43 protein-coding genes are annotated in these 49,953 nt (G+C 71.7%); 17 read left to right on the top strand and 26 right to left on the bottom strand.

What is annotated here, in order from left to right; genetic code table 11:
* The first annotated feature begins 57 nt into the window (after positions 1-57).
* Complete coding sequence (locus tag ACW9TB_RS36855; protein ID WP_472752751.1) at positions 58-957, top strand: hypothetical protein; 900 nt, start codon at positions 58-60, stop codon at positions 955-957.
* A gap of 84 nt (positions 958-1,041) precedes the next feature.
* Here the strand turns inward: ACW9TB_RS36855 and ACW9TB_RS36860 are convergent, their stop codons facing one another.
* Entirely contained in the window at positions 1,042-2,388 is a 1,347-nt protein-coding gene (locus ACW9TB_RS36860) for a M20/M25/M40 family metallo-hydrolase (protein WP_472752752.1), read from the bottom strand.
* A gap of 281 nt (positions 2,389-2,669) precedes the next feature.
* Between ACW9TB_RS36860 and ACW9TB_RS36865 the strand changes: the two genes are divergently transcribed.
* On the top strand, positions 2,670-4,064 hold the full coding sequence (locus ACW9TB_RS36865; RefSeq protein WP_472752753.1) for an aspartate aminotransferase family protein: 1,395 nt from the start codon (positions 2,670-2,672) through the stop codon (positions 4,062-4,064).
* Positions 4,065-4,278: 214 nt separating this feature from the next.
* The gene (gene ald, locus ACW9TB_RS36870; protein WP_472752754.1) at positions 4,279-5,394 is read left to right on the top strand and encodes an alanine dehydrogenase; all 1,116 of its coding nucleotides are present in this window, start codon (positions 4,279-4,281) and stop codon (positions 5,392-5,394) included.
* 41 nt (positions 5,395-5,435) lie between these two features.
* Here the strand turns inward: ald and ACW9TB_RS36875 are convergent, their stop codons facing one another.
* The 5 genes from ACW9TB_RS36875 to ACW9TB_RS36895 form a co-directional block, all read right to left on the bottom strand.
* A complete protein-coding gene (locus ACW9TB_RS36875) occupies positions 5,436-6,848 on the bottom strand; it encodes a tetratricopeptide repeat protein (protein WP_472752755.1) in 1,413 nt (470 codons plus the stop codon).
* 201 nt (positions 6,849-7,049) lie between these two features.
* Positions 7,050-8,147 carry a sulfite exporter TauE/SafE family protein gene (locus ACW9TB_RS36880; protein WP_472752756.1) on the bottom strand — a complete coding sequence of 366 codons (1,098 nt, stop codon included), beginning with the start codon at positions 8,145-8,147 and terminating at the stop codon, positions 7,050-7,052.
* A gap of 140 nt (positions 8,148-8,287) precedes the next feature.
* The gene (locus tag ACW9TB_RS36885) at positions 8,288-8,569 is read right to left on the bottom strand and encodes an SHOCT domain-containing protein (protein WP_472752757.1); all 282 of its coding nucleotides are present in this window, start codon (positions 8,567-8,569) and stop codon (positions 8,288-8,290) included.
* A gap of 321 nt (positions 8,570-8,890) precedes the next feature.
* Positions 8,891-9,538, bottom strand: a complete 648-nt coding sequence (locus ACW9TB_RS36890) for a response regulator (RefSeq protein WP_472752758.1) — start codon at positions 9,536-9,538, stop codon at positions 8,891-8,893.
* Positions 9,535-10,671 (bottom strand): sensor histidine kinase, encoded by a 1,137-nt coding sequence (locus tag ACW9TB_RS36895; RefSeq protein WP_472752759.1) that lies wholly within the window; start codon positions 10,669-10,671, stop codon positions 9,535-9,537. The genes ACW9TB_RS36890 and ACW9TB_RS36895 overlap by 4 nt, the downstream gene beginning before the upstream one ends.
* A 131-nt stretch (positions 10,672-10,802) precedes the next feature.
* On the opposite strand from ACW9TB_RS36895, the gene ACW9TB_RS36900 reads away from it, so the two are divergent.
* The gene (locus ACW9TB_RS36900; protein WP_472752760.1) at positions 10,803-12,569 is read left to right on the top strand and encodes a gamma-glutamyltransferase family protein; all 1,767 of its coding nucleotides are present in this window, start codon (positions 10,803-10,805) and stop codon (positions 12,567-12,569) included.
* 159 nt (positions 12,570-12,728) lie between these two features.
* Here ACW9TB_RS36900 and ACW9TB_RS36905 read toward each other — a convergent pair whose 3' ends face one another.
* Positions 12,729-12,905, bottom strand: a complete 177-nt coding sequence (locus ACW9TB_RS36905) for a hypothetical protein (protein WP_329425724.1) — start codon at positions 12,903-12,905, stop codon at positions 12,729-12,731.
* Between the two features lie 208 nt (positions 12,906-13,113).
* On the opposite strand from ACW9TB_RS36905, the gene ACW9TB_RS36910 reads away from it, so the two are divergent.
* Both ACW9TB_RS36910 and ACW9TB_RS36915 read left to right on the top strand, forming a co-directional pair.
* The gene (locus ACW9TB_RS36910; RefSeq protein ID WP_472752761.1) at positions 13,114-13,911 is read left to right on the top strand and encodes an SURF1 family protein; all 798 of its coding nucleotides are present in this window, start codon (positions 13,114-13,116) and stop codon (positions 13,909-13,911) included.
* Between the two features lie 86 nt (positions 13,912-13,997).
* Positions 13,998-14,309 (top strand): DUF3817 domain-containing protein, encoded by a 312-nt coding sequence (locus tag ACW9TB_RS36915; RefSeq protein WP_472752762.1) that lies wholly within the window; start codon positions 13,998-14,000, stop codon positions 14,307-14,309.
* 64 nt (positions 14,310-14,373) lie between these two features.
* Here the strand turns inward: ACW9TB_RS36915 and ACW9TB_RS36920 are convergent, their stop codons facing one another.
* The 4 genes from ACW9TB_RS36920 to ACW9TB_RS36935 form a co-directional block, all read right to left on the bottom strand.
* Positions 14,374-14,565: a hypothetical protein gene (locus ACW9TB_RS36920; protein WP_440067296.1), complete on the bottom strand. Its 192-nt coding sequence runs from the start codon at positions 14,563-14,565 to the stop codon at positions 14,374-14,376.
* 113 nt (positions 14,566-14,678) lie between these two features.
* Positions 14,679-15,737 carry an LLM class F420-dependent oxidoreductase gene (locus ACW9TB_RS36925; protein ID WP_472752763.1) on the bottom strand — a complete coding sequence of 353 codons (1,059 nt, stop codon included), beginning with the start codon at positions 15,735-15,737 and terminating at the stop codon, positions 14,679-14,681.
* Positions 15,734-16,903, bottom strand: a complete 1,170-nt coding sequence (locus ACW9TB_RS36930; protein ID WP_472752764.1) for an acetyl-CoA C-acyltransferase — start codon at positions 16,901-16,903, stop codon at positions 15,734-15,736. The genes ACW9TB_RS36925 and ACW9TB_RS36930 overlap by 4 nt, the downstream gene beginning before the upstream one ends.
* 52 nt (positions 16,904-16,955) lie before the next feature.
* The gene (locus ACW9TB_RS36935) at positions 16,956-18,407 is read right to left on the bottom strand and encodes a carotenoid oxygenase family protein (protein ID WP_472752765.1); all 1,452 of its coding nucleotides are present in this window, start codon (positions 18,405-18,407) and stop codon (positions 16,956-16,958) included.
* A 184-nt stretch (positions 18,408-18,591) separates the two neighbouring features.
* On the opposite strand from ACW9TB_RS36935, the gene ACW9TB_RS36940 reads away from it, so the two are divergent.
* Positions 18,592-19,512 carry a winged helix-turn-helix transcriptional regulator gene (locus ACW9TB_RS36940; protein WP_472752766.1) on the top strand — a complete coding sequence of 307 codons (921 nt, stop codon included), beginning with the start codon at positions 18,592-18,594 and terminating at the stop codon, positions 19,510-19,512.
* Positions 19,513-19,613: 101 nt separating this feature from the next.
* On the opposite strand, the gene ACW9TB_RS36945 is transcribed toward ACW9TB_RS36940, so the two are convergent.
* The 4 genes from ACW9TB_RS36945 to ACW9TB_RS36960 form a co-directional block, all read right to left on the bottom strand.
* The gene (locus ACW9TB_RS36945; protein WP_472752767.1) at positions 19,614-20,933 is read right to left on the bottom strand and encodes a protein kinase family protein; all 1,320 of its coding nucleotides are present in this window, start codon (positions 20,931-20,933) and stop codon (positions 19,614-19,616) included.
* Positions 20,934-21,254: 321 nt separating this feature from the next.
* Positions 21,255-22,790, bottom strand: a complete 1,536-nt coding sequence (locus tag ACW9TB_RS36950; protein WP_472752768.1) for a serine/threonine-protein kinase — start codon at positions 22,788-22,790, stop codon at positions 21,255-21,257.
* Complete coding sequence (locus tag ACW9TB_RS36955) at positions 22,783-25,017, bottom strand: serine/threonine-protein kinase (protein ID WP_472752769.1); 2,235 nt, start codon at positions 25,015-25,017, stop codon at positions 22,783-22,785. Before ACW9TB_RS36955 ends, ACW9TB_RS36950 begins: the two co-directional genes overlap by 8 nt.
* Positions 25,014-26,582, bottom strand: a complete 1,569-nt coding sequence (locus ACW9TB_RS36960) for a serine/threonine-protein kinase (RefSeq protein WP_472752770.1) — start codon at positions 26,580-26,582, stop codon at positions 25,014-25,016. The genes ACW9TB_RS36955 and ACW9TB_RS36960 overlap by 4 nt, the downstream gene beginning before the upstream one ends.
* Before the next feature lie 144 nt (positions 26,583-26,726).
* Between ACW9TB_RS36960 and ACW9TB_RS36965 the strand changes: the two genes are divergently transcribed.
* Positions 26,727-28,352, top strand: coding sequence for a class I adenylate-forming enzyme family protein (locus ACW9TB_RS36965; protein WP_472752771.1), 1,626 nt, complete (start codon positions 26,727-26,729; stop codon positions 28,350-28,352).
* 23 nt (positions 28,353-28,375) lie between these two features.
* Here the strand turns inward: ACW9TB_RS36965 and ACW9TB_RS36970 are convergent, their stop codons facing one another.
* The 3 genes from ACW9TB_RS36970 to ACW9TB_RS36980 all read right to left on the bottom strand — a co-directional run bounded on the left by ACW9TB_RS36970 (position 28,376) and on the right by ACW9TB_RS36980 (position 31,228).
* Positions 28,376-29,224 carry an arylamine N-acetyltransferase family protein gene (locus ACW9TB_RS36970; RefSeq protein WP_472752772.1) on the bottom strand — a complete coding sequence of 283 codons (849 nt, stop codon included), beginning with the start codon at positions 29,222-29,224 and terminating at the stop codon, positions 28,376-28,378.
* Between the two features lie 175 nt (positions 29,225-29,399).
* Positions 29,400-30,149, bottom strand: a complete 750-nt coding sequence (locus tag ACW9TB_RS36975; RefSeq protein WP_472752773.1) for an ABC transporter permease — start codon at positions 30,147-30,149, stop codon at positions 29,400-29,402.
* A complete protein-coding gene (locus tag ACW9TB_RS36980; protein ID WP_472752790.1) occupies positions 30,146-31,228 on the bottom strand; it encodes an ATP-binding cassette domain-containing protein in 1,083 nt (360 codons plus the stop codon). The genes ACW9TB_RS36975 and ACW9TB_RS36980 overlap by 4 nt, the downstream gene beginning before the upstream one ends.
* 74 nt (positions 31,229-31,302) lie before the next feature.
* Here ACW9TB_RS36980 and ACW9TB_RS36985 point away from each other — a divergent pair, with 74 nt between their 5' ends.
* The 3 genes from ACW9TB_RS36985 (at position 31,303) to ACW9TB_RS36995 (ending at position 37,310) form a co-directional block, all read left to right on the top strand.
* Positions 31,303-32,295, top strand: coding sequence for a helix-turn-helix transcriptional regulator (locus ACW9TB_RS36985; RefSeq protein WP_472752774.1), 993 nt, complete (start codon positions 31,303-31,305; stop codon positions 32,293-32,295).
* An 80-nt stretch (positions 32,296-32,375) separates the two neighbouring features.
* Positions 32,376-33,065, top strand: a complete 690-nt coding sequence (locus tag ACW9TB_RS36990) for a response regulator transcription factor (protein ID WP_472752775.1) — start codon at positions 32,376-32,378, stop codon at positions 33,063-33,065.
* Positions 33,066-33,425: 360 nt separating this feature from the next.
* Positions 33,426-37,310, top strand: a complete 3,885-nt coding sequence (locus ACW9TB_RS36995; protein ID WP_472752776.1) for a DUF4153 domain-containing protein — start codon at positions 33,426-33,428, stop codon at positions 37,308-37,310.
* Positions 37,311-37,384: 74 nt separating this feature from the next.
* On the opposite strand, the gene ACW9TB_RS37000 is transcribed toward ACW9TB_RS36995, so the two are convergent.
* From ACW9TB_RS37000 to ACW9TB_RS37025, 6 genes are all read right to left on the bottom strand, one after another.
* Positions 37,385-38,344: a phosphotransferase family protein gene (locus ACW9TB_RS37000; protein ID WP_472752777.1), complete on the bottom strand. Its 960-nt coding sequence runs from the start codon at positions 38,342-38,344 to the stop codon at positions 37,385-37,387.
* A gap of 171 nt (positions 38,345-38,515) precedes the next feature.
* A complete protein-coding gene (locus ACW9TB_RS37005; RefSeq protein ID WP_472752778.1) occupies positions 38,516-38,938 on the bottom strand; it encodes a hypothetical protein in 423 nt (140 codons plus the stop codon).
* 11 nt (positions 38,939-38,949) lie between these two features.
* Positions 38,950-39,390 (bottom strand): nucleotidyltransferase family protein, encoded by a 441-nt coding sequence (locus ACW9TB_RS37010; protein WP_472752779.1) that lies wholly within the window; start codon positions 39,388-39,390, stop codon positions 38,950-38,952.
* A 29-nt stretch (positions 39,391-39,419) separates the two neighbouring features.
* Positions 39,420-40,244: an aspartyl/asparaginyl beta-hydroxylase domain-containing protein gene (locus ACW9TB_RS37015; RefSeq protein ID WP_472752780.1), complete on the bottom strand. Its 825-nt coding sequence runs from the start codon at positions 40,242-40,244 to the stop codon at positions 39,420-39,422.
* A 71-nt stretch (positions 40,245-40,315) separates the two neighbouring features.
* Positions 40,316-40,606 (bottom strand): hypothetical protein, encoded by a 291-nt coding sequence (locus tag ACW9TB_RS37020; RefSeq protein WP_472752781.1) that lies wholly within the window; start codon positions 40,604-40,606, stop codon positions 40,316-40,318.
* Complete coding sequence (locus ACW9TB_RS37025; protein WP_472752782.1) at positions 40,606-40,833, bottom strand: hypothetical protein; 228 nt, start codon at positions 40,831-40,833, stop codon at positions 40,606-40,608. Before ACW9TB_RS37025 ends, ACW9TB_RS37020 begins: the two co-directional genes overlap by 1 nt.
* A gap of 202 nt (positions 40,834-41,035) precedes the next feature.
* On the opposite strand from ACW9TB_RS37025, the gene ACW9TB_RS37030 reads away from it, so the two are divergent.
* On the top strand, positions 41,036-41,815 hold the full coding sequence (locus ACW9TB_RS37030) for a GntR family transcriptional regulator (RefSeq protein WP_472752783.1): 780 nt from the start codon (positions 41,036-41,038) through the stop codon (positions 41,813-41,815).
* A 141-nt stretch (positions 41,816-41,956) separates the two neighbouring features.
* On the opposite strand, the gene ACW9TB_RS37035 is transcribed toward ACW9TB_RS37030, so the two are convergent.
* Positions 41,957-43,588, bottom strand: a complete 1,632-nt coding sequence (locus ACW9TB_RS37035) for a glycosyl hydrolase family 8 (RefSeq protein ID WP_472752784.1) — start codon at positions 43,586-43,588, stop codon at positions 41,957-41,959.
* Positions 43,589-43,894: 306 nt separating this feature from the next.
* On the opposite strand from ACW9TB_RS37035, the gene ACW9TB_RS37040 reads away from it, so the two are divergent.
* From ACW9TB_RS37040 to ACW9TB_RS37055, 4 genes are all read left to right on the top strand, one after another.
* Complete coding sequence (locus tag ACW9TB_RS37040; RefSeq protein ID WP_472752785.1) at positions 43,895-45,418, top strand: N-acyl-D-amino-acid deacylase family protein; 1,524 nt, start codon at positions 43,895-43,897, stop codon at positions 45,416-45,418.
* A gap of 221 nt (positions 45,419-45,639) precedes the next feature.
* Complete coding sequence (locus ACW9TB_RS37045) at positions 45,640-46,749, top strand: alanine racemase (RefSeq protein WP_472752786.1); 1,110 nt, start codon at positions 45,640-45,642, stop codon at positions 46,747-46,749.
* 44 nt (positions 46,750-46,793) lie between these two features.
* Positions 46,794-47,180: a Rid family detoxifying hydrolase gene (locus ACW9TB_RS37050; protein ID WP_362679598.1), complete on the top strand. Its 387-nt coding sequence runs from the start codon at positions 46,794-46,796 to the stop codon at positions 47,178-47,180.
* A 31-nt stretch (positions 47,181-47,211) separates the two neighbouring features.
* Entirely contained in the window at positions 47,212-48,423 is a 1,212-nt protein-coding gene (locus ACW9TB_RS37055; protein WP_472752787.1) for a hypothetical protein, read from the top strand.
* 72 nt (positions 48,424-48,495) lie between these two features.
* Here the strand turns inward: ACW9TB_RS37055 and ACW9TB_RS37060 are convergent, their stop codons facing one another.
* The gene (locus ACW9TB_RS37060) at positions 48,496-49,116 is read right to left on the bottom strand and encodes a LysE family translocator (protein ID WP_472752788.1); all 621 of its coding nucleotides are present in this window, start codon (positions 49,114-49,116) and stop codon (positions 48,496-48,498) included.
* 223 nt (positions 49,117-49,339) lie between these two features.
* Here ACW9TB_RS37060 and ACW9TB_RS37065 point away from each other — a divergent pair.
* A partial coding sequence (locus ACW9TB_RS37065; RefSeq protein WP_472752789.1) for an AAA family ATPase occupies positions 49,340-49,953 on the top strand: 614 nt, incomplete at its 3' end.

Raw genomic sequence — 49,953 nt, forward strand, 5'->3', positions numbered from 1 at the left:
CCGGGGCGACGCTGGAGCCCTTGGAACGGGCACCGGACGAAGGGAAGGGCGGCTGGCATGAAGGAGGCGCGGAAACGGCGGGGAATCGTCGCGGTCGGCGACGAGGCGGTCGTCCAGGCCGAAACGCGGAAGGCGGTCCAGGCGCGGCAGGACCTGGCCGAGGCCGGGCTGCGGGCCCGGCGGGAACGGGCGGCGACGCGCAAGGCCGCGCGGAGGACGATCGGGGAGACCCTCCAGCGGCTGGTCGCCCAGGACGAGGCCGGGCGGGAGGCGATGCGAAGCCTCCTCGCCGCCCGGGAGCCGGACGGCTCCGCCTTCTCGCCGGAGGGGAGACACGCGTCCCGGCCGTCGTCCGACGCCCCGTCCGCCTCGGAGATCGTGCCGGGCGGGGAGACGCTGATCTTCACCGGGCAGTCGTACGAATACTGGAAGACCGGAAGCACGTGGGGCTCCCTCGTGTACGGCCACGACCCGGCCGACGAGTACGCGCTCAGGGTGCAGTCCATCGACGGGGAGCCCGACTACGCCTACGGGGCGTACGGGTTCAGCCTCACCCTCCAGACACCGGTCACCACCACCGTCGAGGTGCGGCCCTTCCTGAGGTACGAGTACCAGACCCGGCTGGAGGGGCCGACGAGCTTCTGGGGCGACGGGGAGGCGTGGTTCCGCTGGGGGCTGGAGATGGGGGTCTGGCAGGACGGGAACCCGGTCACCGACTTCTCCACCACGCAGATCTCCAACGGGAGCATCAGCGGCGGGGCGCCCATCGAGAGCTGGGACGGAGGCTACGCGCCCGCCGACCTCAAGGTGGGCTTCCTCATGGAGGCCAACCGCCCCTACGTGGTCACGATCGGCGCCTGGGCGAACTGCGACTCCTGGTGCAGCCCGGGAGCCTGCGGCAAGGTGAGCGTCGACATATGGCTGAAGCTCCCCCTCGTCTTCGTCGACCCGGTGTGAGCCACCTCGGCCGACCGTCTCCCTCTGTGACCGGCGTACGGGCCCCCGGGACCTTGCGGTCCCGGGGGTGCGCCGGGGTGTCTGTCAGAGGGCCGTGGAGCCGTACTCCTGGAGGAAGAGGGCCTCGGTGATGGCGGTGCGGCGGAGTTCTTCGAGGTTGACGCGCTCGTTGGGGGCGTGGATCGCCGCGTCGTCGTCCTCGGCGCCGAAGAGCAGGATCGTGGCGGCCGGGAACTGCCTGACGAAGGTGGAGACGAGCGGGATCGAGCCACCGGCGCCGACGTCGCGCGGGGGGCGGCCGAAGGCGCGTTCCATCGCCCGGTTCAGCGCGGAGCGGGCCGCGCCGCCGGTGTCGGCGAGGTAGCCGGAGCCCATGGTGTAGTCGCCGACCTCCACCTGGACGCCCCAGGGGGCCACCTGCCGCAGGAAGTCGACGACGGCCTCGACGGTCGTCTTCGGGTCTCCGGCCGGGGGCACCCGCACGGTCACCCTGGCCCTGGCGACGGCCTGGACCGCGTTGATCGCACCGGAGACCGTCGGCACGTCCAGGCCGGTGACCGTGATCGCGTACGAGGCCCACAGGCGGTCGGCCAGCGAGCCCGAGCCGACCGTGGAGACGCCGTCGAGCACGCCCGCGGTGGCGCGGAACTCCTCCTCCGACGGGCCGGAGCCGAGGAAGCTGCCGCGCGGCAGGCCGGGGACGCGGATGTCGCCGTGGTCGTCGTGCAGGGCGGCGAGCATCCGGATCAGCGCCGCGAGGGCGTCGGGGGCGGCGCCGCCGAACGAGCCGCTGTGCAGCGAGTCCTTGAGGGTGCGTACCTCGACGGTGAAGGCGCCCGTGCCGCGCAGCGAGGTCGTCACCGACGGGTCGCCCACCCGGGGGTTGCCGGTGTCGGCGACCACGATCGCGTCGGCGCGGAACAGCTCGGGGTTCTGCTCGACGAAGGCCTCCAGGCGCTCGCCCGCGTACTCCTCCTGGCCCTCGATGATGACCTTGACGCCGACCGGGAAGCGCCCCTGGAAGGCGCGGAGGGCCGCGACGTGGGAGATGACGCCCGACTTGTCGTCGGCCGCGCCACGGCCGTGGATCGCGCCGTCGATCTCCGTCGGCTCGAAGGGCGGGGTGCGCCAGAGCGCGAGGTCGCCGGTGGGCTGCACGTCGTAGTGCGCGTACAGGAGCACGGTCGGCGCGCCGGGCGGGGCGGGGGCCTCGGCGTAGACGGCGGGGAAGCTGCCCTCGATGGGGATCTGCCGGACGTGCGGCAGGCCGGTGCTCCGCAGCAGCTCCTCGGTCAGCGCGGCGGCCGCGTGCATGGGCTCGTCGGGGTGGCCGGGGAAGGCCACCGAGGGGATGGAGACGAGCCGTTTGAGGTCCGCCACCGCCTGGGGCAGGCCGGTGGTGACGGCGTTCTCGATCTCGTCAGGAGTCACGACTTTCCCCCGCATCTCAATATCTGGTGCGTCCTATTGGATCACAACCGCCGGTACGGCCGCTCTCGCGCACGATTCCAGCACACCAGGGTTCCGCCAAGTGGAACCGGGGTTTGGGCAATGATCGGATGCCCTTCTCGCCTGATCGCGGATTTCGTCGTTGTTACATAGTGGTTTTGCGGATTCCGAGGTTCTCGCACTTTAATGCCACGTTTTCACTTGGCAAGAGACGTTCTGGCGTGCAGACTGTTGGAAGCTCAGCTCAACGAGGGAAGATCGTGATGACGCACCCTGAAAACACCGACGTGACCTCGCTCATGAAGGCCGCGCAGGACAACCTGTGGATGCACTTCACCCGGCACAGCTCGTACGAGGGCGCCGAGGTGCCGATGATCGTGCGGGGTGAGGGCTCCTACATCTACGACGTGCACGGCAAGCGCTACCTCGACGGTCTCGCCGGGCTCTTCGTGGTCCAGGCGGGGCACGGCCGCAGCGAGCTGGCCGAGGCCGCCGCCAAGCAGGCCCAGGAGCTGGCGTTCTTCCCGCTGTGGTCGTACGCGCACCCCAAGGCCGTCGAGCTGGCCCAGCGTCTCGCCGCGGAGACCCCCGGCGACCTCAACCGCGTCTTCTTCACCACCGGCGGCGGCGAGGCTGTCGAGAGCGCGTGGAAACTCGCCAAGCAGTACTTCAAGATCACTGGCAGGCCGCTCAAGCACAAGGTCATCAGCCGCCAGATCGCCTACCACGGCACCCCGCAGGGCGCCCTGTCGATCACCGGCATCCCGGCCTTCAAGCAGATGTTCGAGCCGCTGGTCCCGGGCTCCGTCAGGGTGCCCAACACCAACCACTACCGCGCCGACGAGATCACCGGCGTGCCCGGCATGACGCCCGAGCAGTACGGCTACTGGGCCGCCGAGCGCGTCGCCCGCGCCATCGAGATGGAGGGCCCCGACACCGTGGCCGCCGTCTTCGTCGAACCGGTGCAGAACGCGGGCGGCTGCTTCCCGCCGCCCCCCGGATACTTCCAGCGCCTGCGCGAGATCTGCGACGAGTACGACGTCCTGCTCGTCTCGGACGAGGTCATCTGCGCCTTCGGCCGCCTCGGCACCATGTTCGGCGGGCAGAAGTTCGACTACGTCCCCGACATCATCACCTGCGCCAAGGGCATGACCAGCGGTTACTCGCCGATCGGCGCCATGATCGCCTCCGATCGCCTCTTCGAGCCGTTCAAGAACGGCACCGAGATGTTCGCCCACGGCTACACCTTCGGCGGACACCCGGTCTCCTCGGCCGTCGCGCTGGCCAACCTCGACCTGTTCGAGCGGGAGGACCTGCTCGGCCACGTCACCCGCAACGAGCCGGTCTTCCGCTCCACCCTGGAGCGTCTCCGCGACCTGCCGATCGTCGGCGACGTGCGCGGCTCCGGCTACTTCTGGGGCATCGAGCTCGTCAAGGACAAGGTCACCAAGGAGACCTTCACCACCGACGAGTCCGAGCGCCTCATCAGGAGCTTCCTCTCCGGCGCCCTCTACGAGGCGGGCCTGTACTGCCGCGCCGACGACCGGGGCGACCCGGTCATCCAGCTCGCCCCGCCGCTCATCTGCGGCCCCAAGGAGTTCGACGAGATCGAGTCCATCCTCCGCTCGGTGCTGACGGAGGCATGGAGCCGCCTCTGAGCGCGCACGGCCGCGCCCCCTCCGGACCGCCACGCGCGGCCCGGAGGACGCGCCGTACCACCTCCTCCGTTCTCTCGGCGGCCCTCCCGCCGGTCGACCACCGCGTGGGCCGCCTGCCCGGAGACGAGCCCGGCGCCATGTCCGCCGGAGTGACCGCACCGCACCCGCGGACACCCCGCCGTGCCACTCCGTCGAAACAACGAAAGGAAATCCCATGAAGATCGGCGTGCCTGCCGAGGTCAAGAACCACGAGTACCGCGTCGCCGCGACCCCGGCGGGCGTGCACGAGCTTGTCCGTCACGGCCACGACGTCTACATCCAGCGCGACGCGGGCCTCGGCTCGCACCTCACCGACGAGGAGTACCTCTTCGCCGGGGCCAAGATCCTCGACAGCGCCGACGAGGTGTGGGACCAGGCCGAGATGATCCTCAAGGTGAAGGAGCCCATCGCGGAGGAGTACCACCGCATGCGCCCCGGCCAGGTGCTCTTCACCTACCTGCACCTCGCGGCGGGCCGCGAGTGCACCGACGCCCTCCTCGACCGCCAGGTCACCGGCATCGCGTACGAGACCGTCCAGGTCGGCAACACCCTGCCGCTGCTCGCCCCGATGTCCGAGGTCGCGGGCCGCCTCGCCCCGCAGGTCGGCGCCTACAACCTCATGCGCTTCAACGGCGGGCGCGGCGTGCTGCCCGGCGGCGTGCCCGGCGTGGCCCCCGCCAAGGTCGTCGTCATCGGCGCGGGCGTCTCCGGGCTCAACGCCGCGCAGATCGCGGTCGGCATGGGCGCGGACGTCACCGTCCTCGACCTCAACATCGACCGCCTGCGCTTCATCGACGCCATCTACCAGGGCCGCCTCAAGACCCTCGTCTCGACCTCGTACGCGATCGAGAAGGAGGTCCTGGAGGCCGACCTGGTCATCGGCGCCGTGCTCATCCCCGGCGCCAAGGCCCCGACCCTCGTCTCCAACGAGCTGGTCTCCCGCATGAAGCCGGGCTCCGTGCTCGTCGACATCGCCATCGACCAGGGCGGCTGCTTCGAGGACTCCCGCCCGACCACGCACGCCGAGCCGACCTACCGGGTCCACAACTCGATCTTCTACTGCGTGGCCAACATGCCGGGGTCCGTCGCCAACACCTCCACCTACGCGCTGACCAACGCCACGCTGCCCTACGCGGTCAAGCTGGCCGGTCTCGGCTGGAAGACCGCGCTCCAGCGGGACGCCTCCCTCGCGCTGGGCCTCAACACCCACGCGGGACGGCTCACCAACGAGCAGGTCGCCATCGCCCTCGACCTGCCGTACGTGCCGGTCTCCGAGGTCATCGCCGCCTGAGCCACCGGGGTTCCGTACGTCCCGCGCTTCGGCGGCGCCGGTCACGGCGACAGGCCGGAGCGCAGGGCGCGGGCGGTGACCAGGACGTGCTCGATCTCCACCGGGGTCGGCCAGGGAGCGCCACCGGGACGCAACAGCGTGGCCCGTACGGACGCCAGGTGCTCGATCGCGCCCGACGGCAGCCCGCTCCGCTCGGTCAGCCACGCCGTGACGTCGGTGTGGTCGCGCAGTGGCCGGGTGACGAGATCCCAGGTGCCGAGAATTTCGGTCAGGTCGGCGATCCTCAGGGGGGCTCCGCCCCGCCGGGCGACGGCGGCCGAGGCCAGCTCGGCGCGGGCGACGAGCTCGGGCTCGGTGGTCCGGCCCCACAGGGGAGAGGGCGGGTCGGACAGCCACCGCTCCGCCTCGCGGGAGAAACCCGCGGCGGACAGCAGCGCGGCCAGCTCGACCGCGGCCCGGTGGTGCCCGGCCTGTGCCGCCTGACGGAACCAGTGCTGCCCGCCCTGCAGATCGCTGTGCTCGGCGATAAGCAGCAGGCCGAAATTGAAGGCGGCCTCCGGGTCGCCGCTCGCCGCGGCCCGGCTGAACCAGTGGCCTGCCCCCTGCGCGTCGCTCATCTCCACGCACACGAACCCGGCCGTCCGCTGGTCGTCGATCCTGCCGGTGCAGGCCGCCCGCTCGAACCAGGCGCGCGCGGTGCGCAGGTCGCCGAGGGAGAGCGCGATCCCGCCGAGCTGGGACGCCGCGCCGGGGTGCTCGTTCCTGGCGGCCAGCCGGAAGAACGCCTCCGCCCCCTCGGGATCGCGGTTGGCCTGGAGGAACAGCCCGAGGTGGTAGGCCGCGTCGGCGTGGCCGCTCCGGGCGGCCAGCTCCCACCAGCGCAGCGTCTCGTCCTCCTCCCCGGAGGCGTAGGCGAGGAAGCCGAGGTCGTGGGCCGAGGCCAGGTCGCCGTCCATCGCGGCCCTGCGGTGCCACTCCCCGGCGGCCTTCACCTCGCCGCCGTCCTCGCAGAGCAGCGCGAGCCGCCTGGTCGCCACGCGGGAGCCCGCCCCGGCCGCCGTCTCGAACCACCGCCGGGCGGCCGGGACGTCGCCGTGCTGGTCGAGCAGGAGGGTCGCCAGGTTCACCGCGGCCTCGACGTCCCCGGCGTTCGCCGCCAGCTCGTACCACCTCACGGCCTCCGCGGGGGTGCCGTGCTTCTCGTGCCAGATGCCCAGGTTGTAGGCGCTGTCGAGGTTTCCGGCAGCTGCGGCGCGCTCCCACCAGTGCCGCGCCGCCGAGCGGTCGCCCCGCTGCGCGAAGTGACGGCCGAGCAGGTGGGCGGCCTGTACGTCACCGCCGTGCGCGGCGAGCAGCAGATCCGTCTCGCCGTCCGCGTCGGTCTCGTGCTCGGTGCTCCGGGGGGTGGGTATCAGCCCCGCGGTCGTCTCCGGGTCGTCAGGCCACCACCCCATGTCACCCTCCTCGCCGACGGCACGCGGCCGACGGATCACAGGGTGCCACGTAACCGCTCGGTGGCGGAGGGTAATCGCGGACTTACGTCCGCCGGTCCGCCCGGGTGCGTCCGATGCGCGGACGAAGGTGGTCAGACGGAGCTGTTCAGACGTAGAGGGGCAGGCGGAGAAGGTCAGACGAAGCCGGTCGAGCGAAGGGGGCTAGACGAAACGGATGAAACCCACGTACATGCCCATCGAGCAGACATAGCGCAGGGAGCCCGCGTCCCGCGCGCCCAGCCGTACGGTGGCGGGCAGTGCCACGTCCCGGCCGTCGATCGTGAGCGTACGGGTGCAGCCGGGGACGCCCTCCAGGTGGAAGACGAGGTCGGTGGGAACCCCCGCGCGGGCGGTCACCACGCCCGGCCGGTAGCCCCGGCCGGTGGCCCAGACCTCGACACGCTGGACACCGCCGTATCCTGCCGGGGCGGCCGTTGGCCCTCCCGCGTCGCCCATCACCCGCGCCGGGCCACCGGATCCGGGGAGCCACCCGCCGAGGCTCAGCCCCGAGGAGATCGTCCACAGGCCCGCCGCCAGCGCGACGACCCCCGCGAGCGCCGCCAGCCTGGTGGCCGCGGCCCGCCGCAGGACCAGCCCGAGAAGCGCGAACGCGGGCGCCGTCCCCGCCACGAACCCCGCCATCACCGCGCTCCCGCCCAGCGCGGACCCGCTGGAGACCGCCACCATCTCGGTGCTGAGCGTCACCCCGCACGGCAGCAGGATCGTCGCGGCCCCGAGTGCCAGCGCCCTGGGCGTGGGGGCGGCGATCCCGGACACGCCGCCCCACCGGGACGTACGCCCGCCCGGCGCGGTGCCCGGGTGGCATTCGCTCTCCGGCGCGGTGCCTGGGTGGCATCCGCTCTCCGGCTCGCGGCCGAACAGGCGGACTCCGAAGAACACGACCGCGATCCCGGCCGCGACGAGCAGCGCGGCCCTGACCTGCGGGCCCAGCCGTACGGCGGAACCGGCCAGTCCGAGCAGGGCCCCGGCCGCCACGTGGGAGCCGAGACGCCCGGCGAGGAACAGCGCGACGACCGCGGGCCCCGACGGTCCCGGCCCGCTCCCGTCGCCCCCGCCGGTGCGGGCCGGACGGCCGCGGGAGGTGAGGCCGGTGAGCAGGCCGCCCTGCACGGCCGCGCACGAGGCCGTGCCCGCGACCAGTCCCGCGGCGAGCCCCCCGGCGAACAGCGCGGCCGGTCCCGCGCTCAGCGGACATCCCCGGTAACCATCCCGATCCCCACGGACCCAACGTAATCTCACCAGAGGATTACCGATGGTGACATTTCCTTACCGAGCGCTCACGCTGTCCTTACCGGACGTCCAGGTCCCGGTGCCCGGGTTGTTCGCCTGTCTGCCGGTTCGACCGGTTCGGCCGCCGTCGCGGACCGCCGGGCGCGCGCTCAGGCGACGCCGCTCCGCAGCACCGACATGCGTTCGAAATACTCGTCGCCGCTCATCTCGCCGCGTGCGTACCGCTCGGCGAGGATCTGCTCCGCCGCCGCGGTCGGGCCGGGCGGCGGGACCGTGGGCGACGCGCGGCGGGCACTCCACGGCCCTCTGCCGTTACGCCTGGCCCGGAACGCGAGCGTCCCCAGCACGACCCAGAACGCGATCCAGAAAGCCGGGAACACCGGCCACCACGGCCCGGGCCCCCAGTGGGGGGCCATCGAGAGGACATCCATGTCCTCACCTCCTTAGACGCCTCCCACCCTCCTCCCGCGACGCCCACCGCGAATCGCCCCGCCGTCTGATCCCGCCCTACCGCCCGTGGCGTACGCCCCGCTTGTCACGGTGCGCCCTGTGCATCCGTGAACTCATCACCAGCCTTCCGCCGATCACCTCGGCTCGCAGTCCCGGAAGGGGCGGGGGCGCGTCGAAGAGTTCACGTAAAGTGTGTGGCAGACGCCAGGACGCGGTCCCGGGAGGGGGCTTCAGATCCGCGTGGCGCGCTTCCATGGCCCCGTATCCAGCCGAAGTGAGGGGCTCACGGAAAAGGTGGGGCGTCAGATCCAGCCGGGGCGGACGAGGCCGGATTCGTAGGCGATGACGACCAGCTGGGCGCGGTCGCGGGCGTGGAGTTTCATCATGGCCCGGCTGACGTGGGTCTTGGCGGTGGCGGGGCTCATGAAGAGCTCGCCCGCGATCTCGTCGTTGGTCATGCCGGTGCCGACCAGGGCGAGGACCTCGCGCTCGCGGTCGGTGAGCGGGCCGAGGTCGCGGGTGTGGTGCGGCTCCTTGGCGCGGCTCGCGTACTCGGCGATGAGGCGGCGGGTCACGCCGGGGGAGAGCAGGGCGTCGCCTCCGGCCACCACCCGGACGGCCTGGATGAGCTCGGCCGGTTCGGTGTCCTTGACCAGGAAGCCGCTGGCGCCGCCGCGGAGGGCCTCGAAGACGTACTCGTCCAGCTCGAAGGTCGTCAGGATGATGATCCTCGGCCCGGCGGGCATCTGGCGGGTGGCGGTCAGGCCGTCCATACCGGGCATGCGGATGTCCATCAGGACCACGTCCGGCTCGTGCTCGGCGGCCAGCCGCAGGGCCTGCGCCCCGTCGGAGGCCTCGGCCACCACGGTCATCCCCGGCTGCGCGTCCAGCAGGGCACGGAACCCGGCCCTGACGAGGGCCTGGTCGTCGGCGAGAACGATTTTGATCATTGGGACTCCTCCGGGATCGGCAGCCGGGCCTCGACGCGGAAGCCCCGGCCGTGGTGCGTGGCGGTCAGCGTCCCCCCGAGGGCCGAGGCCCGCTCCCGCATGCCGGGGACGCCGTTCCCGCTGCCCAGGCTCTCCCCGGGGGCGTCGCCGCCTTCGCCGCCCGAGTCGGTGACCTGGACGGTCAGCGCGCCGGGGTCGTAGCGGAGCACGATCGTGACCGACGCGCCGGGGGCGTGCCGGGTGACGTTGGTGAGGGCCTCCTGCACGATGCGATATCCGGCCCGGTCGACGCCGGGAGGCAGCGGCCCGGCCTCGCCGACGATCTCCTTGGTGACCGGCAGCCCGCTGCGCTCGACGAGCTCGTCGAGCCGGTCCAGCCCGGCGGTGGGGGAGCGGGGCGCGCCGTCGCGCAGGACGTTGAGCACCGACCGCATCTCGGTCAGCACGTCCTTGGACGCCTGTTTGATCGTGGTGAGCGCGGTCCGCGCCTGCTCGGGGTGATCGTCGATGAGGTGCAGCGCGGTGGACGCCTGCACGTGGATGAGGGAGATGTTGTGCGCGAGCACGTCGTGCAGCTCCTGCGCCATGGTGAGCCGCTCCTCGCTGGCCTGCCGCCGCAGCTCCTCCTCCTCCACCCGCGCGCGCTCGGCCTGCCGTTCCCTCCTGGCCCGCGAGAACTCCGCCACCACCAGGACCAGGCTCATCAGCGCGCCCACCGTGAGGTCGTGGAACCACCCGGTCGTACGGACGGGGGCGAACCAGGACGTGTAAACCACGAAGAACACGAAGACCAGGCCCCAGGTCGACCAGGCCGCCCGCCGGTGGCCGCTCACCACGGCGGTGTGGAACGCGATGACCGGGCTGAGGAAGACCGGGCCGTAGGGGTGACCGAGGCCGATGAAGATCATGGTCGAGCCCACCGCGACGGCCAGGGTGAGCACCGGACGGCGGCGGCGTACGATCAGGGCCAGGGGCCCGGCCAGCAGCAGCGCGACGCCCAGCGGGTCGAGCGGGACCCTGAGCATGTCCGGGTCGTGGGCCTGCCACCACTGCACGCCGCGGGTGCCCATGACCTGGGCGACCCCCGCGAACAGCGGGAGCAGCGACTCAGCCCAGCGGGGTTTGGCGTGCACGCTCAGCACTGTACGTGCGTCCCCCAGGAGGGCGCGTCCATCTCGTGACGCATGAGGTACTACATCCCCCGCGGTAGGGAAGGGGCTGACAAGGCTCTCGGGCTGAGTCAAGCTGTCTGCGGGAGGTCATCATGATCAATCGTCGAATCGCCACCCCCCTGGCGGGGATCCTGGTGGGAAGTTCCGTATTGCTCGTCCAACCCGCCGCCGCCTCTCCACAGGCGCCGCAGGTGTGGCCACGAGTGGAGAAGAAACCCGTCGCGGAGGGCTACGGCGGCGCGGTCTCGACCGTCGACCTCGACGCCAGCAAGGTCGCGCTGGGCGTGCTGCGCGAGGGCGGCAACGCCATGGACGCGGCGGTCGCCGCGGCGGCCACCCTCGGGGTGACGGAGCCCTACTCGGCCGGGCTGGCCGGGGGCGGGTTCATCGTCTACTACGACGCGCGCCGCGAGAAGGTCTACACGATCGACGGCAGGGAGACCGCGCCGAAGGCGATGGGACCCGCCTCGCTGGAGGGCATCCCGTTCGAGGAGGCCGTGACCAGCGGGCTGTCCGCGGGGGTGCCCGGCAGCGTGGCCCAGTGGGAGCTGGCGCTGCGCAGGTTCGGCACGCTCTCGCTGCGCCAGGCGCTGAGACCCGCGACCGAGGTCGCCTCCAACGGCTTCAAGGTCGACCAGACCTTCTACGACCAGACCGCAGCCAACGCCGCCCGTTTCAAGGACTTCACCTCCACCGCCAAGCTCTACCTGCCGGGCGGGGCCCCGCCGCCGGTCGGCTCCACCTTCCGCAACCCCGAGCTGGCCGACACCTACCGCAGGCTCGGCAGGCAGGGCGGCGAGTGGCTGTACGGCGGCGGCCTGGGCGCCGAGATCGTGGCCACGGTCAAGAAGCCGCCGGTCACCCCGGGCTCCACCCGCAACGTGCGGCCTGGGCTGATGGAACTGCCCGACCTGAAGGCCTACCGGGCCCTCGAACGGCCGCCCACGAAGGTGACGTACAAGGGCATGGACGTGTACGGCATGGCGCCGCCGTCCTCGGGAGGCTCGACGGTCGGGGAGGCGCTCAACATCCTTGAGGCCCTGCCGAAGGTCGGCGAGCACGAGTACCTGGAGGCGTCCAGGCTCTCCTTCGCCGACCGGGGCAAGTACGTCGGCGACATCCCGGGCGTCCCGCTCAAGGAGCTGCTGTCCGACGGGTTCGCCAAGGAGCGGGCCTGCCTGATCGGCGAGCGGGCGCTGACGAGCCCGGCCGCGCCGGGCAACCCCGACGGGACGTACGGGCCGTGCGCGCCCGCGCCCTCGGCGGAGGCCACCCCGTCGGCCCCCGAGGGGCCGGAGACCACGCACCTGGTGGTCACGGACCGGTGGGGCAACGTGGTCGCCTACAACATCACCATCGAGTCGACCGGCGGCAACGGCATCGTCGTCCCCGGCCGGGGCTTCCTGCTCAACAACGAGCTGACCGACTTCACCTTCGGCCCGGCCCCCGGTGACCCGAACCTGCCCGCGCCGGGCAAGCGGCCCCGTTCCTCGATGGCGCCGACGATCGTCCTGGACGACGGCAGGCCGCTGCTCGCGCTGGGTTCCCCCGGCGGTTCGACGATCATCACCACGGTGCTGCAGATCCTGGTCAACCGCTGGGACCTCGGCATGTCGCTCCCCGAGGCGCTCGCCGCGCCCAGGGCCACCCAGCGCAACACCGCCCAGACCCAGGCGGAGCAGGCCTTCATCGACCGCTACGGCGCCGAGCTCACCGCCCGGGGCCACAGCCTCGTGCTGAACCCCGAGATCGGCGCGGCCACGGCCGTCGAGTTCCTGCGGCACGGGAAACTCCAGGCGGTGGCGGAGCCGACCCGTCGCGGCGGAGGCAGCGCGCTGGTGGTGAACGAGCGCAGATAGGGGCCGCGTCCGTTCGCGCCGTCACCGTGCGTGACGGCGCGGACGGACCCTTGGTGAGCGCGCGCATGGTGTTTCCCGCAGGCGGGGCGTCACCGGGAACGTCGGGGAACGCGAAAAGCGCCGAGGGCGATGCCGTCGGCGCTGCGGACTCTTCAGTCGTTAGAGCAGCAGGTACGCGGCCACGGCGACGACGACCAGCACCGCGACCACCACCGCCGCGGTGATCGGCAGGGCGAGCGACCGCTTCTCGGGAGCGGCCTCCGGGTCCTTGCGCTGGGCGAACGCGCGGAACGCCTGGGTGTTGCCCGCGGGGTCAATCTGCTGAGGATCAGACATGGGGATGACTTTAGCGATACGGGATACCTCCCAACACTGATTTGTCCACTTTCACGGGAAGCGATGTCCCGGTACCGGGCCGAGGGCGGGTACCCGGCCGTGCGCCGGGGCGCCGGAAGGCCGCGCGGACGGGTGAACGGGCCGGTGCCGGGCGCCGGGGACGGGTGCTGGGGACCGGACCGCCGACCCGGGCGGATAGCGTGGTGTCATGCTCCGCATCCTGTTCTCCGCCCGCGTGGTGGTGCTCCACCTGCTCGCGGTCGGGGCCCTCGTCGTGTGCGGGCTGCTGGGCAGGTGGCAGCTGGGTGTCTTCGAGGACTCCGGCAGGCCCCAGTCGCTGCTCGACCCCGCCCCCGTGGCGGTCACCACCCTCACCGCGCCCGGAGAGCACATGACGGCCGACGCCGTCAGCCGCCGGGTGACCGCCGAGGGCACCTTCGACGCCTCGAAACAGCTCCTGGTGGCCGAGCGCGACGGGGGCCTGTGGCTGCTCGCCCCGCTCGACCTCGGCGACGGCACCTCCATCCCGGTCGTACGCGGCTGGGTGGCCACGGCGGGAGACCCCGCCGTCACGGCCCCGGCAGAGGGCAAAGTGACCCTCGGCGGGCGCCTGCAGGCCTCGGAGGCCACCGACAGCGTCCAGCGCCGGACCCGGCAGCTGCCGCCGGGGCAGGTGCTGACCGTGTCGTCGGCCGAACTGATCAACCTCTGGCGGGGGACGAGGCTGCGTGACGGGTTCGTGGTCGCCGCCACCCAGTCACCGGCCCCCGAGGTCGCGGCCAGGCCGGTGAGCGTCCCCCCGCCGACCGAGCCCGGCGGGCTCACCTGGCGGAACCTCGCCTACGCCGCCCAGTGGTGGATCTTCGGGCTCTTCGCGGTCTTCATGTGGTGGCACTTCGTCCGTGACGCCCTGCGCGGCCGTACGCGGGAGGGTGATCCCGATCCCGGGGGCGTCGCCGCTCCCGAGCCGGAGACCCCCGCCCTGCCGGCCCGTACCGCCCCGTGAACCGGGCCCGCCCGTCTCGCCGCAGACCAGGACCCGCCAGCCCGTACCGCCCCGTGAACCGAACCCCGACACCGAGGTAACCGACAGTGGAATCCGCTCTCAAGCCCTTTCGCATCCTGGCCTACATCGTCGGCGTGATGCTGCTCGTCCTGGTCACCTGCATCGTGCTCAGGTACGGCTTCGGCATCGAGCAGCCCTCGAAGATCGTCTCTCCGATCCACGGCTTCCTCTACATGCTCTATCTCGTGGCCGCGATGAACCTGGGCATGAAGGCGCGCTGGACGTGGCAGTACATCCTCGGGGTGATGCTCGCGGGTACCGTGCCGCTGCTCTCGTTCGTGTTCGAGCGCAAGGTCACCCACCGCGTCCAGTCGGAGCTCGCGGCCGCCACCGCCTGACCGGCCCGGCGCACGGCCCGGAGACGCGGGACCGCGAGGCCGGGCCGTGCGGGGCGCCGCCGCGTCAGCGGCCGAGACCCCGGCGGCGCGAGCGCTTGAGGCGCTCGCGCTGTGACGGGTCGAGCATCAGGTAGCCGACGACCGGGGCGGCGACGACGCCCAGGAGGATCAGCAGCGTCACGAAACCTGGCAGGAACAGCCACGACAGGAACACCACTGCTCCGGCGCCGATCGCGTACTTCTGGACGGGCGACATCCTCAACATCCTCCGAACGCGGGGCGGACGCCCCGTCTGTAGTTCATTGTGCGTCGCCGGTCCAACGTGTGGACCTACCGCCATGGTTCCAACCGAGATATATCGTGATTTGACTATCCGGCCAGCGCCTTGAGCGTCGCCACGCCGCCGGGGTCGGCGTCCGTGCCGACCGGGACCAGGGCCACCTCGTCCACGCCCGCGTCGGCGTACGCGCGCAGGCGCTCGCGGGCCGCGTCCACGTCACCGAGCAGGGCGACCGACTCCAGCAGGCCGTCGGGGACGGCGGCCAGCAGCTCGCGGGGGTGCGGGCGGGTCCTGGCGAACGCGACCACGTCCCCGAATCCGGCCTCGACGAACATCTCGCCGTATCCGGGCGCGGCGAGATAGCCCACGACGGCGCGTCGTATCCGGTCGACCGCCTCGCGCCCCGGGTCGATCGCGGCCGTCACCCAGGCCGCCACCCTCGGTGCCGCCTTTACCTCGGAGGAGGGGGCCGCTGCCGGGGCCGGGTCCTGGCTTTGGCTCCGCGACTGGGCTTGGCCCTGGTTCGGGTCCTGGCTTCGGCTCTGGTCCTGCTCCTGAGCCTGGGCCGCCGTGCGGAGATCGGCGGTCAGGCGGGCGGCGGAGCCGGGGGTGATCAGGTTGAGCACCATCCGGTCGGCCGTCGCGGCGGTCCGTACGGCGGAGGCGCCGAAGGCGGCCACGGTCAGCTCGGCGCGGGGCGCCGGAAGCCGGAGCCGATAGCCACGACTTTTAACGATTTCACCCGAAAAATCGGATTTTTCGCCATCGAGAAGCGGCCTGAGCGCCCGTACCGCCTCCCGCAGCACGGCCGCCGACCGCGCCCGTGACCTGCCGTGCCACTCCTCGACGACGAGCGGGCTCGACGTGCCGACCGCCACGTTCACCGGCCTCCCGACGAGGGCGGCCACCGACGCCACCCCCATCGCGATCGTCATGGGGTCCCGTACGGCCACCGCCAGCGGCCCGACGGTGAGCCCGATCCGGCCGGTGGACAGCCCGATCGCGGTGGCCAGCGCGAAGGCGTCGTAGGTGGCCATCTCGCCCACCCACAGCTCGTCGTAGCCCAGCGCGTCGGCCGCCCTCGCGGTCAGCAGGGCCTCCTCGGCGGGCCGGTCCTGCCAGAGTCCGAGGGAGACGCCCAGCCTCACGCGACCCGCTCCAGCAGCACGGCGGAACCGCTGCCCGCGGCCCCGCTCACCGCGGCGACGCCGTACCGGGCGCCGCGGCGTTCGAGCTCGTCCGCGCAGGCGGTGACGAGGATGGCCCCGGTGGCGCCGAAGGCGTGGCCCATGGCGATGGTGCCGCCGTTGACGTTGAAGCGGTCCTCGCTGACCTTCAGGTCCCGCTGGAACTTCAGGCACAGGGCGGCGAACGCCTCGGCGAACTCGTAGACCTCGACGTCGTCGGGGGTGAGACCGGCCCCGGCGATGACCCGTTCGACCGCGAGCTGGCCCGCGGTGAGCATGGTGACCGGGTCGACGGAGGCGGTCGCGGTGGCCACGATCCTGGCCCTGGGCCGCAGGCCCAGCTCCGCGCCGGTCGCCTCGGAACCCACCAGGAGCAGGCCCGCCGCGTCGCACAGGCTGGGGGAGGTACCCCTGGTGTGCAGGTGGCGCAGCTCGCCGACCTCGGGACGGTGCCTGCGGACGATGGCGTCCTGGTCGTCCTGACCGGCGAAGGCGGGTCCCATCGCGGCGAGCGCCTCCAGGGTCACGCCCGGCCGGACGTGCTCGTCGCGCCGCAGGTCGTTGACCGGCACCAGCGAGCGGTCGTAGCGCCCGGCGGCCCACGCCTCGGCGGCCAGGGTCTGGGTGCGCAGGCCGTACGCGTCGAGCTCCTCGCGTTCGAAGCCCTCGACGGTCGCGACGAGGTCCGCCGCGGTGCCCATGTGGATCGACCCGGCCCTGTCCACCGTCGCGGGGTCGGCCCACAGCGGCCCGCCGTCGGAGAACATCGGCACCCGGGAGACCGACTCGACCCCTCCGGCGACCACGGTGCCGCTCTGCCCGGACTCCACGAGCGCGAAGGCCGTACGGACCGCGTCGATGCCCGAGGTGCAGTAGCGGTTGACGGTCATGCCGGGCGTGTCGAAGCCCGCGGTGAGCGCCGAGGTCCTGGCCAGGTTGCCGCCCTGGTCGGCGTTCTGCGAGGCGCAGCCGACGATCATGTCGTCCGCCCGCTCGACGCCCGTCCGCTCGCGCAGGGCGTCCAGGAGCCTCTCCAGCATGGCCAGCGGCGTCACGTCCGCGAGCCCTCCGCCGGGCCTGGCCTTGCCGCGTGGGGTCCTGACCGTCTCGTAGATGTATGTCGTCATCTGCTCCGCTCCTGCCGGATGTCGTGCTCTTCCGTGGACTCCTTCGCGGGCCTCACGCGGCCGGGTCCCGCAGCTGGTCCGCGCGTACCCAGGTGGCGTGGAAGCCGAGCGGCACCCGCTGGGGCAGGATGACGCGGGCGACCGGCCCCGCGCCCAGGTTCGCCGCGTGCAGGATCTGGACCTCGGAGGTGCCCTCGCGCTCGTCGGTGACGAAGCTGACGAGGTAGCCGTCCTCCTCGCCGGTCGCGCCGTCGCGCGGCGCGAAGGGGGCCTCGCTGCCGTAGCGGTGCTCGCCGTAGTAGTACGTCTCCTTGGCGCCCGTCACGTTGTCGTAGCGGACCAGCCCGTCGAAGAGGTTGGTCGCGGCGTCCTTGACCGACACGTTGTAGGCGTAGCGCGAGCGCAGGCCCGTCAGCCGGGCGTCCACCGAGGGGAACTCGGTGTTGTGGTCCTCGTCCACGAAGCCCTCGGACGTGCGGCCGGTGCGCAGGTCGAAGCGGTAGCGGTACATCCGCGCGTCGAGCTTGAGGTAGGAGATCATGCGGGCCAGCGGGCTGCCGCTCCCCGCGGGCGCGGGACGGCTCACCCGGCAGACGTCCAGGACGATCTCCCCGTTCTCCTCCCAGGAGTTGACGACGTGGTAGATGTAGCAGGGTTTCGCGTCGAACCAGCGGATCTCGTGCGCCTGCCCGCGCCGCGGGATGACCCCGAAGCGCGAGGGCAGCTCCCGGTTGAACGTCAGCTTGTAGCGGCCCTGACGGGCGGCGTCCATGTCCTGGTAGAGCGGCAGGTCCATCAGGATCGCGTGGTTCTCGGTGATCGCCATGTCGTGCGGCAGCCGCGCCCCCGGCAGCTCCAGCTCCACGCAGTGCTCGACCTGACCGCCCGCGCCGACCACCCCGTAGCGCAGGTACGGCCTGCGGGGCCCGTAGTCGAACCAGAACAGCTCCCCGGTCCGCTCGTCGACCTTGGGGTGGGCCATGAAGTCGCCGGTCAGCGTGTCGAGGAAGGTCTCGGCGCCGAGCGTCTCCAGGCTGAGGGGGTCCATGCCGTACGGGGAGCCGCACAGGTACCACGTGGTGAGGACCTGGCCGCGGTGGAAGATCACGTCGGTGTTGGCGGAGTCCTTGAGGCCGAGCCCGCGGGTGTTGCCGAACGGGTTGCCCTTCGGGTTCTCCATCACGCCGGTCCACAGGGAGTGCCCGGCGGCCGACTCCGCCTCGAACGCCCTGGTCCTGACGTAGCGGTTGCGGTAACGGGCCCTGCCGTTCTCGAAGTGCATCGCGTGCACCATGCCGTCGCCGTCGAACCAGTGGTAGCGCCCCTTCATGGGGAAGCGCGCGTTGGGGCCGTTGCGCAGGTAGACGCCGTTGAGGTCCTTGGGGATCTCGCCGACGACCTTGAGGTTCTCGGCCGTTATCTCGTCCTGGACCGGCGCGTAGACGCCCAGCAGGTACGGATTCGGCTCGCCCGACTCGTCCATGACCATCACAGGTTCCGCCATACTCCGGACGCTATGATAAAAGAAGTCAGGTCGTCAATGGCCGTTCCCCGCCAGCGGTGCGACCGGAGGGGGGACCGTGCTGCCCGGACGGCGCCGGGTTGGTAGTTTGGCGGTTTCGCCGGGAACGGGATGACCACGCCCGCCGGAGGCGGGGACGACCACGCGACCATCTGGAGGACAGGCTGTGGACGGCACTGGGCGGGAGCCGTCGGAAGCCGGGCTCAGTGCGATCGGGCAGGCGCTGGCGATCCTGGGAGACCGGTGGGTGCTGCTGATCCTGCAGCGGGCCTTCCTGCTGCGGATCCGGACCTTCGCCGGATGGCACGACGCGCTGGGCATCTCCGAGTCGGTCCTCGCCGCCAGGCTGAGGGAACTGGTCGGCCACGGCGTCTTCGAGCTGTCGGCGTACCGCAACGGCCGCACCCGCTACGAGTACCGGCTGACAGGGCGCGGGCTCCAGCTGTGGGCCCTGCTGGTGGCCATCCAGGCGTGGGAGCGCGACTGGGTCGCCCCGGGACGGCTCCCGCCGCTGCTGCACGAGCAGTGCGGCCAGGACGCCAAGCCGTACCTCGGGTGCGGTTCCTGCCTGGAGCCGATGAGTGCCCGCGACACCCGGACCGAGCCCGGCCCGCTGGCCACGTTCTCCCGGATCGGCCCGCCTCGGCGGCACCGCCGCACGGTCCGCTCCGACGCCCCGCCCGACCTGATCGGCTACTGCCCGGCGTCGATGGAGATCCTCGGCGACCGGTGGAGCACCAGCGTCCTGGCCGGGGCGTTCCTCGGCATCCGCCGCTTCGTCGACTTCCAGTCCGGTCTCGGCATCGCGCCCTCGGTGCTCACCGACCGGCTGCGCCGCTTCGTCGAGCTGGGTGTCTTCGACGCCCGGCCCGACGGCTCGTACCGGCTCACCGACAAGGGGCTCGCCTTCTTCGAGGTCTTCGCCTTCCTGGTCGACTGGGCCCAGCGCGAGCTGCCCGCCCCCGAGGGCTCGGCCCTGTCGATCACCCACGCGCTCTGCGGCGCCACCTTCCAGCCGGTCCTGCTGTGCCGGGCGTGCGGTCGACCGCTCCAGCGGCGCGAGGTCCGTTTTGTCCTACCCGAGTGAGGGCTTCGTCCTGTCCGGGTGAAGGCTTCTTTCTGTCCGAGTGAGGGCTTTGCCTACCCGGGTGACGGCTTTGTTCTGCCCGGGTGACGGCGGCCCGGGGCTCACTTCCGGCCGCGGAGCGAGTCGACCGCCCAGTGGGCCGCCCGGAGCGCTCCGGCGCGGCCCCTGCCGTCGGTGTCCGGAACGGTGAACCGGTGGTACTGCAGCGCTGTCACGATGTTCCCCGTACGGAGGACGACCACCGAGTTGACGCTCGAATGGCCGTTGCTGAGCTGGTAGACGTAGGCCTCGTCGCCGAGACCCGGCACGTCCGCCGGAGCGCTCACGACCCGCGAGTCCTTCACGTCCCTTGAGCGCAGGCGCAGGTAGGTCGCGTGCGCGAGCGCCGCCTCCGGCTCGCGGACGATGGTGATCTCCAGCGTGTTCCTGAGGCTGCCGGGCGCGTTCCTGTCCGCCTCCAACCACGTGCAGGCCGTCTTCTTCTTCAACGGGGAGGACGCGAGGTAGAGGCGACCGGCCTGCTCCCCGGAAATCAGGGAACACGGGTCGGGAGCCTTCGCGAAGAAGGTGGGCAGCGGCGCCGGAGCCGCGCGCTGCGGCTGGGGCGCGGGACGGGACCAGAGCCAGAACGCCGTACCGCCACCGGCCAGCAGGGTCAGCGCGGCGGCCACGAGGAGCAGGCGGGTACGGCGCGGCCTGGCGGGGCGGGGGGCGAGCCCCCGCAGGATCGTGCGGGCCGTGGCGGCGTCCGGGCGATGGGCGGGGTCGGCCGCCAGCAGGCCCTCCAGCAGCGGGGCCAGCGGGCCTGAGCCCGTCGTACCGGAGCTCCCCGAGAGGGGGTGGGGCCCGCTGATGTCTCCGGGGGCCGGGGCGGTGCCGTCCGCCGGGTGCGGGCCGGTGCCCGGCGCCTGTCCCTCGACGGCGGTGAACAGGATGGCGCCCAGGTCGCGCAGCTCGTCGGTGGCGTCGAAGACGGCGAAGCCGGTGATCACGACCCTGTCGTCCGGGGTGAGAAGCACGCTCTCCGGACCGGCCAGAAGCCGAACGCCCCGCTCCTGGGCGGCGGTCTGCGCGTCCAGTACGCGCAGCCCGACCTCGGCCGTCCGCTCGGAGGTGAGCGGTCCTTCGGCACGGACGGTCTGCAGCACCGAGCGGCCCTCGACCGACTCCAGGATCAGCCACACCCGGTCGGGGAAGGAGACGACGTCGTGCAGGGCGATGACGTTCGGGTGCCTGAAGTCCGCCGCGGCACGGATCCGGCCGAGCAGCCCGTCGCGGTGCGGGCCGGGTGGCGGGAGCGGTATCCCGGTGATCGTGACGTCGCGCTGGAGCAACTCGTCGCGGGAACGCCAGGAGGTCCCGGCCCGGTCACGGCGCTCCAGCAGCCGGTAGCGACCGGCCAGCAGGTTCGGGTCGGTCATCCCGGTCCTTTGGATGCGGCAGTGCCGGAGCGTGCGGTTTGTCCGGGTGCGGTGGTGCCGAGGTGTGTGGATGGCTTGTGTACGGCGCTGGAGTGTGCGGTTTGTCCGGGGGCGATGGCGTTGAGGTGTGCTGGTCGCCCGGATGTGGCGGTGTTGGAGTGCGTGGGGTGTCCGGGGGCGGCGGTGCCGAGGTGTGTGGGGTGTCCGGGGGCGGCGCTGGTGTGTGCCGGTTGTCCGGGGGCGGTGGCGCCGGAGCGGACCGGTCGCCGGGGAGCGGCCGCGGGGGACACAGGAGACACCGGAGACACGGGGCGGGGGCGGTCAGTCACTGCTGTTCAGCTTCTCGGCGACCTGGCGGGCGGCGCGAAGGACCCGTTCGCGCAGCTCGGCGTCCGGGCGTTCGCCCTTCTGCGACACGTTGACCTCGACCAGCAGGTTGCTGATCCGGAACCGGACCGTGGAGTGGATCCGATCCAGCGCGATCACCTCGTAGGCGAAGCCCTCCGCGCCCACCCGGGCGTTCCTGACGGCACCGGTCGTGCCCAGGAGGCCCTCCCCCCGGTCGGCGGTGGTCCTGGTGCGTTCGGAGGCGAAGAACTCGTGGGCCACCTCCGGGGCGGCCTTCGCCCTCACGGGTGCCTTGCGGGTCAGCGAGACCCGCAACCAGCGCACGTCCGTCGGGCCGCCCCAGTCGCAGGAGGACCCCTCCTCCGGTGACGCGGTCGCCCCGGGCTCGGGGGTCGAACCGGGCACCACGGCCCGGCTCCGGGCGTCGGACAGCAGCGAGCAGGCGTCGGGTACGGCGGCGAACCGCCCGGCACCGGTACCGGCCGTGGGCGACGGGGTCGCGGGCGTCTCGGGGTCGCTCGCCGCCGTCATCAGCACCACCGCCCCGGTCACCGCCAGCGCCACCGCGGCCAGCGCGGCCCCGGCGACCAGGCCGGTACGGCGGCGCGAGGCCGCCTGCCTCCCGGGCACGGTCTCCTGCGAGGAGAGGGACGAGACGGGGGAGAGCGGTCCCGCGGGCAGTCCCTGGGAGATCTGCCGCAGGGCCGCGCGCAGCCCCGACTCTCCCGGGCGCTGCCGGGGATCCTTGGCCAGCGCCGTCATGAGCACCGGAGCCAGGTCCCCCGCCCGGCGGGGCGGGGGCGCCTCCTGGGTGAGGATCGCGCCGATGGTCGCGGCCGAGGTTTCGCGGCGGAAGGGACTCCGGCCCTCGACGGCCGTGTACAGGGTCGCGGCCAGCGACCACAGGTCGGTGGCCGGGCCGTCGTCGGTGCCGCGCAGTCGCTCGGGGGCCATGTACCCGGGGGAGCCGATCAGCGCGTCCGGCGAGGTGAGCTGGACGTCCCCCTCCAGGGTGGCGATGCCGAAGTCGGTCAGCAGCACCCCGCCGTCCCCGGCGAGCATGATGTTGGCCGGTTTCACGTCGCGGTGCACGATGCCCCGGCTGTGCGCGAGGGCCAGCGCGTCCAGCACGGCCAGGCCGATCACGGCCACCCGCCGTGGCGGGAGCGGCCCCTCCGCCTGGACCGCCTGTTCCAGCGAACGGCCCTTGACCAGGTCCATCACGATCCACGGGCGGCCGTCCTGCGCGACGACGTCGTGTACGGCCACGATGGACGGGTGTCCCAGCCGGGCGGCGGCGCGCGCCTCGCGCAGGGTGCGCTCCCGCGCCTCGACGCGCTGCGCCTCGGGCAGGTTCGGGTCGAGCCTGACCTCCTTGATCGCCACCTCGCGGTGGAGCAGTTCGTCGCGGGCACGCCACACGACGCCCATCCCGCCCGCGCCGAGCTTCTCGACGGCCCGGTAGCGGCCCGCCAGCACGGGCAGCGGGCCCGTCACCCGATCAGTCATCGGTCTTCAGGGACTCGGTGAGCCAGCGGGCCACCTTCAGCGCGCCTTCGGAGATCTTGCCGTCGGAGTCCTCCTTGACGCCGCCCCGCTCGTAGTCGACCTCGGCGATCAGGTTGCTGATCCGGAAGACCACGGTCGCCTTGTAGGAGCCGCCGTACAGGTTGATGGAGTTGTACGCGCCGGAGGTGAACGCCTCCTCGCCGACGCCCCGCAGGTCCTTGGGCGGGAGCGGCTTGGGAGTGGTGAACTGGCCCTTGTCGACGAGGTCCTTCTTCTTGCCCGCCAGATACTCCCTGGCCCTCACGACCTCGGACCCGTCCTGCTTCTGGGCGATCAACCGGACCCGCAGGTCGTACTTCTCGACGTTGGGCTTGCGCCAGTCGTGCTGGTTGAGCCAGTTGCAGACGGAGCGCTCGACCTCCGAGCTCTTGAAGCCCGGTACGACCTGGTTCACCTGATTGTCGTCGAGCAGGCTGCAGGCCCGGGGAGCCGTGGCGAAGCGGCCCTTGGCGCCGGAGGGTTCGGTGGTGGGGAGGTCGTCCGCGTTGGTGACGATCGAGGTGAGAAGGACGCCGATGGTGACCGCCATGCCGAAGAGCAGCACACCGGTCAGCGCCACGACGGGCCGGGGTACGAGCACCCCCGCTGTCCGCGCCGGAGGTTCGACGGAGGCGCCCTCCGGTGCCGGTACGGGGAGGGGGGCCGGTTCGCGCGAGGTGAGGGCGTCCTGCGGGCTCGGGCGGGGTGGCGTGGGGCCGGGGGGGAGGGGCTGTCCCTGCTGGGGTGATCCCTGGAACGGGCCCTGCTGGGGGGAGCCTTGGTGAGGGGCGCCCTGCGGCGGCGGGGGCGAGGGCGAGGCCTGCCAGGCGATCGGCGTACCCGGGGAGGAGGAGAGCGCGACCTGAGGGGGGACGGGAACGTCCTGAGGGGGGAGCCTCGACGTGATGTCGGACATCTGCTCGGTCAGGGTCTTCCTGAAGGGCGTGGTCGACTCCGCCGCGGCGCCCGGAGCGCTCCTGTCGTCCTCCAGCGTTCCAGGAGCTCCGGGAACACCGGTGGCGCCGGAGGGGCCAAGGGTTCCGGGAGCACCGGGGGCTCCGGGGGGGCCAAAGGCTCCGGGGGCGCCGGGACTCCCCGGCGGCACGGTCGCGTCGTGCCCCGACGGCCTGGCCGCTTCCAGCCCGGCGACAGGCCCGGTGACCGGTCCTGTGACCGGGCCGGTGGTCGGTCCTGTGACCGGGCCGGTGGCAGGTCCTGTGACCGGTCCGGTGGTGGGTCCGGTGCTCGGTCCGGTGACAGGGCCGGTCGTGGTGGCCACCCCCGGTGCTCCGGGGCCCGGGAGGGACGCCTGCCCGAAGGCCGCCGGAGCCCCGGCGGCGAAGGGAGGAAAGGAGCCGGAAGGGGGCCGGGGACCGGAGATTCCCGGATCGGAGGGGCCCGCGACCTGGGGGAACGAGGCTCCCGGGTCGAAAGTGCCCGCGGCCTGAGGGAACGAGGCTCCCGGGCCGGAGGGTCCCGCGGTTTGGGGGAACGAGGCTCCCGGGTCGAAAGTGCCCCCGGTCTGAGGGAACGAGGCTCCCGGATCGGAGGGGCCCGTGGTTTGAGGGAACGAGGCTCCCGCGACCTGGGGGAACGACCCTCCCGGGGTCGTGGGGAGCGTACCGGCGGGGGGTGACGCGAGCGGGGGTTCCGGACGGTACTGGGAGACGTCGATCAGGGCGACGCGCAGGGTGACCGGGTCGGGCCGCTGGGCGGGGTCGCCCGCGAGCAGGTGGAACAGCAGGGGCGCGATCGGGCCCGCGTTGTCCAGGGAACCGCCGGGCGACGGCGGACGGCCCTCGACGGCGGTGTAGAGGGTCGCGCCGAGCGACCACAGGTCGGCGGCCGGGCTGGTCACCCCCTCGGGGGAGGTGAAGAGCGAGGACGGCAGGGACGGCCCGGCGAGGACGATCTGGTCGTACGGGCCGAGGAGCACCGAGCTCGGCCGTACGTCGCCGTGGAGCATGCCCTGCCTGTGCATCGCCACGAGCTGGTCCAGCACGGCCACCCCGACCACCGCGGCCTGCTGCGGGGACATCGGCCCGAACCGGGCGACCACCTGTTCCAGCGAGCTCTGCTCAAGCATCGGCGGGCCCTCGGCTCCGGCGATCCCGGGTCCCGGCGCGAGGGGAGCGGCCTGCCCGCCCGCGTGCCTGCCCTGCGATCGAGGGACGTCTGGATGGTTCATCCGCTCGCTTTCTGCTTGTTCAACGCGTTCGCTATCCACGTCGCGGTGGTGTGGGCGCCCGCCTGGATCGCCGGGCCGTCCTTGCTGCCGTCCACCACGGTGTAACCGACGTCGAGGACGAGGTTGTCCACGCGTATGACCACGTAGCTCTGCTCCAGCCTGCCTGTCTTGCGATTCTCGTAGACGTCGTAGCCGAACGCCTCGTCCCCGACGGGTTTCACCGTCGTCGGCGCGGTGGAGCGGGAGGAGCGGATACCGGCCTGGATCTCCGGCCAGCTCCAGGCGTTCTCCCCGCTCGGTATGACGCTCTGGCGGCGGTTCACGAACAGCTCGTGGGCCTGTCTCGGGCTCTTGCCCCACTGGTCGTCGCCGGAGAGACGCACCTCAAGTCCCAGGCCGCTGGTCGCCCACTGGCAGCCGCCGTCGTTGGTGGGCTTGCCCTCGCCCGTCAGCGCGGGCAGCAACTGCCTCGCCGTGGAGCCGGGAACGAGCTTGCACACGTCCACCGGTGTGGCGAAGGCACCGGGACTCTCGCTGAGCCTGACCCGCTTCTCGGCGGCCGTGGGGTCCGGGGACAGCAGGAACGTCACCCCGAAGGTGACCGCGATGACCACCCCGATCCCGGCCGTCTCGACGGCTGCCCACAGCGCCGTGCGGCTCGGGCGCGGCTCGGGCGGCCGTACGGGAACGGGGGCGGGGGACGGCGGGGGGACGGCCGGCGCGGCCGGTGTCTCGGTGGCCGTACGACCGGCGGCCAGCTCTCCCAGCGAGCGGGCGACGGCCTCGAAGGACGGCCGGTTCTCGGGAACCGGGTCGAGCATGCGCGTCAGCAGCGCGCCCAGCTCGCCCGCGCGCTCCGGCGGCCTCGGCGGCTCGGTGAGCACCCGGCTGATCGCCGCGATGGGGCTCTCCGCGGGATGCGGCGGCATCCCCTCGACGGCGAAGTAGAGCGTGGCGCCGAGCGACCACAGGTCGGAGGCGGGACCGCCGCGCTCGCCGCGCAGCCGTTCGGGCGCGATGTAGTTGGGCGAGCCGACCAGGTGGCCGGTACGGCCCGAGGTGGCCTCGCCCTCGGCGACCGCGAAGCCGAAGTCGGTGAGGACCGCCTTGCCGGTCCTGGTGAGGAAGACGTTGCCCGGTTTGACGTCGTGGTGGACCACCCCGGCGGTGTGGGCGGCGCCGAGCGCGCTGAGGATGCCCACGCCTATCCTGGCCACCTGGTGCGCGGGCAGCGGGCTCCGGTCGCGGACGCTCTGCTCCAGGGAGGAGCCCGACAGCAGCTCCATGACGAGCCAGGGGCGTTCCCGGTCGATGACCACGTCGTGGACGGTCACGATCGAGGGGTGTTTGAGCCGGGCGGCGAGGTTGGCCTCGCGGAGCGCCGAGGCGACGATCTCCTGCCGCCTGGCGGGTTCGAGGTCAGGCGGGAGCCGTACCTCCTTCACCGCCACATCGCGGCCAAGCGTCTCGTCGGTGGCGAGCCAGACCGTGCCCGCCCCACCCTCGGCGAGAGGGTTGAGCAGGCGGTAACGGCCCGCCAGCACTTGAGTGTCGATCCAGCTCACCCCGTTCGCTTATCCCATCGCGGACAGCAACATAGTCACTTAGCGGCACATGAACCAATGAACAGTGATTCCGCCCCATCCATTGACCCCTAGCTTCTGTTTTCGTAGTGTCACGAGCACCCTCACGATGCCCCTGGAGCCGCGATGAAGCGCCTGCACACGCAAGAGCGGATCGACCGTCACACCGCCGGAGGCTGGTGGACCGGAGACACGATCGACCAGCTGTTACGTACTCAGGTGAGCGCCCGGCCCGGTGCTCTCGCGATCGCCGACCCGTCCAACAAGGCCGACCTGCTGCCCGGTGGGATCAAGCGGCTCACCTGGTCGGAGCTGGACGCCGAGGTCGACCGGGTGGCGGGGGTGCTGCGCGGCCGGGGTGTCGGTCCCGGGGACGTGGTCGCCGTGCAGCTGCCCAACAGCGTGGAGCTCGCGGTCACCTTCCTCGCCGTGGTCAGGCTGGGCGCGGTGGTCACCCCGTTCCCCGTGCAGTACCGCGAGTACGAGCTGAACCAGCTCTGCGCCCTCGCCGGGGTCGTCATCTTCGTCACCTCGACGACCGCCGCCGCCCGCGTGCCGGAGGACATCCCGGCCCTCACCTGGGGCGCCGACCTCGACACCGCGACCGCCTCTCCTTCCGACGCGGGGGGCGTCCCGTACGAGGCCCACCCCGCCGACCCCGTCACGATCTGCTGGACCTCGGGTACCGAGGCCACTCCCAAGGGCGTGCCGAGGTGCCACTACGACTGGCTCGCGGTCGCCTCCACCTGCGCCGAGGCTCCCGGCCTCACCGAGGACGACGTCATCCTCAACCCCTTCCCCATGGTCAACATGGCGGGGATCGGCGGGGTCTTCCTGCCCTGGCTGAAGACCGGCTCCGTGCTCGTCCAGCACCACCCGTTCGACCTGCCGACCTACCTCGGGCAGATCGCGGCCGAGGGCGTCACCTACACGCTGGCCCCGCCCGCGCTGCTGACGATGCTGCTCCAGCAGGAGGCGATCCTCGCCAGGACCGACCTCACCACGCTGACCCGGATCGGCTCGGGCTCGGCGCCGCTGCCACCGCCGATGGTGAAGGGCTGGCAGGACCGGTACGGCATCGCGATCATCAACTTCTTCGGTTCCAACGAGGGCGTCGCGCTCCTCTCCGACCCGGTGCGCATGCCCGACCCCGAGGACAGGGCCCGGTTCTTCCCCCGGCCGGACGCTCCGGGGACCACCTGGCCCGGTACCCTCGGCGCGACCAGGACCAAGCTGGTCGACCCCCTCGGCAACGAGATCGTCGAGGCCGGGATCCCCGGCGAGCTACACCTGTCGGGGCCGACCGTCTTCTCCGGCTACCTGCCGGGCACGGCCGCGGCCGACCCGTTCGACGGGGACGGCTACCTGAGGACCGGCGACGTGTTCGAGATCGCCGGTGACCAGGGGCAGTACCTGCGCTACGTCGACCGGGCCAAGGACCTGATCATCCGGGGCGGGATGAACATCGCCCCCGCCGAGCTGGAGGCGCTGGTCTCCGGGCACCCGGCGGTGGCCGAGGTGGCGGTGGTCGGCTACGCCGACGAGGTCCTCGGCGAACGGGTCTGCGTCGTCGTCGTCCCCAAGCCGGGCCAGAGCGTGGACCTCGCCTCGGTCGTGGACCATCTGCGGGGCCTGGGCATCGCCTCGTACAAGCTCCCCGAACGCCTGAGGCTCGTCGAGGCGCTGCCCCGCAACCCGCTGGGCAAGATCCTCAAGCGGGAGCTGAAGGAGTCGGCGGCGACGGGCGGCTGAGGCCCGAGACCGGGGTGCAAGGGTCAGCGGGAGGCGGCCCACTTCTCGTGGGCGATCCACAGCCGCTGCCAGAGCTTGGCGCGTTCCGCGAGGGTGACGTCGGGCAGGGACAGGCCGAAGACGTCGGCCAGCATCTCGAAGTAGTCGCGTTCGGTCCGCGCGGTCAGGGTGTGCTCGCGGTCGCCGAGACGGGTCAGGACCAGGCCCCGCATGACGTCGACACCGCTCGCGTCGCGCCGCTGGACCGTGGCCACGCGGACGAAGCCCGACTCGGGCGAGGTGGAGAAGAACTCGTGCATCGCGGCGAACTCCCGCATCTCGGCCGGGGCGGCGCGGAAGTCCATGCCGAGGAAGTCGCCGCGCGGGTCGTGGTCGAACCGCCACCCGCCGGGCTCCACCTCGGAGGGACGCAGGCCGTAGGTGAAGGGCCCCTGCCGGTAGGTGCCCTCGACGAGCGGGAGCGGGTCGTGGATCGCGTCGCCCAGGCCCTGGTCGACCAGCCACTCTCCGCCGGGATTGCCCGGACCGGGCAGTCCGGAGACCGTGAGCACGAGGTGGCCGCCGTCCACGTTCGGCGGGCCCCCGGTGCGGCCCTGCACCCCGCCGAGGTGCCGGGTCACCCGGTAGCCGAGCGCCTTCAGCAGCACGGAGAAGGCCCCGTTCAGGTGGTAGCAGTAGCCACCCCGGCCCCGGACGATCCGCGCCGCGGACTCCACGGGGTCGACGGTCGTCGGGCGGCCCAGCCAGATCTCCATGCACTCGTACGGCACGCGCTCCGCGTGTGCCCGGTGCAGCAGGCGCAGTGACTCCGCGCTCGGGGGCCCGTCGATTTTGACGCCGATCCTGCGGAGGTACGCGGTGACATCGATCACCCTGTCACGGTAACGCCGAGCTGGGCGCGTACCTAGGGCCGGACGTGCGCTTTCTCGGACACGTGCCCGCACGGGAACGCGGGAATGGCAGGGAATGACCGGTGAAGGTGGTGAACGCCCGCCGCGCCCCGCCGCGCCCCGGCGGGTGTGCCGGGGCGCGGCGCGTCCGGTGGGCTCAGGCGCGGCGCATGGCCCGGGTGCCGACGAGCAGCCCCAGCACGGCCACCACCACGGCCGCGATCACGCCGCCGCCGGTGGCCGCCGAGACGATCTCGCCGTTGAACAGGGCGCGCTCGGCGTCCACGACGTACGTGAGCGGGTTGAGCCGCGAGAGCACCCGCAACCAGCCCGGGGCGTCGCTGATGGGCAGCAGCATCCCGGCGAGCAGCATCAGCGGGAAGAGCAGGGTCTGCTGGACCCCCCAGAACATCCACTCGCTGTTCTTGGACGCCAGCGCCAGCGTGTAGGACAGCGCGCCGAGGCCCACGCAGAAGACGGCGATGACCAGCAGGCCGAGGAGGGTTCCCGCGAGGTGCGGGCGGAACCCGAACGGGACGGTGACGGCGACGACGACCACCGTCTGGGCGAGCGTCGGCACGATCTCCTTCAGGGCGCGCCCGACGATCAGGGCGGGCCTGCGCAGCGGGGAGACGAGCATCCGCTCGTGCGATCCGGACTGGATCTCGACCAGCAGGTTCGCCCCGGTGGCGGAGGTGCCGAACAGGCAGGACATCACCACGACGCCGGGAACGAACCACTGCAGCGCGGACCCGCCCTCCACGGCCGGGAGCAGGGGCGCGAACAGCGCCAGGAAGAACAGCGGCTGCACCATCGTGAAGATCACGGAGAACGGGTTGCGCAGCACGGGACGCAGCTCGCGGCTGAGGACGGTGACGGTGTCGGTGACCATGGTGGTGCCGCTCATGCCGCGTTCTCCTTGGCGGTCGTGACGCCGGACCCGGCGGCGGGCTTCGTGGTGCCGGGTTTCGTGGTTCCGGGGTCTGTGGTGACGGGGTTCCCGGTTCCGGATTCCGGGGTCTCGGGTCCGGCGACGCCGTCCTCGCGAAGGCTGCGGCCGGTCAGGTTGAGGAAGACGTCGTCGAGGGTGGGGCGGGTGACCTCGACCCCGGTCACCTCGATGAGCGCGTCGTCCAGGCCACGCAGCAGCTTCGGCGCGAGCCGGACGCCATCGGCCACCTCGATCACGACCCGCGCGCCGGTCCGCTCGACCCGGGCGCCCGCCACGACGCCCAGCGGCCCGGTGACGGCCCGGCGGGCCTCCTGCTCGCCACCGAACGTCAGGGTGACGCGGTCGCCCGCGTGGTCGGCCTTGAGCCGTGCCGGGGTGTCGTCGGCGATGATCCTCCCGTGGTCGATCACGACGACCCGCTCGGCCAGCTGGTCGGCCTCGTCGAGGTAGTGGGTGGTCAGGACGATCGTGGTGCCGTGCTCGGCGCGCAGCGCGCGGATGTGCTCCTGGAGGTTGGCCCGGTTCTGCGGGTCGAGGCCGGTGGAGGGCTCGTCCAGGAACAGCAGGCCGGGGGCGTGGATCAGGCCCATCGCGATGTCCAGCCGCCGCCGCTGGCCACCGGACAGCGACGACACGACCCGGTCGGCGACGCCCTCCAGGTCCAGGGAGGCGATCAGCTCGGCCGCCCGGTCGCGTGACGCGCGGGCGCCGAGCCCGTACGCGCGGCCCTGGCTGATCAGCTCGTCGCGGCCCTGCTGGCTGTGCGCGGCCCCGTTGCCCTGGCCGATGTAGCCGATCCGGCCGCGCACGCCGCGCTGGCCGGTCGTCACGTCGTATCCGGCGACCTCCGCGCTGCCCGAGGTCGGGGGGAGCAGCGTGGTGAGCATCCGCAGGGTGGTCGACTTGCCTGCCCCGTTGGGGCCCAGCAGTGCCACCATCTCGCCGGAGGCGACGTGCAGGTCGAGGCCGCGTACCGCCTCGACCGTATCTTTCCCGACAGTGAAGTGCCTGGTCAGCACGCTCGTGCGGATCATCGTGCTGTTCATGGGGACCACGCTAAAATTCGTTCCGGCCACTTTCTGGCCGGAATGGACGGGAATCTGGATTCATGGCGAACACGAGTGCGCGGATGCTGCGGTTGCTGTCCCTGTTGCAGACCCATCGCTACTGGCCGGGCGGTGAGCTGGCCGACCGGCTGAACGTGAGCGACCGGACGCTGCGGCGCGACGTCGACAGGCTGCGCGAACTGGGGTATCCGGTCAACGCCAACCGGGGTGCCGCGGGCGGCTACCAGCTCCAGACCGGTGCCGTCATGCCGCCCCTGCTGCTCGACGACGAGGAGGCGGTGGCCATCGCCGTCGGGCTGCGGACGGCGGCCGGGGGCGCCGTGGCCGGTATCGAGGAGACGTCGGTACGGGCGCTGACCAAGGTGATACAGGTGATGCCGCCCCGGTTGCGGCGGAGGGTCGACGCGCTGCGTGCCTACACCGTGCCCGCCGTCGTCGGCGGGGGGCCCACGGTCGACTCGCTCGCCCTGACGGCGATCGCCCAGGCGTGCCGGGACGACGAGCGGTTGCGGTTCGAGTACACGGCGCGCGACGGCGACCGGACGACCCGGCTGGTCGAGCCGCACCGCCTCGTGTCCCTGGGGCGCCGCTGGTATCTCGTCGCCTGGGACGTCGAACGCCACGGCTGGCGCACCTTCCGCGTCGACCGGCTGGCCGGAGCGGAGTCGACCGGCGCCCGGTTTCGCCCGCGCGAGCTGCCCGGAGGCGACGCGGGGGCGTTCGTCCGCGACAGCATCACGTCGATGCCGACGCAGTACCAGATCGTGGTCGTCGTACGGGCGACGGCCGCCGACGTCGAGCGGGTCGCGTCACCCCTGGGAGGAGCGGTCGAGGCCGTCGACGACGGGTCGTGCCGGTTGCTGATGAACGCCGACGGGATGGAGTGGCCGCTCCTGGTCCTCGCCGCGCTGGACGCCGAGTTCGAGGTGGTCCAGCCGGAGGAGTTCCGGGACTACCTGCGCGCCACCGGCGAACGGCTCACCCGCGCGGGCGCCGGAGAAGGTCCTCGCACGCGAGAGGACCCCGTCCGGTAGGTGTTTTGGCCCGCCGAGTGCGCAGAACCTTCACAATTCGCCACAGGTCTTCTGCACGGCTCCGGTCTACGCTGCCGGGCATGGCAACCCCTCAGCAACGACGTGTCCTCGTGGTCGAGGACGACGAGACGATCGCGCGGGCCGTACGCCACAGGCTGGCCGCCGAGGGCTTTGACGTGCAGGTCGTCGGGGACGGGCAGGCGGCACTGGCCGCCTACGCGAGGACGGGACCCGACGTGGTGGTGCTCGACCGGTTGCTGCCCGGCCTCGACGGGCTGGAGGTGTGCCGGAGGATGCAGGCGGCCAGGCCGGTACCGGTGCTCATGCTCACCGCGCTGGGAGAGGAGACCGACCTTCTCGTGGGGCTGGGGGTCGGGGCCGACGACTACATGGCCAAGCCGTTCAGCATGCGCGAGCTGGTCGCCCGGGTGCACGCCCTGCTGCGCCGGGTCGAGCGGGCCTCCCAGCTGGCCGTGACCGACACGGTCATCCGCCTCGCCGACATCGAGATCGACACCGCCGAGCGCCGCGTCTACGTGCGGGGCACCGAGGCCCAGCTGACCAGGACCGAGTTCGACCTGCTCTGCCGCCTCGCCGAGCGCCCCGGCCAGGTCTTCGAGCGCGAGCGGCTGCTGGCCGACATCTGGGGCTTCTCCGAGGCCGCCGCCACCCGCACGGTCGACAGCCACGTACGGGCCCTGCGCCGCAAACTCGGCCCCGGCGTCGTCCGTACCGTCCACGGCGTCGGCTACGCCCTGGTCAAACCGTGAAGGGGTGCCCCGGTACGCCGGTGGACGTGTCCTCGCGTACGGCCGTATGCGAGTGTTCTGGGCCGGTGGACGCGACCGTGAAGGGGTGCCCTGGTACGCCGACGGACGCGCGCTCGCGTACGGCCGTGAACGCCGTGCCGGTGGACGCGTGGTGCCCGCGCATGACCGCGAACGCGCATCTCGGCGGTGCCACGGGGGCGCGCTCGCGTACGACCGTGAACGTACGCCGTGACAGCGGCGCGAACCCGGGCTTTCGCGGGCCCCTCAGACGGCATTCGTGTCCTGACGAGAACCGACTGTCCTTTTCGTCACTCAGACACTCGTGTGTACTTCCCCTCCAAGACCGGGACGCGCCGACCATTGAGACCTCTCGACTTCCTGGGCCGGATCAAGATAAAGCTCGGAATGGTGATCCTGCTGGCCGTGGTGACGGCGTTCGTCGTCAACGAGGTCGGCATCAACGCCGGTTACTCACGCGACGTGCGCGTCGCGGTGGCCATGGTGTTCGCGCTGATCATGATGCAGTTGCTCGCGCGGGGGATGACCAAGCCGCTGCGCGAGATGGCCGCCGCCGCGCAGACCGTCGCCAAGGGCTATTACGGCCTGCGGGTCACCGCGTCCTCCCGTGACGAGGTCGGCGAGCTGGCCCGCGCCTTCAACGCGATGGCCGCCGACCTGGGCGAGGTGGACCGGCAGCGACGCGAGCTGGTGGCCAACGTCAGCCACGAGCTCCGCACGCCGATCACCGCGCTCCGCGCGGTGCTGGAGAACGTGGTCGACGGGGTCTCCGATCCCGATCCCGTCACCCTCGGTACCGCGCTCGCCCAGACCGAGCGGCTGGGCCGCCTGGTCGCGCAGTTGCTCGACCTGTCCCGCCTGGAGTCCGGGGCCCGGCTGATCGAGCGTGAGGACGTCGAGCTGCGCCAGCTGTGCGAGCAGGCCCTGCGGGAGGCCGTACTGGCCAGGGAGGGCGTGGTGGCGCGCTGTGAGGTCCCGGAGGGGCTGGGCGTGCGCGCCGATCCCGACCTGCTCGCGCAGGTCCTCGCCAACCTGCTGGACAACGCGGTACGGCACAGCCCGGCCGGTGGGGTGGTGGTGCTGGCGGCGACGGCCAGCGGAGAGGGAGTCCGGCTGCGGGTGAGCGACCAGGGGCCGGGGATCGCGGCCGAGGACCGGGCACGGGCGTTCGAACGCTTCTCGCGCCTGGACGCGGGCCGGGCCGCCGACGACGGCGGCGCCGGGCTGGGCCTGGCCATCACCAAGGAGATCGTCGAACTCCACGGCGGCTCCATCCACTTTGACGACGGTGTCGGCTGCCATGTCGTGGCCGACCTTCCGGAAAGGATCGAGATGAACCCCCCTCTCCCCGCCCAGGGCCCCCTGCCCCCGGAGGCGGACGCCGTCGCCCCGGGACAGGCCCCTCCGAGCGAAGCCCCCGTGGATTCCGTGGATCTCGTGGCTTCCACGCCTTCCGTCCCGCTCACGGCCGGTACGCCGTCCGGACATCGCGAGGCCGCTGTGGTCTCCGGGGGCTCCGCGTCCGGCGAACCGGTGGGAGCCGGTCGGGCATCCGGGGCCGTCGAACGGCTGGAACGGGGTGAAGCGGCGGAAACCGGCCGGGTGCCCGAGGTCCGTGAGACGGTCGGGGCCGGGCAGGCGTCCCGGTCACGAGAGATCGCGGCGACCGCTTCCGCTTCCACGTCCGGATCGGTGACCAGCCCGGTGCCCGGTTCGACGGTGGGTCCGGTGACGGGCTCGGCAGTGGGTTCGATGACCGGTTCGGCAACGAGTACCGGTTCGGCAGTGGATTCGGTGACCAGCTCGGGAATGGGCCCGGTGACCGGTTCGGGAATGGGCCCGGTGCCCGGTTCGGTGACGGGCTCGGGAATGGGTTCGGTGCCCGGTTCGGGTTCCAGCCCCGGCGGACCGGCCGGACACGCCCAGACCACCGAACTCGCGCAGACCATCGAGCCCGCTGTCGCACCCGCCCAGACCACCGGACCCGCTCAAACTGCCGCACCCGCCCGTACCGCTCAGACCATCGAGCCCGCTCAGGCCGCCGAACCCGTTCAGGCCGCCGAACCCGTTCAGGCCGCCGGACCCGTTCAGGCGTCCGAATCTCGTGACACCGGCGAGGCGCCCGATACCCCCGACCCGGCCACGGCTATAAGCGGACCCGGGCGCGGCGTGACGTCCGGGCAGGTGCCCGCCTCCCCGGATCCCGCCTCCCCCGATTCCGAAGCCGCCGTCCCTGGAGCGGCCCTTCCCGGAGCCGCCGTCCCCGCCGCAGCCCCTCCTCCCGTACGACCCTCCCCGCAGCCGTACCCCCCGCAGCCCGTTCTCGCCCGGCGTAGGGGTGCGCGTCAGAAGCCGGTCGCGATGCGGAACTGGCCCGGGGCGTTCGTCGGAGTCTTCCTCGGCGGCGTCGCGGGGCTGGTGTGCGCCGCGATCGTGGGTATCGGCCTCGCGAGCATCGACCCCCTGCTGGGCGCGTTCGTTGGCACGGTCATCTTCACCATCGGCGCGTTCGTCGGCACGGTCATCGGCGCCACCACGCCCACCAACGATTTCCTGGCCTCCGCCGAACCGCTCCCGCACCGGCCTCCGGCACGGGGGCCCGCCGCGCGGCACGCCACCGTACCTGGTCAGGGAGCTTCGCAGCGGGAAGGCGAGACACGGCCGACGGGTGTCAGGGAAGGGACAACGGGCGCGTCTTCCCGGCAGGGCAGAGGGAAAGGTCCCGGGGCTCCCGGCGGATACGAGGCGCCGCCGATCTTTCCCCGGCCCGACCTGCCGGACACGCCCCGGTGGGTGCTGCCGGTGTCGGCCGCCGTCGGGCTGCTCGCCGCGGTCGCGGTGCCGTACAGCAGGGCCGGGCTGGGGCTCGTGCTGGTGTCCGCGGCGATGGGGATCGCGGCGATCCCCTCGGTACGCAGGAGGATCACCCCGTGGTCGGCGGGGATGGGGGCGATCGCCTACGGGCTGGTCGCGACGGTGATGTTCAGGGACGCGGATTGGCTGGTCGCGATGCTGCTGCTGGCCGGGTTCCTGACGGCCGCGCTCGCTCTGTCGGGGGCCGGGCGCGGCTGGCTCGGGGTGCTCAGGGGCGGCGCGTCGGTGATCCTGGGCCTCCTGCCGGTGCCGTGGTTCCTCGGGGCGAGGCTGAAGGGCCTCGCGTCCCGTCGCCGCGTGATGCCCCTGCTGCTGGGGGGCGGGCTGACCGTCGTGCTGCTGGCGGTGTTCGGGGCGCTGTTCGCGTCGGCGGACGCGGTCTTCGCCGAGGCCGTACGGCAGGTGTTCAGCGCGCAGGAATGGGCCGAGTCGCTGCCGCTGCGGATCCTCCTCTTCGTCGTCTTCGCGGCCGTGGTCGCCTCCTCGGTACTGGTCGGGCTGCGGCCCGTGGCCGAGCCGAAGGCTCCCGAACTGAAGGTCACGGTCGGCCGAAGCCTCTGGGTGACCCCGCTGACGGCGCTCAACCTGCTGTTCGCCACGTTCGTGGGAATGCAGCTGACCGTGCTGTTCGGCGGTACCCGGTGGGTGCTGTCCGCCACCGGGCTGACCTACGCCGAGTACGCGCGCTCCGGGTTCTTCCAGCTCGTCGTCGTCAGCGTGTTCGTCCTGGCCATCGTGGCGGTCGCCTCGGGGACGCTGGAGCTCAAGGGGGCCGACCGCTGGCTGATGGCCGGTCTGCTCGGCCTGCTCTGCGTGCTGACCCTGGTGATCCTGTTCTCCGCGCTGCACCGCCTTGACCTGTACGCCGACGCCTACGGGCTCTCCCGGCTGCGGGCCTCGGTGTCGGCGACGGTGCTGTGGCTGGGCGGGGTCTTCGCGTTGGTCCTCGCCGCGGGCGCGGCCCGGCTCACCGGGCGTGGGCACGCGCGCTGGCTGCCCAGGACCCTCGTCATCATGACGAGCGCCTCCCTGCTGGCGTTCGCGGTCTGGAACCCCGACCTGCGGGTCGCGGAGACCCAGATCGCCGTACGGGGCATGGAGCGGGTCGACCTCGACTACCTCGGCGACCTCGGCGCGGAGGCCGTGCCCGCCCTGGACAGGCTGCCGGAACCGGCCCGCAGCTGCGTCCTGAGAGACGTGGTCGCGGCCAACGAACTCGCCGGGCCCGACCCGTGGAACGGCTGGAACCTGGCCCGCCGCGAGGCGAGGAACCTGCTGGAACGGCACCCGGTCGACAGGGGAGCCTCATGCCCGCAGACACCCTCCCGCCTGGAGATCCCTGACCAGGACTGAGTAGTCTCGAACCCGCCGGGCCGGGCGACCGGTCTGGCGGGTTCGAATCCCGGGCCTTCCGTCGGCCGGAAGAGCTACCAGCCGGTGCGGTGCATCGTCCACGCGATGGCGGCCTTGGCGGCCCGGCGTTGGTAGCCACGCAGGTGGGGGACACCCGGTGGGGCGGGCTGCCTGCTCATACGAGTCCAGTATCCGGCGAACGCCGCCGCGTAGCTGGTGATCACCTCTGCGGGGACGGGATCCCAGACCGGGAGCCCGGTGAGGGCTTTCTCCGCGGCCCCGGGGGAGTGCCCGGCCATGACCAGGTGAGGGACCAGGTCGGTGGTGTCCTGCCAGGCGGTGCTCTGGCAGGGCTGTGCCCAGTCCACGACGATCGCGGTGGTGCCGGTAATGAGCAGATTGTCGGGCCGGATGTCTCCGTGGACCAGCGTGGCGCCGTCCGCGTAGGACGTCCATAGCCCTTCGAGGTCGGCGAGCGCTTCCAGGTGGCGCCGTTCCCAGTCGCCCAGATCCGCAGGAGGGGAGAGGGCCAGGTCGCGCCATCCGTGCAGCAGGCGGGCCCGGCTCATGGAGGCCGATGGAAGGCCGGTCAGCGGGTTCGGGGTCAGCAGGGCCGCCATGTCGGAGAGCGTCGAGGCGACGAGCGGCACGTCCGGCGAGCCGGGTGCCAGATCGGGGTGACGGCCGTCTATGTCGTCGAAAATCAAGATGACCCATCCGGTCGCCGTGCCGTGCCAGCGCAGACGCGGGGTCGGCGCGTTGCCGGGGAGTCGCCCGGAGGTCTCGGCCTCGGTGCGGTACTTGGCGGCGAGGACGTGATCCTCGGGAATGGCCTTGACGAACACCCGGTCGCGGGCGAGGCCGAGGCGTGCCGCGACTCCCGGTGTGAAACCGCCACTCTGGACCTCCGCCGTGACGACGGTGGAACCGAGGTGAGCGGTGACGAAGTCGCGCAGTAGCGCGGGGAGTCGCTCCCAGGAGGGACGTACGGCGGTGGAGCCGAGGGGCGGGTCGCCGAGGTGATCGAATGACATGGAAGGCCCCGTACGTTGGGATGGGTCGTCGGCAACGTCGTCTCGCCGGGCAGGACGAGGCATTGCCTCGTTTTCATCCCTGCTCGGCGCCGGTAGCTCGCCCTTCTGTGGCGTGTGGGAGCACGGGTTCACCGTATCGGCCGTCGCTGTCCGGTGTGGGCGGTGTGCTGCTCAGCCGAGGTCAAGGTGGTGGAGATAGGCGTCGATGGACAGGCGTAGTGCGCTCGCCGCGTCCGGGGCGGCGCGGTGGGCCAGCACCAAGATACGGTCCATGGAGTTCTTCAGGGACGTGACAGTGGGGATCGGCGGTGAGGTGACCAGCGCCTCCAGCTCACGGAGGCAGGACCGGCCGATCGGAGTGATCGCGATGTCGGTGTCGAGGTGATACCAGCCGTAGAACGCCGTTCGCGGTGACAAGGCGGTTCGGATCAGGGTGCGCGCGGTGGTGTGCAGCATGTGCGTTTCGGCGTAGGCCATGAAGTCCTGTCCCCGGGCGATCCGTTTACGGATCATCCAGCCCAGCACCAGCGCTTCGACGATGAGCTGTTCGCATGTAGGGGACATGGCCAGGTGATCGGTGACGAGCCGGGTCACGGCTGGATCGGTTACCTCGTCGTGGGCTTGGGGGCGGTGTAGACGGCGTGGCCGTGCGTGAAGGCGGTGATCTCATCGATCAGGTTGGAAGGGGCCACGTACAAGTCGAGTTGATGGAGTTTGCCCTCGTTCTCGACAAGGTGAACGTAGCCAAGGCCTCCCATGCGGGGCACAATCCTGTCGGGCCAGCCGTTCATGATCGAACCGAGTTCGGCGATAGCGAGGACGTCGAGCACGCTGATGAAGTCGGCGAAGGCCGATGGTGCGATTCCGACGACGAGGTCGACGTCGGAGAGCCGGTCGGAGGTGCCGCGCGCGAGGGATCCGCGGACGAGCAGATGGGTGACGGCGGGGCTGGTGACGAGGCGATTGATCGTTTTTTCCATGATGGCGAACTGGCCGGGCCGGTTCACCGTGGCGAGCCGGTCGATGGCCTCATGGGCGTCGAGCATGGAATGCCCTTTCTCGATCGTCGGTCTTCTCAGGTGGCGTTCGTACCGAGCAGGATTGATTTGCGATCACGCCACATCTCGGCGCTTCGCGTCGCGCCGCTGTGTTCGTACAGCTCGCTGATCAGGTCGTAGACGTGTCCTTCGGGAAGGGCGTGGGTGAAGAACAGTCGCAGCAGGTGCCGTTCGGCCGCTTGGGCATATCCGAGCCGGAGCAGCGCGCGCGCCTGCTCGGCTTTCCGTCGCAGCAGGTCGTCGTCAAGGCGCGGTAGATGACGCACGCAGCCACTCGGGAGTCGTTGTCCCGTGGTCAGCTCAGCCAGTTCGGGGCTGGTGTAGCAGTCCAGGATCAGGTGGAGGCGCGTTGGTCCGTGCAGGTTGCAGGCTCCGTGCGCGAACGTCGGAGTGAGCCGCCAGATGTCGCCCGTGCTCAGGTGAACCGCCGAGCCCGCGAGAACCAGGTAGGCCGAAGGGCTGGTGACGACGGGGATGTGCAGCCGGTGTCGCTCGACGGAGCGCAGTTCCCCGTAGTCGCGGTGCTCCCATAGAAAAGCCCCCGCGTCGAGACGGGCGATTCGTGCCCACATGTATCGCAGCCCGAATCCGGAGATGAGCCGTCGGGTGGCCGGCATCAAGGCCAGCAGGTCGGTCTCCACGGGTTCGCAGTCAGCGATGGTCACGTCGGTGGCGACGCCGGTCTCGTTCAGTAGCGACAGGGTTCCCCAGCCACCCGACTGGTACTCACCGTACTGAGCGGCCCATCCGTCAGGGACCGTCAGGATTTCATGGCGGACGCGTTCCAGCGTGTCGGCGTCGATGGTCCCGGCGCGGGCGACCTGATGTGCCAGTGCGGTCATTGGGAACGTCCTTTCTCGTGCGGCTGTTTCGCGGCGGCGTGGGACGAGGCCTGTCGCGCCGCCGCGTCCGTTCAGGGGGCCGGGGGTTCGTGTCGGGTGGTGAAGACGATGGCGGCCTGGCACATCTGAGCTTCCAGGTCGTCAGGGGGGCGGGCTTGGATGATCAGTGGTCCGGGGATCGGCCAGGCGGCGAGGGCGTAGAACAGGCGCGAGTGCGTGCCGTACAGGACGGTCCAGTCCGTCCAGGCCCGGTCCAGGCGTTCGGCCTGTGCGCGGGCATGCTGGTCCCACAGGCGGCGAGGCGTGCGGATGAGGGGCAGGCCATCGCGGTGCCGCCCTGAGGTCGTGGGTCGGCGCCGCATCACGAGATCCTCTCCTCGGTGGCCTTTCTGGCTGTGCTCTCCTGGTGGTCGACGGCGGCCCGCAGCTCGTCGAGGGTGTCGCCGTCCACGGTGCGTCCAGCCCCGGCGTCCTGCTCGGCGTCGGTGAACGGGGCGACACGGGAGGCCCACAGTCGTCCTGTGTCGCTGGGGAAAACCCGCCAGCCCGGAATGGCCGGTCTGGGGGCGGCGGATCTAGCATCTTTCACGGATCGGACCTCCATCCGATCAAGGACCCGCTCGGACGTTGCAGCGTCGAGCGGGTCCGCCCTAAGGGGTTACGTGACAGGAGAGGGGGCGCGGTTCCTGCTCAGGCAGGCCTACTCAAAGTGTCGTATGACACTAGACGTTAGGGGAGGTCGAGGCGATCGTCAAGGAAATGGCCTACGACACTTGGGTAAGGTGTCTCGTATGTATGTAGATCCGCATTCACCTGCGCGTCGCATAGCGACCGACCTGCGAGCCGACATCGCCGCCGGGCGTCTGCCCGCAGGCGGGAAACTGCCGTCTGTGCGGGATCTGGCCGAGCGCTACAGCGTGTCCCGCAGTACCGCGAGCAAGGCGCTGATCCTGCTCAAGTCCGAGGGGCTTGTGGTCACCCGGCACGGCTCGGGGGCTTATGTGCGTGAGTCGTACCCGATTCGACGCCTTGGGCCGGACCGTTATGCTCGTCGCCGCTGGACGCAGACCACGGTCGAAGTGTTCGCCACCGAACGCCCGAAAAGCGGCTCGGCTCGGCAGCAGGGAGAACAGACACAAGATGTCTCCCTGGTCGCCGCCGACGAATTGGCCGCCACCGCGCTTGGCGTTGAGGTTGGATCGTCCGTGTACGAGCGGGCTCGCGTTATGACCCGTGACGGCATCCCTACTCATTCGATGACGTCCTACTATCGTCCCGCCGATGTCGAGGGCACACCTCTGGTCGATTCCTCGCCGGGGATCGCCGGTAAGGGCGGCGGGTTCCAGGTGCTGGCTGACAAGGGCCTTCCGCCGTATGAGATCACCGAAGAACTCCACGCCCGGATGCCCACGGCTGACGAGACACTGCTTCTGGATCTTCCGTCGGGTGAACCTGTCGTCGAGGTGCGTCGCGTGACCCGCACGGCCGATGGTCAGGTGGTCGAGTACGCCCGGGGCGTCCATGCGGCGAGCCGATTCATGTGGTCGTACACCTTCCCCATCCCCGACTGAGGGCCTTCATGAAGGCGTTGGCCCGTTTCCCGGACCTCGCCACCGCGCGGGACAGCAGACCCCGCCGGTCAGGGGTGACCGGCGGGGCGAGGGCTTTTCCCGGTATGGCGGGCGCGGGGGCCGCGTCGTGTTGGACGAGGGTCAGGGCACCCAGTGGTTGCCGGTTACGGTGATCATGACCTGGAGCTGGACGCTGGTCGAGTAGTAGTCGCTCGCCGTGAACGGGGTGTTGAGCATCTTGTTCCACAGGGCGTCCAGCCACGCCTGGCTGCCGGAGTCGGTCATCGCCGCCACCGCGAACGGGGCGAAGTAGGCCGGTTCGCTGCCGCTGGAGATCTGGGTGCCGTTGAGGGAGTAGCCGACCGCGATGTTGTTCGGGTTGCCGCCGGTCTTGCCCTTGATCCAGGTGTTCAGCTTGCGCGCGGCGGCGAGAGACTTGGCGTCGCCGCTGGTCACCGCGTCGTTGCCGATCCGCCACGGGTCGCGGCAGGCGTTCCACCAGAACTTGCCGTCGTTGGCGTCCTCCAGGACCTGTCCCGGCGCGGGCTTCGGGGTGGTGTTGGTGTTGACCACGAAGTCGGCCAGCAGGCCCGTGCCCGGGGCGTAGGTCGACTGCTGGGAGGCGATCAGGTTCTGGTGGTTGGTGCGGACGGTGTCCCAGGTCGTGTCGCCGGTGGCCTTACGGAACGCCCTGAAGTGGTCGATCATCCAGTCCGAGGAGCGGCTGATCCAGTAGTACTCGTCGCCCGGGCTGCTCCAGTCGCCGAGCTTCATAAGCTTGGTGGTCGCGTTGACCTCACCGGCCTTGATGGCGTTGATGTGGTTGATCGCGAGCTGCCTGTAGTTGTAGGTGCCGGAACTGCCCCACTGCCGATCGGCGAGCAGCAGGCCGTAGGCCACGTCCAGGTCGCCGTCGGTGGCCGAGTCGCCGCCGTTGACACTCTGGCAGGCGGTGTTCTGCTCGGCGGCGAGCAGGCCGGGGGTGATCGACGACGGGTGGGCCAGGACGTACTTCACCAGGCCGTCGAAGATCTTCTTCGCGTCCGGGTCGGCCCCGGCCATCGTGGCGGTGATGACCATGCCGTACCCCTGTGCCTCGGCCACGTACGGGTGGTCGGCGTCGGGGGAGATGATCTGGTACCAGCCGTTGCCGCAGTTCTGCTTGACGAACGCGGCCTTCCACGCCCTGTAGTAGTCGATCACCTTCTGGTCGAGCGTCGCCTGGGCGCCGGTCGGGCGCAGGATCCCGGCCGCGTACGGGATCGTGTGGGAGCCGAACGGCACGCCGGGGCCGCCCGGCGACGGGGTGGGCGTGGGCGTCGGCGTGGGCGTCGGGGTCGTGCCGCCCGTGCTGCCGTAGACCTCCACCTCGTACAGCGAGTAGCCGTAGGCGGTGCCCCGCGCGGTCCCGTACACCCGCACGTAGCGGCCGGTGCCCGACACGGTCAGGTCGTCGGTGCCGCCGTCGCCGGTGGTGGTCGAGTAGGCGGAGGTCCAGGTGGAGCCGTCGGGCGAGACCTCAACGCGGTACGACTTCCCGTACGCGGCCTCCCAGACCAGTTTGACCCGGGAGATCGTGGCGGAGGCGCCGAGGTCGACGCGGATCCACTCGGGGTCGTGGCCCTCGGCGGAGGCCCAGCGGGTGGCGGGGTTGCCGTCGAAGGCGGCGCCGGGGAGCAGGGTGGAGTCCTCGGTGGAGGACGAGGTGGCCGGGCGGCCCTGGGAGAGCAGGGAGTCGGCGGCGAAACCGGGCGGGGCCACCAGCACGAACACCGATGCGATCAGTGCCGACGCCAGTGCCAGGACGAGGACGGCCGAGGGGGGTTGGAGACGTAGGGGTCGCTGGAGGCGTTGAAGGCGCGGTCTCGCATGCACAGGGGTGCCCTCTCTGCGGATCATCTAGTTAGGAAAGATTCCTAACTAGGGAAAGATGGCATCATTCCTGACACGCCACGGTCAAGAGGACGGGGGGCCCAAATTCCCACGACGCACGACACTGGGGAAATCCGGGACATGGGCTGGGAGAACGAAGGCGATCACCGGGTGCGGCGAAGACCTTCCGGGTGATTGAATCCCGGCATGTCGTTCGATGTGTTGATCAGGGGTGGCTGGGTGCTGGACGGCACCGGGGCCCCGGCCTTCCGGGCCGACGTCGGCGTCAACGGCGACCGGGTCACCGCCGTGGGCCGCCTGGACGGCGCGGACGCCACGACCGTCGTCGAGGCCGCCGGGCGCCACGTCATGCCCGGCCTCGTCGACTGCCACGTCCACGGTGACGCCCTCGTCTTCGACAAGGACGTGCAGTTCGCCGCGCTCCGCCAGGGCGTGACCACGTTCGTCCTCGGCCAGGACGGGCTCTCCTTCGCCCCCACCACCACCCCGGAGAGCTTCGCCTACGCCACCCGCTACTTCGCGGCCGTCAACGGCGTCCACCCCTCGGCCGACGGGCCGATCGGCGTCGGGGAGCTGCTCGCGGGCTACGACCGGGCGACCGCCCTGAACACCGCGTACCTGCTGCCGCACGGCACGATCCGCCACGACGTGATGGGCGCCGCCGAGCGGGCCGCCACCGCCGACGAGCTGGCCGCGATGCTGGCCCGCGTCGAGCGCGGCCTGTCGGAGGGCGCCGCCGGTCTCTCCACCGGCCTGGAGTACGCCCCCGGCCGCTACGCCGACGCCGCCGAGATCGCCGCGCTCTGCGCGCCGCTGGACCACCTGCCGTACGTGACGCACATGCGCGGGTACGGCGCGGCGGCCCCCGAGGGGATGGCCGAGGTGACGGACATCGCCCGGCGCTCGGGCGCCGCCGTGCACGTCTCGCACTACCACGGCCCGGCCGCCACGCTCCTGCCGCTGGTCGACGAGGCCCGGCTCAAAGGGCTGGACGTCACCTTCGACACCTACCCCTACCTGCGAGGCAGCACGATCCTGGCGATGGTCGCGCTGCCCGGGTGGGTCCCGGCCGCCGACACCGGCCGCGCGCTGGAGCTGCTGGAGTCCGAGCCGATCGAGTGGGACGAGACGCTCTGGCCGAGGATCACCTTCTCCCACGTGCCCGGGGCCGAGTGGGCCGAGGGGATGACGCTGCCCGAGGCCGCCGCCGAGGCCGGGCTGGAGCCGGGGGAGTTCTGCCGCAGGATCCTGATCGACACCCGGCTGGAGGCCGGATGCGTGTCGGCCCGCCCCGACGAGGGCCCCGAGGGCGAGGCGTCGGTCCGCGCGATCCTGCGCCACCCGGCTCACACCGGCGGCTCCGACGGTATTTACGTGGGCGGCCACCCCCACCCCCGCGGCTACGGGGCGTTCGCCCGGATGCTCGGCCACCACGTCCGCGAGACCGGCGACTGGACCCTGGAGCAGGCCGTCGTCCACCTCGCCTCGCACCCGGCCCGCCGCTTCGGTCTCGAAGGGCGGGGCCTCGTCCGCCCGGGGCAGGTCGCCGACCTGGTCGTCCTCGACGCCACCGCGGTCGCCGACCTGGCCACGTACGCCGTACCGCGTACCCCGGCCACCGGGATCGGCGACGTCCTCGTCTCCGGGGTCCCCGTCCTCGCCGGAGGGGCACTCACCGGCGCCACCCCCGGCAGGGCACTGCGCCCCTGAGCCTCTGCGTTCCCGAACCCCCGCGCCCCTGAGCTTCTGCGCTCCTGAACCCCTGCGCTCCTTAATCCCTGAGCCCCAAGAGAAGCCCGAGGGCGCGGCCATGGAGAGAGCGCGGTGAGGATAGGGTCCTCTGGGCGGCCAAGGGGGCGCGATCTCCCACGCCCGGATCCGACGGGCGGCGAGCCGCCGGATCCGCCGAGGCGACCGGAGGGGGACGGGACGTGAAGGGCATCGTGGATCCCGGGGCGGCGCTGGGGGCCTCCCTGTTCGGCGGGGCGTTCACCTTCCCCGTGATGGTGGCCCACCGGAGCGCGCTGGAGCACAACATCGCGACCCTCGCGGCCTTCACCCAGCAGTACGGGCTGACCTTCGCCCCGCACGCCAAGACCACCATGTCGCCCGAGCTGGTCGGCGCGCAGCTCGACGCGGGCGCGTGGGGACTGACGGTCGCCACCCCCAGCCAGGCGCTCACCCTGCGCGAGTTCGGCGTCTCCCGGATCGTCCTCGCCAACCAGGTCTTCGACCCGGCCGGGCTGGCCGCCCTCGCCGCCCAGCTGGCCGACGACCCCGCGTTCGAGTTCCTCTGCTTCGTCGACTCGGTCGCCGGGGTCGAGGCGCTCTCCCGGCACGCCGGGGCCAGGCCGTTCCGCGTACTGGCCGAACTCGGCCACGAGGGCGGGCGCGGCGGCAGCCGTACGCTCGCCCAGCTGCTGGAGGTCGCCTCGGCCGCGCGGGCGGCCGAGGGCGTGGAGCTGGCGGGCGTCGCCGGGTACGAGGGATCGCTGGGCTCGGCCGAGGAGGTGCGCGCCTACCTGTACCGGCTGCTGGAGGCGCTGGAGCACCTGCGGGTGCGCGACCCGATCCTGTCGGTGGGCGGCAGCCAGTGGTTCGACGTGATCGGCCGCGAGCTCGCCACCTGCCAGGCCAGGGTCATGCTGCGCAGCGGCGCCTACGTCTCCCACGACGACGGCTACTACCGCGAGCGCACCCCGTACACCCGGATGGACGGGGAGCTGCGCGCGGCGCTGGAGGTCTGGGCGCACGTGCTGAGCGTTCCCGAGCCCGGTCTGGCCGTGGTGGGGTTCGGCAAGCGCGACGCCCCCTTCGACGAGGGGCTGCCGATCCCGCGCGGGGCCGTCGCGGACGCGACGGTGCTCAAGGTCCAGGACCAGCACACGGTCCTGAGCCTGGCGCCGGGCTCGCCGGTGGGGCCGGGGGACCTGGTGTCGTTCGGCATCTCCCACCCGTGCACCGCCTTCGACAAGTGGCGGGTCATCCCGGTGGTCGACGAGGAGTACGTCGTCGTCGATCTGATAAACACTTTTTTCTGATTTCGTGGTTTTTCTTTTCTGAGGACTTTCTGAGGAACGGTGAGATGAGCGACAAGCAGGAACTGAGGACCGACGAGGGCGCGGCGCCCGTCGGGGCGTACTCGCAGGGCCTCGTGGTCGGCGACTTCGTCTACACCTCGGGCATGGGGCCGCTGAGCCCCGAGACCGGCGAGGTCGTCGGGACCGACGTGGCCGAGCAGACCCACCAGGTGATGCGCAACCTCGGCGCGATCCTCGCGGCCCACGGGCTCGGCTTCGACGACGTGGTGAAGTCGACCGTGCACCTAGAGCACCTCAAGCGCGACTTCGCCGCCTACAACGAGGTGTACAAGTCATATTTCACCCGCCCGTACCCGGTCCGCACGACCGTCGGCTCGGACCTGATGGACATCCTCGTCGAGATCGACTTCGTGGCCTACAAGCCGCGTTAGAGTCTGACCGACTTCGTGGGAGGGCGGCGGCTTGGACAGCTCGCTATACGTCTACGTCGAGGACGTACGCGGGGAGGGCCTTGAGGCGGTCCTCGACCGGATCACCGGATACGGCGTGACGGGCGTGACCGTGGCCGCGGCCTACCACCGTGCCCGCGACGTCACCCCGCACGGCCGCTCCCGGGTGACGCTCCGCAGTGACGGCGCGCACTTCACGCCGCCCGCCGACCTGTTCGGCGGGCTGCGGCTGGTCCCGCCCGTCCAGCAGGGCGCCGAGGACGAGCCGCTCGCCGCCCTGCGCCGGGCCACCGCCGAGCGCGGGCTCGCGCTGCACGGCTGGACCGTCTTCCTGCAGAACACCACGCTCGGCCTGGCCAACCCGGACGTGACCGTACGCAGCTGCTTCGGCGACCGAGGCTCGCCCGCCGACCTGTGCCCCTCCCACCCCGACGTACGCCTGTACGCGGTCGCGCTGGGCCGGGCGGTGGCCAGGCAGGGCGTCGACAGCGTGGTGGCCGAGGCGCTGCACTTTGGCACCTTCGGCCACGGTTACCACCACGAGCGCAGCTTCGTCCCGCTCGGGCCGATGGACGCCTTCCTGCTCGGCCTGTGCTTCTGCGGCTTCTGCATGCGCCGCGCCGCCGACCTGGGCGTCAACGCGGAGGTCGCGCGGGAGGAGTGCTCCAGGATCGTGGGCGCCGTGTTCGACGGCGACCCTCCGGCCCAGGGCGAGGTGACCCGCGCGGCCCTGACCGCGTACGCGGGGCCCGAGGTGGTCGCCTACGCGCGGGCCCGCTCGGAGGTGGTGACCTCGCTGGTCTCCGAGGTCTCCACCGCCGTCACCGGTGAGGGCTCGCGCCTCGTCTTCCTCGACGCCACCGGCGCCGTCAAGGGCTACACCGACGGCCTGCCCTCCCCGGGGCTCGCCGCGCACGACTCCTGGCAGCTCGGCGTCGACCTGGTTGCCCTCGGTGACCTGGTGCCCTCGCTCGGCGTGCTCGCCTACGCCCGCGACGCGGCCAGGGTGGCCGACGACGTGGTCGCCTACCGCCGCTCGACGGGCAAGGACAAAGAGCTGCGGGTGGTCCTGCGGCCGGGTCTCCCCGACACCGACTCGGCCGACCGTCTCGCCGCCAAGGTCCGGGCCGTGCGGGCCTCGGGCGCGGACGCGGTCGACTTCTACGCGTACGGGCTCATGCCCTACCCGATCCTGGACCGCATCCCGGGCGCGCTCTCGGCCTGACCCCGGTCTCTCGTACGATCAGGCGGTCTCGTACGTTCAGGTGGCCCTGTGCGTTCAGGTGGCCTTGTGCGTTCAGGTGGAGCGGCCGGAGAGCGCGGTCGCGATGCCGAGGCCCAGGTAGACGATCCCGCTGAAGTGGCCGATCAGGGGTGCCCTGCTCCGCAGCCGCCCGCCGACGGCGCCCGCCGCCATGGCGTAGATCAGGTCGGAGAGCAGGCCCAGGAGCAGCAGGGTCCCGCCCAGGACGGCGATCTGCAACGGCACCGCGCCCGCCTCGGGCACCACGAACTGGGGCAGGAACGCCAGGAAGAAGAGGATCACCTTGGGGTTGAGCACGTTGACGACCACGCCTTCGAAGAAGATCGCCAGAAGCGGCTGCGGCGCGGCCTCCCCGCCCGCGAACTCCTGCCTGCTCGTCAGCGCCCTGACGCCCAGATAGACCAGATAGGCCACACCGGCCCACTTGATCACGTTGAACAGGGTCGCCGACCGCGCGATCACGTACGAGAGACCGGCCGCCGCCGCGGCGATGTGCACCATCGTGCCCACCTCGACGCCGATCGCGCTCGCCACACCGGCGGCGCGGCCCTGTGAGACGGCACGGGTGATGATGTAGATGTGGTTCGGGCCCGGTACCAGGACCAGGGCCAGAGACGCGACCGAGAAGATCAGCAATGTGGACGGCGAGATCATGTCCCGACCCTAGGGGCGTCCCGGCCCGCGCCGTCAGGGCCAATGCGCGGGTCCTTTGGTGTACCAATCGGTGCCCGTTCGTCCCCCGCCGGGGTACCAATCGCTTCCCGCCGGTGAGATGTCGTTTCGGTCGGTACCCCGTGCGATACTCGCCGACGTGGGGTGGCAAAGCACGCAAAGCGTTCTGATCGGGCGATCGGCAGAGCTCGATCGCCTGATCGCCGTGCTCGACACCGCGGCCGAGGGGCAGGCCGGGGTGGCCCTCGTGGGAGGCGACGCGGGCATCGGCAAGACCCGCCTGATCACCGAGCTGGCCGAGCGGGCCGAGGCGGCGGGGTTCGCCGTGCTCATCGGCCAGTGCGCCGAGCTCGGCGACGCTCTTCCCTACCTCCCGCTCGCCGACGCCCTGCGCTCGGCGCGCGGGGAGCTGCGCGCGGCGCTCGACGCGCGGCCGGTCCTCGGCAGGCTGCTGCCCGGCGGCACCGACCCGGGCAGGGAGAGCACGTCGGGCCTGACGCAGCAGCAGCTCTTCGGCTCGATGCTCGGCTTCCTGTCCGCGCAGCCCGTGCTGCTGGTCCTCGAGGACCTGCACTGGGCCGACCAGTCCACCCGCGACCTGCTGGTCTTCCTCAGCCGGATGCTGCAGACCGAGCGCGTCTGCCTCGTCGGCACCTACCGCACCGACGACCTCCACCGCCGCCACCCGCTGCGCCGGGTCCTCGCCGAGCTCAAACGCCTCCCCTCGGTGACACCGGTGGAGCTGGTCCCCCTCGACCGCCACGAGATGACCGACTACCTGGCCGCGCTCGGCGGTACCGACGCCGGTGTGATGCGGAA

It is taken from the genome of Streptosporangium sp. H13245 (genome assembly GCF_055690525.1).

Excerpts from the sequence above, each read along its gene's own strand:
- ACW9TB_RS36855 (WP_472752751.1), top strand. The coding sequence starts at position 58 with ATGAAGGAGGCGCGGAAACGGCGGGGAATCGTCGCGGTCGGCGACGAG.
- ACW9TB_RS36865 (WP_472752753.1), top strand. The coding sequence starts at position 2,670 with ATGACGCACCCTGAAAACACCGACGTGACCTCGCTCATGAAGGCCGCG.
- ald (WP_472752754.1), top strand. The coding sequence starts at position 4,279 with ATGAAGATCGGCGTGCCTGCCGAGGTCAAGAACCACGAGTACCGCGTC.
- ACW9TB_RS36875 (WP_472752755.1), bottom strand. The coding sequence starts at position 6,848 with ATGGGGTGGTGGCCTGACGACCCGGAGACGACCGCGGGGCTGATACCC.
- ACW9TB_RS36885 (WP_472752757.1), bottom strand. The coding sequence starts at position 8,569 with ATGGATGTCCTCTCGATGGCCCCCCACTGGGGGCCCGGGCCGTGGTGG.
- ACW9TB_RS36890 (WP_472752758.1), bottom strand. The coding sequence starts at position 9,538 with ATGATCAAAATCGTTCTCGCCGACGACCAGGCCCTCGTCAGGGCCGGG.
- ACW9TB_RS36900 (WP_472752760.1), top strand. The coding sequence starts at position 10,803 with ATGATCAATCGTCGAATCGCCACCCCCCTGGCGGGGATCCTGGTGGGA.
- ACW9TB_RS36905 (WP_329425724.1), bottom strand. The coding sequence starts at position 12,905 with ATGTCTGATCCTCAGCAGATTGACCCCGCGGGCAACACCCAGGCGTTC.
- ACW9TB_RS36910 (WP_472752761.1), top strand. The coding sequence starts at position 13,114 with ATGCTCCGCATCCTGTTCTCCGCCCGCGTGGTGGTGCTCCACCTGCTC.
- ACW9TB_RS36920 (WP_440067296.1), bottom strand. The coding sequence starts at position 14,565 with ATGTCGCCCGTCCAGAAGTACGCGATCGGCGCCGGAGCAGTGGTGTTC.
- ACW9TB_RS36930 (WP_472752764.1), bottom strand. The coding sequence starts at position 16,903 with ATGACGACATACATCTACGAGACGGTCAGGACCCCACGCGGCAAGGCC.
- ACW9TB_RS36935 (WP_472752765.1), bottom strand. The coding sequence starts at position 18,407 with ATGGCGGAACCTGTGATGGTCATGGACGAGTCGGGCGAGCCGAATCCG.
- ACW9TB_RS36945 (WP_472752767.1), bottom strand. The coding sequence starts at position 20,933 with ATGACCGACCCGAACCTGCTGGCCGGTCGCTACCGGCTGCTGGAGCGC.
- ACW9TB_RS36950 (WP_472752768.1), bottom strand. The coding sequence starts at position 22,790 with ATGACTGATCGGGTGACGGGCCCGCTGCCCGTGCTGGCGGGCCGCTAC.
- ACW9TB_RS36955 (WP_472752769.1), bottom strand. The coding sequence starts at position 25,017 with ATGAACCATCCAGACGTCCCTCGATCGCAGGGCAGGCACGCGGGCGGG.
- ACW9TB_RS36965 (WP_472752771.1), top strand. The coding sequence starts at position 26,727 with ATGAAGCGCCTGCACACGCAAGAGCGGATCGACCGTCACACCGCCGGA.
- ACW9TB_RS36975 (WP_472752773.1), bottom strand. The coding sequence starts at position 30,149 with ATGAGCGGCACCACCATGGTCACCGACACCGTCACCGTCCTCAGCCGC.
- ACW9TB_RS36980 (WP_472752790.1), bottom strand. The coding sequence starts at position 31,228 with ATGATCCGCACGAGCGTGCTGACCAGGCACTTCACTGTCGGGAAAGAT.
- ACW9TB_RS36985 (WP_472752774.1), top strand. The coding sequence starts at position 31,303 with ATGGCGAACACGAGTGCGCGGATGCTGCGGTTGCTGTCCCTGTTGCAG.
- ACW9TB_RS36990 (WP_472752775.1), top strand. The coding sequence starts at position 32,376 with ATGGCAACCCCTCAGCAACGACGTGTCCTCGTGGTCGAGGACGACGAG.
- ACW9TB_RS37000 (WP_472752777.1), bottom strand. The coding sequence starts at position 38,344 with ATGTCATTCGATCACCTCGGCGACCCGCCCCTCGGCTCCACCGCCGTA.
- ACW9TB_RS37010 (WP_472752779.1), bottom strand. The coding sequence starts at position 39,390 with ATGCTCGACGCCCATGAGGCCATCGACCGGCTCGCCACGGTGAACCGG.
- ACW9TB_RS37015 (WP_472752780.1), bottom strand. The coding sequence starts at position 40,244 with ATGACCGCACTGGCACATCAGGTCGCCCGCGCCGGGACCATCGACGCC.
- ACW9TB_RS37020 (WP_472752781.1), bottom strand. The coding sequence starts at position 40,606 with ATGCGGCGCCGACCCACGACCTCAGGGCGGCACCGCGATGGCCTGCCC.
- ACW9TB_RS37030 (WP_472752783.1), top strand. The coding sequence starts at position 41,036 with ATGTATGTAGATCCGCATTCACCTGCGCGTCGCATAGCGACCGACCTG.
- ACW9TB_RS37040 (WP_472752785.1), top strand. The coding sequence starts at position 43,895 with ATGTCGTTCGATGTGTTGATCAGGGGTGGCTGGGTGCTGGACGGCACC.
- ACW9TB_RS37050 (WP_362679598.1), top strand. The coding sequence starts at position 46,794 with ATGAGCGACAAGCAGGAACTGAGGACCGACGAGGGCGCGGCGCCCGTC.
- ACW9TB_RS37060 (WP_472752788.1), bottom strand. The coding sequence starts at position 49,116 with ATGATCTCGCCGTCCACATTGCTGATCTTCTCGGTCGCGTCTCTGGCC.